We start from the raw sequence: 40,548 nt of genomic DNA, 5'->3' as shown, positions 1-40,548 counted from the left end.
TCAGAATTTGAGTTCGGTTTCCATATACAGAATATGAATACCGTATTTAGATACAGATTATACATAGAGCTGACGTAAGCGGTCGCGGATCGCATACGAACTTCAGCAATATCGTCGGGGTTAAATCGTAGACGGATTTACGTCGATCGTCGATCTACCGGCAGACAATCGTGGAACCATCAGTATTTTTTCCATGGTCGGTCTCATGCTTAGTATGAAAGCCGTCCAGTTTTCGGAGCACGGTCGCAAAGACGTTCTCGAATACGATGAGTTCGACGACCCTGAAATCGGCCGCGACGAGGTTCTCGTCGATGTGAAGGCCGGTGCGCTAAACCACCTCGACGTCTTCACTCGGCTGGGACTGGGCGCGCTCGAGCGCCTCGATTTGGAGATGCCACACATCCCAGGCAGTGACGCCGCTGGCGTCGTCGAGGAAGTCGGTGAAGACGTCGACCGGTTCGAGCCGGGTGACCGAGTCGCAGTCTCTGCAGGTTTATCGTGCGGACACTGCGAGTTTTGTCGCGATGGTGATCCGACGATGTGTACGGATTACAAGATTATCGGTGAACACGTCCGTGGCGTCCACAGCGAAAAAGCGGCGGTACCATCGGAAAATCTCGTTTCCGTCCCAGCGGACGTCGACTGGGAAACAGCGGCCGCGGCACCGCTAGTCTTCCAAACGGCTTGGCGAATGCTCATCACCCGCGCGGATCTCCAGCCCGGCGAGTCGATCCTGGTGCTCGGCGCTAGCGGGGGGGTTGGACACGCCGCTGTCCAAATTGCCGACTATATCGGTGCAGAGGTATACGCGACCGCCAGCACCGAGGAGAAATTGGAGTACGCCGCCGACATCGGCGCTGACCACACTATCAACTATGACGAGGAGAACTTCGCCGACGCCATTGCCGATGCGACCGACGACCGCGGCGTCGACGTGGTTGTAGACCACATCGGCAAAGCGACCTGGAATGACTCGTTGGACAGCCTTGCGAAGGGCGGACGCATCGTCACGTGTGGTGCCACGACTGGCCGCGACCCCGAGACGGATATCAACAGCATCTTCTGGAACCAGTTGGAGATTTACGGCTCGACGATGGGAACCCCTGGCGAAGTCGACGATGTGCTCGATCTCGTCTGGGAAGGCGCGTTCGAACCTCGCATCCGCGAGACACTGCCGATGAGTGACATCGAGCGGGCTCACGAAATCATCGAAGAGCGTGAGGGCTTCGGGAAGGTCGTCGTCATCCCGGACAGTGAACTGTAGTTTCGGTAGATCCCCGCACTGACGGCCAATAACGGCAATCTGGCGTAAACCATCATCCTTTAGCCCGGTCGTGCATGCTGAATCCTGTTATTAAGAAGTAGACGAGCCGTTAGTATTGTATACTAACTGCCGAGTTCAGGAAGCCATGTGCTTACTTACAGCCAACCATACACCATATTATGCTATATCATATCCGAAAATGAGTTTCGCCGACAGACAACCCGAGTCGATGTCTTCTCCGTCGAACTCCTCACCGTGTCCGACGTCTCGGTGGAAGCTCGAGAAATTCTGGACAACTCCGTCGAAAAAGGTTATATTTATTCACGTCCTGTCATCTCGAACGATGGCTAGAGGCAAAGGGCACCTTCTGGCGATGTACTGAAGTGATTCGTTCTTTGTTCACAGAGACATTTGACACACTGCGGTGTGAGGATGTCACCTTCAGGCAGGCCAACGTTCTAGAATCAGTTCCATCCGGTCGTGGGTTAGAATAGTATACTAATCGACGACTACCGAATTCACAGTTGTTCCCGCCGGATCGTCACTATATTCGCTGCCACTCGTTCGGATCCCGCCGCTGCAATCACGAGCAGATTCGGAGCGGGCGAACATGGGGCTTGATCACCGACGTGAAATCCAGCGTCCGTAGCACCCGGCAGTTGGACCTGATACCCGTTCCCCGCGATTTGGAGTGAGGAGCCTGTGACTCGATAGATAGAGACAGTGTCAAGAGCCGCGGTAGTTGCGAGTTCGACGATGTTCTCATCTGTAATGTGGTCGAGATCGATGACGAGGAGAAGGCCGTCAAACGCGAAAACACGAATATCCGCAAGTCGGGTGGTTTGGTCGTCGGTTTCTTCGACGAGTCCGGCTGCTCGTGCAGGCTTCGTAACTTGGAGGGCAAGCCCATCGCCGGAGCGTTTGATTTTGTTTGTCATTGGGGAGTAGTATGATATACTAACTCATTAGTGTTCACGTGGACAGTCGTGTTCCTGGTGAGAACTGCGAGTGAAAAGGTTCGAATGTTGACTTTTCCCGCGTGCGTTTAGTTTCACTTCCGCTCCGGTTGGCTGAAGACTTTATCCATCGGGTTCTACGAATAGAATGCAGTCAGCGAAGTAGACGGTGTGGACCAAAGTGTTCATTCCAAGCCCATTCTTCCACACCGTGTGCTCATTTCCCAATTACCGTCCGCCCGATAGTGTCACGAGCCGATCTTGTCACGGGATGTTCTCAAGCACCCAAACCGGCATGAAGAATTGACCACGACATACTCGACGCCACGATACGTATCGGAAACCGACTCTGCAATTACCGTAGAGCTGCTCCCTCAAGTCAATCGTTACTACTCTTCATTGAACGCTGGTCAGCGTCTGCGACGGTATCGGCGAGAAGTTGGTCGAATTCGAATCGTTTCAAGCCGTAATAGCAGACAAATCCGATCGGCAATCCTACCATCCACGAGATGTCGAGGAATGGAACACTTACGACTGCTCCCAACAGGAGGCTTACGAGTGCCGACATCGAGAAGCCACGGACGAACCAAAACTTTGAGCTCGTATCGACCGTGTAGAGCGAGGTGATATCGGTATCACGTTTTCTGATGATCCAGTAGTCCGCGATCAGGATTCCAAGCGCCGGACCAAGGAAAACGGAGTAAGCGTTGATGAACGTATAAAATATGTTGCTCGAAAAGAGATACCAAGGGAAGGAGACGACCGAAAGCGCACTCGCGAGAACGACTCCTTGCCGCCACGTGATTCCAAGTGAATCTTGGAAAACGTGAGTGGGCGGGAGAATGTTGAGGGTGAGATTCGTGGAGATCTGTGCACCCAACACGAACAGTAACATCGCACTACCGACGAGAGGGTTGGGGGCGACGATCATTATCGCCTCGATTGGGTTCGCATTTCCGGTCGAGACACCGAAGACCAATCCTACCAATAGCATGAACATCATCGGTGGTGCAATGCCGAAGACGTGACCCAGGACGTGGTTACGAGAGCCTCCCTTTTCCTTGAGATGACGGCTGAGGTCCGAGGCGTTGAGGGCGCCAGTAATTATGAACCCGACCGCTGCCGAAATCGTCGCGTAGAACTGGCTTCCCCACGACCCAGGATGGTTGATGACGTCGGTCGGTATCTGCTGTGTCGTAAGAACGAGATACACAGTATACGACAGTAACAACCCTAAAATCCCCGCGGCGATCGAATCGAACCACTTGATCGATGTTATCCCATTGAGGGCGAGGCCGACGTTCAACAGAACGAACAGCACGAAGTACACCCAGACGTTTCCGAAACCCCACAACGTCGTCGTAATCGTTTGAAGCGCGAGCGCACCGATCCAGTTACCGATACCAAGCCATCCGATGGCTGGAATGATTCTGAGATAGTTCGGAATGACTGCCCCACGAATGCCAAAGGCGGATCGTGTCTGTACGGCAAACGGTATCCCTTCTTCGTAGCCGGGGAACCCGTTTAGAATGAAAAATATCGTTGCGATGATCGTCCCGATCCCGATCGCGATACCTGCTTGAACGAGATTCAAATTCCCGTGAGGGTAGACGGCGAAAAACGCGACAGCAAACGCTTGGACGATAATTAGCGAAGACCACCAGACAGGGATATAATGGGAGAGGCCCATCGTCCGTTCTTCCCGCGGAATAGGACTCAATCCCTCGAGTTCCGTCGTATCGCTGATTTTGTTTTGTGAGTCTTCGGTCATGGATTTTCTACCTGTTTTTGAGATACCATACACCATGGCATACCATACACTCATTTAAATATTTGGGTCCAAATAGAACGTTGTAAAGCATACTGGGGAAATGTTGGTACAATTAGCCCAATTACTGGGAAAAGACTTAATAGTGTTTGCATCGCCATCGTTGGTATGCTCATCGAGATAAATCGGAAACGGTTTGTAAATGCGATGAAAAAACAAGCCGAAATAGGCGCTACCGAAAACGGTGGACTCCACCGTTTGGCCCTTTCGGACGACGACCGAAAAATTCGAGACTGGTTTTACGAGCAAATGGACGACGAGGGACTCGACATCCGTATCGATGAGTTTGGAAACATGTTCGGTCGAAGGGAGGGTCGGAACCCCGAACAGGGTACGATTCTGCTCGGTTCTCACCTCGACTCACAACCATACGGGGGAATATACGATGGTGCGCTTGGCGTCATTGCTGCACTCGAGTTCATTCGCACCCTCAATGACGAGGACATAGAGACCGAACATCCAGTCGAGATCGTCAACTGGACGAACGAGGAAGGGTCACGATATCAACCGGCGATGCAAGGAAGTGGTGTGTGGGCCAGTAATCACGATTTGGCGGAAGAGTACGACAAAACGGACGAAGATGGAAATCGGTTCGAGGACGAACTGGAGCGAATAGGATACAAGGGAGAGGAACCTGCGACACCAACGGAGAACTACGACGGCTACTTCGAACTTCACATCGAACAGGGACCGTATCTAGAGGAAAACGACGTCGATGTGGGAATCGTTACGGGCATCGTCGGGTTCACCTGGGGTGCAATTACCTATCGTGGTGAAGCCGACCACACGGGTCCCACGCCGATGCAGTACCGCAGCGATGCACTCATCGGGGCGGCAGACGTGATCACACAGATCCGGCGAATAGCGAACTCGCTCGGGGAGCGAACCGTCGGGTCGACCGGTTTCATGGACGTTCAACCGAACTCGATCAACATCATCCCCGGTGAAGTAACGTTCACCTGGGGCTTTCGTGATCCGAGCGATGAGATCGTCGAAGACGCCTTCGACCGCGTTCTCGCTGAAGCGGAGATGGCAGCGGAACGGGAAGGACTCGACTGGGAGTGGGAAGAACGGATGCGTGCACCGTCCGTCGACTTCGCTGAGAGGAATATCTCGGCGGTCGAGAGCGCCACGGAGAACTTAGGATACGACGCGATGCGGATTTTCAGCGGCGCTGGCCACGATGCCACACACGTCGCCGATGTCATGGATACGTCGATGGTGTTTGCCGTCAGTGAGAATGGAAAGAGTCACTCCGAGGAGGAGTATACGAGCTGGGACGACTGCTACACGGCGGCAAACACGTTCGCGAACGCCGCACTCGAACTCGCAATGGAGGACTAATCATGGGAGATCCACAATTCGATCGCGTCGGCATCTGGAACTGGGAACGCAAAGATATCACCGACGAAGTACGATACGCCCAGTATGCAGAATCGAAAGGATTGGACTCCGTGTGGCAGGGAGAGTCGCGTCTCGTTCGGGATGCGATGACTGTCATGGGTGCGTATACACAGGTCACCGACGAAATCGATATCGCACCAGGTGTGACGAATTGCTATACGCGAAACGTGGCGTTGATGGCCCAGACGTTTTCGACGCTTGACGAACTCTCCGGGGGGCGGATGAAGCTCGGCATCGGTGCATGGTGGGACCCCCTCGCAACGAAGGTCGGCATCGACCGTCAAAAGCCGCTTCGAAGGATGTGGGAATACTGTACTGTCGTCCGGAAATTGTTCGACCTCGAAAACGTGACTTACGAAGGTCAAACGCTCGACGTCGAAGATATCGAACTTGATCTCGTCCGTTCGAACGCTTCGCCACGGGATGTCCCGATATACATCGGTGCGACGGGCCCGACGATGCACAAGCTCACCGGCGAGCTGGTAGGCAATGGGGTCGCGGGGGGTGTGTTTATGAACTATCTCATTCCACCCGAACACAACGAACTCGGCATGCAGAAGCTCAAGGAGGGAGTCGAAAAGCAGGGAGGTTCGATCGAGGATGTCGATCGACCACAGTTGATCGCCGTCTCAATGGACGAGGATCGACAACGAGCGATCGATCAGGCCCGCGGGCTCGTGACGCAGTACATCGGACAGCAACCCCACATCAAGAAAGGATCGGGAATCGACCCCGACCTCGGTGAACAGGTCGAGGCAGAGTTGGGAAGTTGGCCCGCGACGGCCGAGGATATCGAACGTGCCAGCGCCCTCGTGGACGACGAGATAGTGACGAACGTCGTCGCTGCGGGGACCCCAGAGGACGTCGTGAGTCGTGTACAGGATTACTGTGATGCAGGGTGTACGGAGCCTGTTCTCTACTCATTGGGTGACAACGTGGAGGAAGTTATCGACGTCTTCGCCGAGTTCAATTCGGAATAACGACTACAGCGAGTTTCGGTTGCTTACCGTGTATTCCAGTCGGGAACCTCACGCTCGATGAACTCCCCATACCCCGGTTCTCCGACGACTTCCCCGTCTTCCGCGACGACTTCACCTCGGACGAGGGTTTTCTTCACGCGACCGGTGACCGTTCGCCCTTCGTAAATCGAGAATTCGGCTTTGCTTACGTTGTCGTCGGCCGTGATGGTATACGTTTCATCCGGATCCATGAGAACGATATCCGCGTCCGCCCCCGTTTCCAGCGTTCCCTTCTGGGGGATGCCAAACGTGTCAGCAGGGTTCGTGGCCATCACTTGCACGACAAACGACGGTGTGAAACCCCTGCGATTCACGGCTTCATCGTAAAACACCGGTAAGCTGACTTGGAGGGCGTTCGCCCCAAACGCACTGTCCCACCAGTTTTCGACTTGTTTCTGGTCGAGTCGATATCCACAGTGGTCGGTCGAAACGACGCTCAGACAGCCGTTGTGAAGGTGTTCGAACATCGCCTCGATGTCGTCCGGCTTTCGAATCGGCGGTGCAATCATCGGCAGGTTACCCATTTCTTCGAAGATCGAATCGTCGAGTGTACAGTAGTGGGTACAGGTTTCGGCACGAATCATGCTGCCGTCGTCTTGGAAGTACTCGAGAATATCGGCTGCTTTCCGGCACGTCGTGTGTATCCCATAGTACTTCATTCCCGCTTCGAGTGCCATCCGAGCGGCATCTTCTGCCGCCATGGCTTCCGCATAATCCGGCCGTGATTTCGGATACCATTCGGGGTCTCCTTTGCCTTCTTCTTTGAATTGCTCGGTCAATGAGTCACAAATCGACGGGTCCTCCGTATGAAACACACCGACGGCATCCTCTTCGGCGATGTGCTGTATTGCTCTATTCATGAATCCGTTCGAAAGGCCGTGCTCATACGCGGTGAACATCTTGAACGATGTCACACCAGCATCGATTACGTCGGGGATTTCGTCGAAAACGGCAGGATCCTCCCGCGTGATTGCGCCGTGAAGACTGTAATCGATCACCGCATCCTCCCCTTTCTCCTGCTTTCGCCTGACACCGTCCAACAGCGTCCCATCTTCGTCCCAAATACTCAGCTCACCGTCCCATGCCTGCCATGCAAAGTCGATATAGGACGTCGTCCCACCGACAGCAGCAGCACCGGTCGCGGATTCGTAGCTATCGATGGAGAACATATCGTCGATGTGTACGTGTGGATCGATCGCGCCGGGCATAACGAGTAATCCGGATGCATCGATCGTTTCGGATGCCTCAGGTAACGTTTCTTCCGTTCCGATACCGACGATTTTCCCATCGTCGATCGCGATACTCGCATCGGTTTCCCCCGTAGCAGTCACCACGGTTCCACCGCTAATGATGGTTTCAACTACCATGATAGGAAATAACATCCATTAGTAAAAAGTATTATGTTTATAATAGTATGGATAAATAATATTTCCACACATTGTGAACTAGATGTGTGATAAATCGTCAAAATGGCAGAGATATTACGGTTTTACATCTCAAAACTCGGATGATGTCCATCGATCACTGAAGAAGAAATCACTCCATGACTCCTTGTTCCATCGCATCGTCCGATATCGCGAGGGCGCCATCGAGTGCAGCGATCGCATCATCGATCTCGGCGTCCGTGATCGTGAGCGGCGGTGCGATAATGAGCGTGTTGATCATGTTCGCGACGTAGACGCCGTTTTCGTAGGCGTTGCTCGCTACTTCATCGACGACCGTACTCCCCTTGCTGACCTTGTCCTCCCGGGTGCCGAACGGGACGCGTTTTTCCGGATTTTTCGTCAGTTCGATTCCACGGAAAAGTCCCACGCCTCGTGTGTTGCCCACGCTGGGATGATCCTCTGCGAGGTCATCGAGACGCGTTTCCAGATACTCCCCCGCCTCTCGCGCCTGATCGACGAGGCTTTCCGATTGGTAGGTTTCGACGGCCGCAAGCCCTGCAGCTACCGTCGCCGGATGACCGGAATAGGTGTGCCCGTGGCAAAACATGTTGTCTTCGAAGTGCTCTGCGATTTCGCTGTTGACGATAGTGGCACCGAGTGGTTGATACGCCCCGGTCAGCCCCTTCGCCATCGTCATTATGTCGGGCTCGACGTCGAAAACGTCACAACCAAACCACTCGCCGGTTCGGCCGAATCCGGACATCACTTCATCACAAATCAAGAGGGCGCCGTGCTCGTGTGCGATTTCCTTGAGTCTGGGGAGATACTCATCAGGTGGTACGAGAATACCGTTCGAACCAACGATCGGTTCGACCAATACTGCTGCAACCGTGTCACCCTCCAATTTCAGCATCTCTTCGATATATTCGAGACTCTGCATCGGATCCAACGTCGACCCGTAGGCGTACGGATCGGGGGCTTTGATCGTCCCCGGTATCCCGGGCTCTGCTGCGAGCCGACGAGGATCTCCTGTAACGCTGATGGACCCGTAGGTTGCTCCGTGATAGGATCGATATCGGGAGATGATCTTTTGTTTTCCAGTGTAAAATCTCGCGATTTTAATCGCGGCCTCCACCGCTTCTGTACCACTCGTCGAGAAGAACGTCTTCGAAAGGTCTCCAGGTGTAACCTCAGCTAATTTCCTTCCGAGTTTTGCACGTGCTTCCGTAGTAAAACCGGGGGCGACATAGGCAGTTTCGTTGATTTGCTCGGTGACAGCGTCCGTAACTCGTTCGGCAGAATGGCCGAGATTCGAACACATGAGTTGTCCCGAAAAGTCGATGTATTCGTTCCCACTTGCGTCGGTGAAGGTGACGCCGTCGGTGTCTACTACCTGTGTCGGACTCACTTCACTTTGAAACGACCATGTGCCAAAGACGTACTCTTTGTCGATTCGTTCGGTTTCGTTTAGTGCAGTATCGGGTTCACTTTCTTGACCGGACATTGGTGTATTCTCTCTACTCTTCAGGAGTTGATTAATCTTTGGTGAATCTTCGATATAGTAGAATAATGTCCTCACATGCACCTTGATTCAGAACAACGTCCGTATATTTATCTACACGTTGGATTTGGTGAGAAAGCGTTATGAGGCGGGGAGACAAATGCACACATGACTCATGACGATGGAAGTTCCGATCGACATCGATTCCGTACAGAATTACATCGATGGAGAATGGCAAGCCCCGAGCGGTACCGACGGTCAAGAGATAGTAAATCCTGCGACGGAAGAGACGATAGCGCACGCGAACTTCAGTGCCACTTCCGATGTCGACGCGGCAGTGCAGGCCGGATATGAAGCGTTCGAGGAGTGGCGGGAGGTCCCGGTCGAAGAACGTATCCAACCCCTGTTTCGTTTGAAGCAATTGCTCGAAGATCATCAAGACGAAATCGCGGAGTTGCTGGTCAAAGAGCACGGAAAAACGTTTCAGGAAGCGAAAGGAGAGCTTCGCCGAGGTATCGAAAACGTGGAAGTCGCCTGCGGAATTCCGTCGCTCATGCAAGCGGGTCACCTTCCAAACGCAGCCCCTGAGATCGACGAAACCGCCGTCCGAAAACCACTCGGGGTGTTTACTGCAATCACGCCGTTCAATTTCCCGGGAATGATTCCGCTCTGGTTCCTTCCCTACGCGGTCGCTACTGGTAACGCGTTTATTCTCAAACCCAGCGAGCGCGACCCGCTAACCGCCCAGTACTTGTTCGCACTCGTCGAAAAAGCGGGATTCCCCGACGGGATATTGCAACTCGTGAACGGGGGCAAGGAGACGGTCAATACGTTGGTGAAACACGACGATATCGAAGGGGTATCTTTCGTCGGAAGTACTCCGGTGGCCAAACACGTCTATGAGACGGCTGCCGCCAATGGAAAACGGGTTCAAGCGCAGGGTGGTGCGAAAAACCACATCGTTGTCGCCGAATCGGCAAACCTCGATTTCGCCGCCGAACAGACCATCGGATCCGCTTTCGCGAACACCGGCCAACGGTGTCTTGCCAACCCGGTCGCTGTAGTCGTCGACGAGGTGTACGACGACTTCGCCGATCGAGTGGTCGAAACCGCAACGAACATGACCGTCGCAAACGGGTTAGCTGACGACTCCGAAATGGGGCCACTCATCACGTCGGAACAGCAAGAGCGGGTCGAAGGATACATTCGAGAAGGCATTGAGGACGGCGCAAACCTCCTCTTGGATGGCCGGGAACTCGAAACACCAGATACCGGGAATTTCCTTCGACCGACGATCTTCGGCGATGCCGACCCGGAGATGAGCATCGCCCGTGAGGAGATCTTCGGACCTGTCCTCGCGCTCATCCGCGCTGACGATTTCGAGGATGCCCTCGGTATCGTGAATCGAAGTCGGTTTGGTAACGCTGCTAGCCTCTTTACCGAACGAGGAAGCGATGCTCGAAAGTTCCGCCATACGGTCGACGCTGGCAATCTCGGTGTGAACACCGGGACGGCCGCTCCGATGGCATTCTTCCACTTCGGCGGCTGGAAGGATTCCTTCTTCGGTGACCTCCACGCCCAGGGTGAAGACATGATCCATTTCTACACCGATAAGGCGATCTACATCGAGCGATGGCCTGACGCATAACACCGCATCCTCCGCGGTCTTCCGTCAATTCTCAGAAGATGTCCCATCGCCCGGTTGCTATCGTGATGCGTTGAAATCAGCGGCGGAGAGGGAATCATCAAAAGTTCGGGCGGCCGCTGCTCATCAAAACGCCTCCATCGCGACATCACTTCCGCGGGGATTCCACGCAGTTCCGAGACACAGTCGGGGTCCGATTCCCAACGAGGGGTTACATCCTTCGGTCCGCGTATGTACGGTGATCCAGTTCGAACGAAACCCGGTAATGGCGTCGTCGTTCTTCCTTTACGCACTAATCGTCGGAAGCGGCGTACTCCCGCGGTGGGCCGCTTCCCTGGTCTGGAAGGGCATAATAGCCGACCAGTAACACCAATGCGGCCGACCCCACGCCGACGAACGTCGCAGGGATACCAAACCCGCCGCCGAAGAAAGTTGCGGCGAGACCCAAGACGGTCCCGACGACGATCGAGGCGAGTACAGCCAATCCGTTGATACCCGAAAGGTAGAGAGCTGTATAAACCGGGATGAGGAAGGCACTCGTCAGAAGGATCGCACGGAGGTTGTAAAGACCGATGATGGTGTCTGGGGGATTGACGGCCGCCGCCGTCGCAGTTATTCCGAAGAGAACGGTCGCGATCCGTGAAATGCGGAGCTGTGATTCATCCGACGCGTTCGGTCGAAAGTAGCTGTAGATGTCACGTGCAGTAGTGATTCCCGTCGAGTGAAGCCGTGTGTCCGTCGTGGACAAAATCGCGCTCATAACGGCGAGGATGATGACGACTCCGATCGAGGTCGGAACGTACTCGGTTATCAGCGTCGGGAACGCGTTATCGACGTTATCGATCGACAGTCCGGCGTTCCCTAATGCGACCGTCGTCGCACCACCGAGGACTACGAGAGCGCTGTAGAACACCGACAGAATGACACCGGAAGCTGCGAGGTGGATTTTTGCTGTCCGGACGTCTTTCGTTGCAGCGATACGCACGATCATGTTCTGCTCCGTAAATATCGTGCCGAAAAACGCGACGACGGATGCGACGACTCCGATAACCGTGTATGTTCCTGCCCCGAGAGGGGCGACGTTTGCCGATTTCATGGCGGCGAATTCGGTATTGATGGCGGTGAACCCACCCAGATCGAGCACCATGTACCCGAGCGCGAACAGAACGGCCGCGACCATGATGGTCCCTTGAAGAAGGTCCGTCCATGCCACGCTCACTAGACCTCCGAGGACGGTGTAGGTGATGAAAACGACGCCGATGACCCACACCATATACTCGTACGGAACGCCGGTGATAGTCGTGACGAGGAGACTGGCACCGACGAGTTGCATGATGAGGTATAGCCAGCCATTTGCGAGCAACACTGCTCCTGCGATCGGTCGTGCCGCTTGTCGCCCGGTCAAGTCCGCGATGATGTCCGGCAACGTCAGGTGGTTTAACTGTCGAACACGGCCGACGACAAAGTAAAGACCACTCACACCTAGCATCAATCCTAAAATAGTACCAGTCATGAGCGAGTAGCCGCCGCCATAAACGGCTCCGATAAACCCGATTACGCTAACCGCGCTCACGAAGTTGGCAACAAGCGACCAAGTCGCTAGAGTCGGTCCCATGCTCTGACCCATCACCCAGAAATCCATGACATCGGAGGTCTTCCTGTATCCCCAGAGACCGATCGCGAGAACGATAAGCAAGTACACCACGAACGCACCGAGATAGTACGGATTGACGTCAGCCATCGTTGTGGCCTCCATCAGTTGCACGCGGTTCTGTCGTCGTCTTCCGGACGTTTTCGTTAACCGGTTTCCCTAACAGAACGTGGACGACCGTGTAATGAATTGCCCCAAGGCTCCCGGCTAAAATCGTCGCAACGAACACCAAGAACATCGTTGTCGGCATGCCATACATTGTCATGTTTGACTCTACCACATAGGATACTATTTCCGGATGTAAATCTATCGGTTATCATTGTACAATGTATTATATAAATATATGAATATCGTATATTGTCCTCAAACACGCCGACATATAGGTATAATTTTCCTAGAGAATCCCTCAGCATCTTCAAAATCATCGTCCGTCAGATTCGGTTTTATTCCGATGCGTGATTTTCCGAGAGGATGTCTTCGGTTGCGCCGAGAAGTGCAGTAAGCCCATCCGCTGCGGATGAAAGTTCGACATGTTCATCGTACGTATGTGCCTGTGCCAAATCACCCGGACCCCAAGTGATCGCTTCAGTATCGGCATCGTTGATGAAGTTACGAACGTCGGTAGACGCGTTTACGCCCCACGATTCCGGAGACACGTCTGCAACCCGTGCGGAGTGTTTCCGGAATACAGCTGCAAGTACGCTATCCTCGTCTATTGCAGCTGACTCGTATGTCCGCGTCCGGTTCCAGGAGATCGTAACATCGTGTTCGTCCTCGACATCCTCCACGAGTGCATCGATTTCCGAGTCGATTTCCTCGACGCTTTCATCCGGTAGAAAGCGACGGTCGATAGTTATCTTTGCTTCTTCAGGGACGACGTTCTCTTTCGTTCCTGCTTCGAACATCGTGACTGTCGAATACGCTTGCCCAACCAGTCGATCACTTCGCTCTCTTACCTCAGTGTCGTACTCATCGAGCGCGTCCAACACGGGTTTTGCATACCGAATCGCGTTCGTTCCCTGATCGGGTCGACTCGCGTGTGATGGGTCGCCAGTAACGACGATTTCGTACCATGCCAGACCCTTTTCGCTCGTTGCAGTGCGCAACCGAGTCGGCTCGAGAACGACACCATAATCCCCGTCGTACCCGCTCTCGAGTAGAGTCTTCGTCCCCGGTTCAGCCGTTTCTTCACCGATCGCAGCGTGAAAAACGAGCGAGCCTGGAAGTTCTCCGGCTTCGATATCGTCTGCAAAGTGAGCTACCGTCAACATCCCTATCGCAACGCCGGTCTTCATGTCGACGCTACCACGACCATAGAGACGTCCGTCCGCTTCATCACCGGCATACGGGTCGTGCGTCCATTGATCTCTGTCCCCTGCTGGTACGACGTCGATATGACCGTTTAACACGAGTGTCGGTCCACCGCTCCCGACCTTGACACCGACTTGGGGTCGGTCAGGATATGGTTCATCGATTACGTCGGCCTCGATACCTCGTTCTCCGAACCAGTTGGCGATATACTCCGTACACGCTTTTTCGTTCCCAGGCGGATTTTCCGTCTCGATACGGACGAGGTCGCCAATTACGGTCGTCAGTTCTTCTACTTGTTCCGTGTTGCCCATGTACACACGTACTTTTCGCTCTCCAAAAATTTTGTGATTAAATGAATTATATCCACATCATTGCAGATGCTGTGAATTATTTTTTAGAATTGGAATTTCAGTCAGATATTATGCTGTATGCTTTGGGTGCGCTCTTGAGTCACTACTCCGGATCACGCCCCAGGTAGCGTCCCGCTCCCATCTGCACTGATGTCGATCGCCACGTTCTTGGTTTGAAGATACGAATCTAGCGCTTCCAAGCCCTTCTCCCGACCAATGCCGCTGGATTTGTAGCCACCGAACGGCGTCTGTGTCGTATCTCCAAACCATTTATTCACGTAGACGTTACCCGCCTCGAGGTACCGTGCGAGACGGTGGGCCCGAGTAATATCGTTCGTGAATATCCCTGCTGTCAGCCCATACTTCGTATCGTTAGCTATCGATAGTGCCGCTTTTTCATCACGAAAGGAGATCACAGAGAGTACTGGGCCAAATATTTCCTCCTGAGCGATCCGCATCTCGTTTTGCACATCGGTGAAGATCGTCGGTTCGACAAAGTAGCCCGGTCTGTCGGGTACGTTTCCGCCGGTTATCGGCTTTGCACCCGCTTCCTTTCCGACTGCAATGTATTCCAGTACCCGATCCCTGTGTTCAGCAGACGCCAGTGGACCCATGTCGGGGTCGGCATTTCCCGGGCCGATTTCATACTCATCGACTATCGATACGATTCGGTCGACCAATCGATCGTGGATATCTTCGTGAACGAGGAGACGATCGGCTGCTGAACAGACCTGCCCAGCGTTCGTGAAAATGGCAGTAGCGATGCTTTCGGCGGTCTGGTCGAGGGGTGCATCGGGGAAGACTACTGCTGGATTTTTCCCGCCAAGTTCGAGTGTTACCGGCGTGACGGTGTCCGCTGCATGCTGCATGATCGATTGGCCTGTCGCGACGCTCCCTGTGAAGGTGATCGTATCGATATCGGGATGGGACACGAGCGGTTGTCCAGCCGATTCACCAGTTCCGGTTACGACGTTGACGGCACCATCTGGTAGACCGGCTTCAGAACAGAGTTCGGCAAGCTTGAGAGTCGATAGTGTCGTCTGTGGGGCCGGTTTGACGACGACCGTGTTACCGGCGACCAACGCCGGTGCGACACCCCGAGCAAACAGGTTTCCGGGGAAATTCCATGGCGTGACTTGTGCACTCACCCCGTACGGTTCACGGAATGTATAATCGACTTGATCCGACCCAACCGGAACACTTCGTCCCTCGAGCTTATCAGCAACCCCGGAATAGTATTCGAAATATCGCCACGCACCGCGTATATCGCTGCGTGCCTGGGACATCGGTTTGCCCTGATCTTTGCACTCGATTGCCGCTAGCTCGTCAGCAGAGTCACGGATCCGTCTACCGATGCGATGAACGATCCGACCACGTTTTTCCGGGGAGACATCTCGCCACGATTCGAAAGCAGTACGAGCAGTTGTAACTGCCTGATCGACGTCTCGTGAGTCGGCTATCGCGATTTCTGCAAACGAATTCCCCGTCGCAGGGTCGTATGTCGGGAGATAGTCGTCCGTAGACGGGGGCACTTGTTCCCCACTGATGAAGAGGGAATATCGTTCCTTGAAAGAAATATCTAGTTGAACCATACTCCCTCTGTATTCGCCATAACGATAGTACTTTGGCAATAATACAATAATAAATCATTTAGCAGAACAATATCCGCATATTAAGCACTAATTAGGATAGTAGACGAAATCTGAGGTAGACAAACCGAAGTTTGATAGTAAATGCCACGATACACCATCACATGAGCTTTTCCGAGAAGACGGTGATAGTAACGGGGTCGGGTTCCGGGATGGGCCAAGCCATCGCGGAGAGATTCGCGTCCAAAGGGGCAGCGGTCGTGTGTGCGGATATCGATATCGATGCTGCTACCCAAACTGCTGAGAAAATCGAACGCGACGACGGGACTGCTCTAGCACTCGAAGTCGATGTCTCGTCCGAAGACGACGTGAAGACGATGATCGAGCGAACGGTGGCGGAGTTCGAGACGCTCGATGTGTTGCACAACAATGCAGGCATCCCTCAGCAGGCGACCCTGATCGAGGACGTCTCCGAGACGGAATGGGACCGGATTATCTCCGTCAACCTAAAAAGCGCCTTTCTCGGGGTGAAATACGCTGTCCCATATCTTCGCGACGGCGGTGGTGTTGTTCTCAACACTGCATCTACGGCAGCGATTCGACCACGAACCGGACTTTCGGCATACGTCGCATCGAAAGGCGGGATGGTCGCACTAACAAAGCAACTTGCCTATGAACTCGCACCATCCATCCGTGTAAATGCTATCTGTCCCGTAGCGACGGAGACACCGATGTTGTCGAAGTTTGCGGGCGAAGATCTTAGCGTAGCCGAGATGCAACAGACGATTCCACTCGGACGCCTCGCCGAACCGACGGATATCGCCGCGGCGGCTACCTTCCTCGCGAGCGATGACGCCGAAATGATAACGGGAACCGCCCTCGAGGTCGACGGTGGGAGGGATATCTGATGGCGACGAAGCGAGCTATTTACGATGAGGTCGATACTCGACGCGATGAGATCGTTTCCCTCCTCTCTTCGCTTCTTGAAATTCGAACAGAAAATCCCCCAGGTAGGAATTATCGAAACGGTGCCATCTTTCTCGAGAGGGTGCTTTCGAAACGGGGATACGACGTCGAATTGATCGACGTTCCCGAAGATGTCGTAGAACATCACTATCCGGAGCGATCCCACTTGGAGCGAGTCAATGTGCTCGGTGAGAAAGCGTTCGGTGATGGGCCGAACATCCACTACACCGGCCACTATGATGTCGTTCCTGCAGGAGAAGATTGGACCCGAGACCCGTTCGACCCGACACTAGAAGGCGACCGGATTTATGCACGCGGTGCCAGCGATATGAAATCCGGTATCGTCGCCAGTCTAGTTGCGATCGACGTATTGGAGGCCGTCAATGCTGAATTGGAAGGGTCAGTCACACAAAGCATGACGGTCGACGAGGAAACGGGTGGGTTTACTGGCCTTGGCTATCTCGCACAGGAAGGTCACCTCGATGACACCGATTATTGTGTTTACACCGAATGTTTCGACTCCTCCCGGGTTTGTCTTGGTCATCGTGGGGTACTGAAGTTCAAGGTCGTGACACGAGGACGAAAGGCACACGGCTGTATGGCCCACGATGGGATCAACGCTATTTCGACGATGAATGACTTCTTGACACGCATCGAGAAGTATCGGACCAGGCTGCATCAACGGACAACTGAACTTCCGGTCACGCCGAGCGAATCTCGACGAGCGGATATCTCGGTGACGATGATGGACGCAGGCTACTCCGAGAATGTGGTCCCAGATCGCTGTACAGCGACGTTCTATCGGATGCTCGTTCCAACCGAATCGGTCGCGGATGTGCGAAACGAGATTCGGGAATTGATACGGAAAACGGAGGGCAACACGGACGCCTCGCTTGACTATGAGGAGATCATGTTTGCGGAACCAACGAGCGTTTCCCAAGACTGTCAGATAAGCCAAGCGTTTGCACGGAATATCGAGTCGTTTTACGGGAGTTCCGAATTCGTCATCTCCCCTGGGTCCGACGATCAACGCTTTGTCGTCAACGACGCAGGCATCGATCAATGCATCGTGTATGGCCCTGGGCGTCTAGAACAGGCTCACGTCGAGGACGAATTCGTATCCGTTGAAGACATACTCACTGCGATCAAAGTGATGGCAGTTTCGACTGCACAGCTCATCGGCAATCTGGACGAATAGTGCCGTAGTCGCGCTCCATCAGATGCCACTCAACACAGTTGAACAATATTCTGTGGATGCCAAGTGAATTAGAAGCATTTACCAAAAAACGTGCTTTACATATATGTTCGGGCGTGAAACTAGCATAATGACGAAGGGATATTCAGCGAGTGACGATTTCGATGAGGTCGATCTGAAACTGCTTACTTTTATCGAAGATGACTTTGACGTTAGTTTAGACGTGATATCAGACGAATTAGATCTTTCGAAATCAGCAGTCCATTATCGGCTCAACAAAATGAAAGAAAGTGGCGTGATCAAAGGTATCACCGCCGACTTGAATCCAGCGCCTTTCGAACTGGATATGGTGGCGATCACCGAGGTATCCGTCACCCACGAGAAAGGATATTCGACCGATATTGGGAACAAACTCGCAGATATTACGGGTGTAGAACAAGTATACTATACGATGGGTGATGTCGACTTCATGGTTCTCACCCGTGTCCAGGATCGAAATCGGATGAACGAAGTCATCGATCAAATGGTTGCCATCGATGGCGTTAACGAAACGTCCTCTCGATTCGTCATGGATGAAGTGAAAAACAATCCGAAATTCATGGATAACTTCTCTCAAGAGTGATCCATCGGAGCCGACCGTCGTTTTTTCAGACACGGATGGTTTCGGCGTCGGTCTCTTCGACGGGTCCCGCTTGTCGGGCGAGTTTTCATGACTCGGAGTGTGAGTTCATTAGCGGACTGTCTTGTTCTTTAGTCATTACTGGTTAGTATTGTATACTAACACACGGTCGCCCCATTAGGCTCGCATCCAGTGCACCGTTAGTGATAAGAAGCGTGCGAGGATGAATTCTTGCGAGCGTATTCAGTTTCACTTCCACTCCGGTTGGCTGAAGACTTTATTAATTGGGTCCTATGAATAGAATGCAGTTAGCGTATCCAGTAGACGGTGTGGGTCTGTGCCATTCCCAACCCATCCTTCCACGCCGTGTGCTCATTTCCCTTGTCACGATATCTTGGATAGTGCCGCGAACTATCCTTGTCCGAGGGGTTTACTTGTCTGAGATTCGAATTTGATAGTACGAATGGTTTCAGATGGTGAATCGCCACTCACGCCACTTGCCCAAGAAGCACTCGAAGCACTCGCGAGCGCTGTTCCAGCCGATGGAGAACTTACCTACGAATATGCCTATGAAGTCTTAGCCCAAGAGGAAGATCTGAATCAGCCTGCCGCTGAGGATATCGTCGAACAGCTGTACAACAAGGGTCATCTGTATGAGGTTCAGGGCAAGCTCCGATTGACTGACTACGTAGCTGATCAGTAACGATCGTCTCACTGATGAGATCGCACGGATTTAGTTACCGCTTTTCAAGTCCCTATGCAGGTAAGAATGTGGCGGGGCAAAAACGGATCAAGAGTGATGGCGTCAGATCCGGAACGTATCAGAGCGGCCTCGCCACATGCTAGACATTAGCATCCATCATTAAATGCTTTGTGGCGGGTGAAAAACAAACAGTTTTTACGACGAAATTTAATCCGAGAACAGGACTGAGTGTGTTCGATCGCCCTCTTTGCAGTGAGTAGGCCAGTGAGCCTGCCGCCGTAGTCCTCGAGGAAGGACAACTTGGGGCCTGAAATTAACGACGGTTGTAGAGTGTTTACGTTGGAAAGGGTTACCAATTTAGCCGAACCCCCTCCCCCCGTTATCGAAGTGTAAACTCACGAACGGTGGGACGATGAAATCGCGAGGAGATCGATTATTCGGACATATCGACAGTAGATGGGTCGTTGACGCCAATAATCAGCATATTGGCTATTGGACTATTACAACCGAAATCTATAAACCGATAGTCATCAAACAAGATCCGTAAACCAAGTTGATATCCGATGAGATGAAATTCTTGGTAGGGATATACCGATATCTCTCGATTGCAGCCAGTCCGAACGCGATTTACACTTCGACAAAGGGGTGTGGGTGGTATCGACCACCGTTGTTTCTTACGTAGATCGTCCCATCCCCTGAACGCGAATCCGTCGTCTGCCGCGGAGTAAGTCACCAACAGCATTGACTCGCCTTTATCGAGAGCGAGCAGAAACCCCTCCGCGATCAGCTCGAACGAGGTCGTAACACCAACACCGCTCCTCGCGATTTTCTGTACTATCCGGCCCGAGAATTTGCTGTTACACTTCGATGACGGGGTGAGTGGTTAGATGTGTCTCGTGTATCCTTACAAATACCGTTGAAAGCAAGAACACAATGTATCACAACTAACTCACAAGCACGATATTACACTTCGACAAGGGGGTAACGGATGGGTAAAAAGTCAACGCATGCTGTCGGTTTCCGCCTTCAGTTACACTTCGATGACGGGGTTATCCGACGTCCCCCTATGAGCAAGTTTCTTCGGGAAGTAGACTCACTGAAACGCATCGTCGGTGACAACATATCCGTAGTCCTTCAAGTGTAGACCCTCAGGCATTGAAACCGTACTTGAGACGGTATCTACCGGAATAATACACTTCGATGACGCGGTTGGCAGGTTATCCCGGGAGAAGGGTTGTTTTGCCTCGAATAGCTGTTCGTTACACTTCGATAAGAGGGTAGTAAGACTGTTGTATCGACGATTGGTCCGTTGATTTTGAGATAATCGTGTTCTCTTCTCGGAGACAAACCGTCCGATACACTTCGAAGACGGGGTAGATACGGAGAGAATACACTGGTGCCGTCGTCGAAAAGCATGAATCGTTTCACTTCGATACAGGGGTGTCAAACTGTCCGCAGTCTGGCGATTACGAACTCTTAAACTTCTGCATTTTCGTTTGTGCGATTGTCTTGAGATGATCCGTCTCATCGGCAATCGCCGTGAGCCGAGAATCCTCTGCCAGGAGGTCGAGTATAGGGCGGGGATTATCCGAGAAGGAAAATTCCATATGCATTCCCTGACCACGGCCACGGCTCTTGCGTTCGGCGTCAACGATTCCGTACGTGTTGAGCTCTTTCACGTATTTGATATAGGTTTCACGCGTCATCTGATCGGCGTCTAGCAGTTCAGTGATCCACTTGTAGACTTGATAGCCAACTGGACTCGGGACTGCTGTACTGGTATGGGACGTGTGTACGGCCACGGCTGCAGTCGCGTAGAGTGATATTTTCTTTTGTGTGGAAAGTCCCTCGATCTGAGTCAGCATACGGTCTTTATCGACTTCGTCTTGCGAGTCTCGGACATGGGATTCTGTGACCATGTCATCGTTTTGCCGGTCGGCGAGGTCGCCAGCTTTCCGGAAGAGGTCGATCCCTTTGCGGGCGTCGCCGTGGCTTTGGGCCGCGAAGGCCGCGACCAATGGAATCACATCATCACTGAGGGCCCCGTCTCGAAAGGCGTCACGACGATGGTCGAGGATTTCACGGAGTTGATTCGCGTCATAGTCGGAAAAGGGGATGTCCTCGGGATTGAACGAGCTTTCGGACCGCCCATCGACGTTCTCCATGAACTTTGGATCGTTCGTCAGGGCCGCGACGGAGACAGTACCGTGAATAGTGTCCGTCTTCCCTGCTCGCGACAGCTGATAGAGCAATTTCGAGTATGCGGGCTCGTCTTCTCGGCCGACGAGGAGATCGATTTCATCGAGAATGAAGATAACCGAGTCGTAGTAGGTGTTGATCAAGTCATAGAGACGTTCGTACTTTTGTTCGGTAGAGACGCCTGTCGCTGGGACACCCGTATCGACGCCTACGTCTTTTGCGACCGTCTCGACGAGTTTGTAGACTGCTCGGTCGAGGGTCGTGATCGGTTGACAGTTGAGGCTGATGACACCGAAGTTGATGTCCTGTGATTCACAGAGTTCGACGATTTGTCCGCAGACAGCATTGACAATCAGTGATTTTCCCGTACCGGATGGACCGTAGAGGAGCATGTTCGGTGGCCGCTCATCGCGGAGCGCAGGTTTGAGATAGGCGACGACGGCTTGAAGTTGATCGTCTCGGCCAACGATGCGCTCTTCGTCGATGATAGTGTCCGGCTCGACGAGGTTCCGGTTTACGAAGACCGATTTACCGGAATCTTCTTCGAGGAGTTGACGAATCGTCTTTTGATCGGAATCATCGTCCCTTGGAGCGTCTACTGCAGGGTCCACGGCGGTATCTGAAAGAGCGTCATCAGATGTTTCCGTGTTACGGTTTGGCATATACACAATCAGTAGAACTGTAGATAAAAAACTACCCATATCGAAGTCTATGAACTCGAATACCCGGACGTAACTATCTCTACTGTGCGAATGATGGGTAAAGATGTGAACCATAACCGAAGTCTAAGGACCTGCGATCTCTCTCTGACTTCAGCCTCTGACTTCAAGAGGCACACAGCGGTACTCAGACCCGTTCACGCCGAACTGCCCGTTAGTATACTATACCAACTATGACTTCTAATTCGTTGAGTCACGTTACATCCTCCTGACTCAGTGGGCGAGGATTCCGATCCTCATTTTGAGCGTTGAGTTACTAGGGTTCACAACACTCCTGTTCGGTCGGTGCACGACGTCCCGTAGCGTTGCTGGCAGATGAACTGCTGGCCAATATCAAATCCGATTTCGGAACTCAGCGTTTCCGCAGCTCACCAAGGGCGATAAGCACATATAGTAACCCGACCAGGAGAGTCCCGAGATATACCCATGGTTTCCACTTACACTTTGAGGCGTCTGTGTACGCGAGTTTGGCACCGTAGCTGACGTACTCATGTGGGTACATCAGTGCAAGAATCCCGATGATACCGAGGAATCGCTTGAACGCCGAATATGAGGCATCGCTTCGCCACATCAGGATCAAAAGAGCGAGTCCTTCAACTCGAGTACCGGGAACGACCCACAACTTCAATTCGCAATCGCCAGGATTGTCGAGTGCGACGTGCTCGGCGCGGTCGATGAGTGCCTCCGGAGTGAGGAGTTCGATGACGCCGATCAACGAGAGAACCTCTCGGAGCATTTCCCTTTCCAGTTAGACTCTCAACACTATGAACCCCTTCGTTAGAGACCGCCTATGAACGACGTTGAAGGGATTCGGCTACTTTTGACGGCTGTCGATGACATCATCACGATGACGATGGCACGCAGCATAGTGTTGCGATGTTCCATACTCTGTTGGTACTTCGTAGGCTGGAAGCTCCTGTGCACAAATACTCTGCTCGGCGAAGGAGTTGACGAGCAGTTCGGACGCTTGGTCCCAGTTTTCGTTTACGACGTGACCGATCGCATTGTCAACAATATTCCCTGACTCGCCACTCGGTTTCGCGTCGTCGAAAAACCGGGATTCGAGATCAGCCTTAGTTGTGGGTTCGAGCGTTCGACGCTCGACAGCTCGGAGGAAACGACGCGTATTTGTCCATTCCTCGGCCGAAAATTCGTATTCGGCGGGTGCGATGAGTTTCGGACACCGCGTTCTGAACCGACAGCCACTTGGCGGGTCGATTGGACTCGGAACGTCGCCTTCGAGAACGCCACGCGTTCCCGCTTCACGCGGATCAGGTACCGGGATGGATTCCAACAGTGCCTGCGTGTAGGGGTGCTGTGGGTTCTCGAAGAGCTCTTCTTTGTCCGCCAGCTCTACCAACTGTCCGAGGTACATTACCGCCACGCGGTCGGAAATGTGGCGAATGACGGAAAGGTCGTGCGCGATGAAGAGGTATGTTAGCCCGAATTCCTCCTGTAGGTTTTTCATCGTGTTCAGCACCTGTGCTTGGATCGAAACGTCCAATGCCGTCACCGGTTCGTCACAGACGATGAAATCCGGGTTCACACTCAGAGCACGAGCGAGGTTCACACGCTGGCGCTGGCCACCCGAGAAAGCGTGCGGGTGACGGTTGTAATGTTGTGGGTCGAGCCCGACTTTTTCGAGTAGCTCGCGCGCCCGTTCTTCACGTTCATCCGCATCATACATCCCGTGAGCCTTCATCGGCTCTTCGACGATTGGGCCGACCTTCATCCGCGGATCGAGCGACGACTGCGGATCTTGGAAAATCATCTGCATGTCTTTCCGTTGAGCACGCAGCTGTTCCCCGCCCAGCGCAGTCACGTTCTCTCCTTTAAAGTAGACCGCGCCGTCGGTCGGTTCGATGAGGCGGAGGATAGACCGGGCGAGCGTGCTTTTCCCACACCCTGATTCACCAACTAACCCCAGCGTTTCCCCCTTGCGGATCGAGAACGAAACGTCTTCGACGGCACGTACCCTCTGTTCGTCGCCGAACAGCCCGGATAGAAACCCACCGCCATCCGAGAAATGTTTCGTGAGTCCTTCCACTTTGACCAGTGGTTCACTCGGTGCTGCTTCGTTCTCCACTTGTCTATCCGTTGTTACTGTGTTGTTCATATCAATCGTCTCCTCTGGTTGACTCAGTTACGATGTCGCCGGTGATTCCTTCCTTCGCACGAACATCGATCGGATCGCTGAAATCGTAGCCGACATCGAACTCGTCGTGCTTCACACAGGCTGCTTTGTGAGAGTTTTCACCTGCCTCCGTGACCTCACGGCAGTCGGGATGTACCTCCTGACATACTTCTCGGGCATCGGGACACCGCGTGTGGAAGCGACACCCATGCGGCGGGTTAATCGCTTCGGGCATCACGCCACGAATCGGGGTTAGTTCGTGCACGGTCTGGTCGGGGCGCGGCATCGAATCCAAAAGCGCCTGCGTATAGGGGTGTTTCGTATCGTAGAACAGGTCGTCTACCGTCGCCTGTTCCACGATTTCGCCGAGATACATCACGTTGACACGGTCACAGAGCTCGGCGACGACCCCCATGTCGTGGGTCACCCAGATAAAACTCGTATCGTATTTGTCCTGCAGATCGTTCACCAACGAAAGGATTTGACCCTCGACGGTCACGTCCAGCGCCGTCGTGGGTTCGTCCGCGATGATGAGGCTCGGTTCGCAGGCCAACGCCATGGCGATGAGCACACGCTGGCGCATCCCACCGGAGAATTGGTGGGGGTAGTTGTCGTAGCGTGCTTCGGGTTCTGGAATCCCGACCTCGCGAAGCATGTGCACCGCTTCTTCCTTTGCCTCCTTTTTCGAGAGGCCGCGATTGATTTCGATGAACTCCCGAAGCTGATTGCCGACCGTGAACACGGGATTCAGGCTCTCCATCGGATCCTGGAAGATGATGGCGATCTCCTTGCCACGAATCCGCCGTCGCATCTCCTCGTTCGACAGCATCTCGTCGCGCGTCTCCAATTCGCCGTCCGGCCCTTCTTCGACGCCGAACAGCAGTTCATCCTTGAAGCGGACTTCGCCCCCGACGATTTCGCCGGGATGATCGATGAGGCGGAGAATGCTCTGGGCGGCGACGCTCTTTCCGGCCCCGCTTTCGCCCACGAGGCCGACGATTTCGCCTTTTTTCACGTCGAAGGAGATACCATCGACTGCGCGAACGACGCCCTCCTCGGTGAAAAACTGTGTCTTCAGGTCCTTGACTTGCAATAATGTGTCTGTCATTATCTTCTGATTAGTTGTTTATTCGTGGGTCGAGCGCGTCTCGCAGGCCGTCCCCGAGCAGGTTGAACCCTATCACGGTGATGAGAATGGCGAGGCCGGGCCACAGGCTGAACCACGGGTCGGGAAGCATGTAGCCACGCGATTGGCTCAGCATCTGGCCCCACGATGGCGTCGGCGGTTGTGCGCCGAAGCCGAGGAACGAGAGACCGGCCACGATGAGGATGCTGATGCCGACCTGCAGGGTCGCCTGCACGAGAACGGGTGCGAAGCTGTTCGGGATGACGTGTCGGAGGATGATGTTTCGGTCACGCACTCCCGCGGCACGTGCCGCCTCGATGTACTCTTCCTCACGTACGCTGACCACGCGCGATCGAATCAGCCGGGCGAACACGGGTATCGTCGTGATACCGACGCCGATCATGGCAAAGGTCAAATCGCGGCCGAACGCGGCCATGAACGCGATGACGAGCACGAGGAACGGGATCGCGTAAAGCGTCTCGACGAGGCGCATCAGCGCGTCGTCTATCCACCCGCCGTGATACCCCGCGACGGCGCCGACGAGGGTGCCCGCGATGAGCCCGAAGCCGGTCGAAACGATGCCGACCTGCATAGCGATTCGGGTCCCATAGACGAGTCGGACGAGAATGTCGCGGCCGCGGTGATCGGTTCCAAGCGGATACTTCATCGTCCCGGCCCCAAACGTGTTCTCCATCCCGATCGGTGGGAGGAGAATTTGGGCGTTAGAGGGATCGTTCACGGGATTGTACCAGAACCGACTCGCGATGGCGTAATCGAGCAATTTTGCGTCTATCCACGCGAAGACGGCGATCGCCGCGATAAAACCGATGATATATAGACCGATTCTCGCAGTCGTGTCTCGTCGGATTTGTTCGAGCGTGTATCGCCAGCCGACGCGTGCTTCTATTTTCTCTTCACTCTCCGGGTGATCGCTTTGATTCTGTTTCCGGACTGATTCTGCAGTAGCTTCACTTGTTCCCATTGTTAGTTCACCTCATCGTAGGTCACGCGGGGATCGATGTACGCATACGAAAGGTCTGTGAGCACGACACCGATGACGAACGTCAGGCCGAAGAAAATCGTCGTTCCCATGACCAGCGGATAATCCTGATTGTTGATCGCCGTAATGATGAGCCGTCCCATCCCATTGATGTTGAACACCGTCTCGGTCAACACAGCCCCACCGAGCGCGGAAGTAAGTTGGAGTCCAACGACGGTAATGACCGGGAGTTGTGCGTTGCGGAAGGCGTGTTTTCGCAGAATCGTCCGTTCGGTAACACCATAAGCACGTGCTAACTTCACGTACTCTTGCTCAAGAACCTCCAACATCGACGACCGTTCGATTCGGGTAATCGCCGCCATTTGAAGGGTTCCGAGCGAGAGGGTCGGCAAGAGCAGATGGGTGAACGATTCCCAGAGAACATCGGATTGTGATGATGCTCCATCGACTGAACTGGGGTTCGCCCACGGGAGGACCAGTCCCGTCGCTGGAAGTACGTTTAGGTGGTACGCGAAGACGATGATGAGCATCAGGCCAATCCAGAACGACGGCGTACTGACACCTAACAGGGCAACGATACGTGAAATGTGGTCCGTTGGCTGGTTCCGACGCTTCGCGGAGATGATGCCGAGCGGAATGGCCGTCACTAGTGCGAACGTGAAACTAGAGAGCATGAGCAGGAGCGTCACCGGTAGTCGCTCCATGATCTTCGTCACGACGGGTGTCTGGTAGTAGATACTCTGACCGAAGTCCCCCTGAGCGACCGCGGTGAGATAGTTCACGTATCGTACCGGAAGCGGTTGGTTTAATCCGTACTGTGCCCTGATTTCCTCGACTAACTCAGCGCTCGGGGACGGACCGAGCATGATCTGAACGGGGTCCCCCGGAATCGCATTCGTAAGCAGAAATGTTATTGTTACGATACCGATCAGAACCGGGATCGCCTGTAGCAGACGACTAATAGTGTATCGAATTATTCCCATGTATGTTATCGATAATTTTTATTGAAACGGGGGGATAGCGCTACTGCGAACCGATGGAGGCGTTCGTGTAGCTCGTCGCGAGGGCGAAGCTCAACACCGGATGCGCTTCGAACCCTTGAACGTTGTCTTTCATCCCATAGCTGTTTTTCAGGTTGTATGCTGGAAGATGCGCCCGATCTTCTAGCAGTTTAGTGATGGCCTCCGTATACAACTTTTTCCGTTCGCTGTGATCCGGACTCTTCCGCGCTTCTACGACCTTGTCACTGACACCGTTGTAGAAGGTACCATCCGTCGTTCCGTGGGACTCCTCAGTGAAGAAGTAATAAAGGAAGTCGTCGGGGTCGGGACCGCCAGACCAGCCGAGCGTGTACATGTTGTAATCGTTCGGGTCACCCGAGACGTACTTGTCGAGGAACGCACCCCAGTCCAGTCGTTGGACGTTGGCGTTGTACCCGGCCTCCTTGATGCCGTTCGCGACCGTGACACCCAACTGTTCGCGCTTGTCGTCCGGCGGGACGATGATGTTCGCGTTCCAGTTGTCCGGCACTGAATCCGCTTCATCAAACATTTGCTTGGCCTTATCGATGTTCTTGCCGTGCGCAATAGACTTCCATTTATCTAATGGGAACTCCCATTGCTTCGAAATCTGCTGTGGAAGCGGACTGTACTGGCGAACACCAGTTGGTTCGACGAAATTCGACACCGCTTGATCCATGTCGAAGCAGTAGTCGATCGCTTCACGAACCTTCGGATCGGCCGTCGGTCCGTTCTTGCAGTTAAACGCGAGGTAGAAGTAGCCCATGCCGACCGTGGACTCGATGCTCGCATCACCCATGTTCTTGACTTGTTTCCAGAGCTTGGGCGGAATCTCTTCGATAACGTCACTCTCGCCGGTTTGCAAACTCGTCAGTCGAGTCGTCGGTTCTTCGACTGGCTTGTACTCGACTTCGGCGAGATTCGGTTTCGGCTCGTCCCAATAATCTTCCCATCGGGAGATTTTGGCCATCTTCCCTTCTTGCCAACTATCGAATTTGAAGGGTCCCGAACCGACGGGCTTTTTCTTGTTGAACTTCTTTTTGTCCTTCTCGCGAACCTTCTTGGGAACAACGGACCACGTCAATACGTTGTTGAAGGGTGCGTACGGGTATTTGAGGTCGAACTGAATCGTTCGGTCTCCACTCGTCGAGATGGAGTCGATCATGTTCAACTCCGCGGCGTTCTCCGTTTCCTCCTTGATTGGTGCTTCGAACGAGTATTTCACGTCCTCAGGGGCCACGGGGTCGCCGTTCTGGAATTTACTTCCCTCTTTCAACTCGACGACGTACGTCTTCCCCTTGTTCTTGACCTTCGGCTCGCCTTTTGCTAACTTCGGGACGAGGTTGATGCCGGAGTCATACGTGTACAGCCCTTCGAATACTCGATCAGCCACCTGTGTGGATGGAACATCGTTGAGAACGATCGGATCGAATTCGAGCGGACTCTTGACTTGCGCGAGAGTCAGTTTACCGCCGGACGACTGCTGCCCTCCTGAATTCGGGCTACTGCCGTCGTTTGAATTCCCACTACAGCCAGCAAGTGAGGCGATTCCGATTGCTCCGACCCCTTGAAGGAGGCGGCGCCGTTTGAGTTTGTCAGGTGTGTTTTGCTTGTTTGTCATGCCATCGATCTCCAAAGTCTTTGATTGACATTCTCATACGCCGAATCGAGGCTATAAAAGAATTTATAATTTAAAAAAAGATAATTTGTTTTCATGAACTATGCTTCAAATTAGGCCTTGTTCCATAGGTGTATATAATTATATATGCCCAAATACTATTTTCCATGTACAACAAATTACTAATATCGGTCCCTCCTGGTACGGTTATGAATGAAAACTACAGTTTAACCCACATCCTTATATATAGTAGTTGATGTACTATTCACATATTAAAACCAATATAATTACATCTGAATAATAATAGTACCATGGTAGACGATGACGAGTCAGGAACTACTGATGTGTGCGGTTGTATACCGACCGATGAATTACTTACAGATATTCATCTGGTAACTTCTCTTCTAGGTAAAACTCCCAGTATGCGGGAAATGAACGAACATGGCGAATACTCAGCCAGCACATTTCAATACCGATTCGGATCATGGAATGACGCGATCACCGCAGCGGGACTCTCTCCGAATTCCCAGTCAGATAGTATCTACTCGGATACGGAACTACTCACCGCTCTCCAACAGTTCGCACAAAAGCTTGGTAATACCCCAAGCAAACGACTCATGCGTGAGCAAGGGCCTCATTCGCCTGCAACGTACGCAAATCGATTTGGCTCTTGGAAGGAAGCCGTAACCGAAGCAGGATTGGAACCGTATCGACGCGGCGTGAAAATCACCGAGGACGAATTATTAGCTGAGCTAGAGGAGCTAGCGACTTCGATCGGTAAATCACCAACGGCATCCGAAATGAACGAACGAGGGAAATTTTCGGCATCAACCTACCATCGTCATTTTGGTTCCTGGACGGCCGCACTCGAGGCGAGTGGTCTTTCACCCGATAATCACTCCGAGCGAAAAGGGCTCTCCAAGCAGGAGTTGATCGACGAACTCCGCCGAATGGCCGACGTTCTTCGTCGCTCACCGACAACGACTGAAATGAATGAGCTTGGTGAGTACAGCGCAGGCACATATCGACGTCGGTTCGATAGCTGGTCTAACGCTCTCGCTGAGGCAGATCTAGAGGCAAGTAACGAACGTCAGGGGGGAAATGTTCGAGTAAGTGAACACGCACTCCGAAGCAATCTGACCGAACTTGCCGATAAACTAGGTCGGTCGCCGACTATGAAAGACATGTGGCACCACGGTGATCACAGCCCGAGAACGTATATCGAGCGATACGACACGTGGAATGCAGCGTTGGAGGCTGCAGAACTCTCGACTCGACGATACCGAGGAGACAGCATTACCGACCATGAACTCATTGTCGAACTTCGAAGGTTAGCTGCCGAGTCTAACCAATTACCACAGCGACAGGAGATGGATGAACACGGGTCATTTTCTGGGATGACATACTACAATCGGTTTGGATCCTGGGACAGTGCGCTCGTGACAGCAGGTTTCAAAACAGGATCGCAAACAACCGCAGTTATTCGAGGTTACTGCACCGTTTGCTGTAAATCCGTCACGGCTGCTATCGGTAATATAACGGACGATGGTCTCCTGTATTGCGGACACGAATGCGAGGCTGTGCACGATGACGGGCTCGTTACGTTCGAAGAGGACATACTAGACCGAGAGGACTACAAAGAAATCGCGTTCGAGAGATTCGCTACGCTACTCTCCGAGCTAGACATTCTCGTCCCTGGCTCCCTCCTTTACCTGAAACGTTCATTAGAATTCAACGAGTGTGACTTTGATACCGCAGAATGCAACGATATTCGGCTCACGAAATCAACCGGCGCTATTAACGTCGAGACGAAAGAGCGTAGATTGGCGTTCCAAATAACCACAGATAGTCTCACGATCCTTGCCGACCACATCACCGGATGAACGACTGGCTCGATCCATTCTGATTTCTTGATGAGGTATTCTCCCTCTAGCGGAGAGTGGGTCACGAAATCGGCTACAACCCTGCCCGATCAAAATGGAAGTTTAATACAGTAGCAACCGTCTATCTAATCAATAGCTTCTATGTATACGCGCCGTGTGTGCCTCAAGTCGGCTGCAGCGAGCGTAATGGGTATCGTGAGTCTTGCCGGTTGCTCCTCCGATCAGAACGACGTTGAAAAGACGACGACGCAGCAAGAAGCGGAAGACGAACCGCAGTCGCTCGAAATTCAGCATTCCTGGACTCGGGACGCCGAAAAAGATGCAGTTACTGCGCTCTTTGACAGTTTTCAGGATCTTCATCCTGATGTAAAAATCGACGAACAGGCGATCGCTGGTCGAGGGGGCGGCGATCTACAAACGACCGTGAAAAAGCGAATTATCGACGATAATCCCCCTGACTCGTGGCAATCTTGGTCGGGGCAAAACCTCCGAACGTACGTGGATGCAGGGGTACTCCAGGGTCTCCAGAACGCGGTCGAGTTACGAGAGATGGAGTGGGACGAATTTTCATCGATATCGAAACGACTGTCCAGGATCGACGAATCGTTCGTTGCCGTTCCGCTAAGTATCCACCGTCTAAACAACCTTTTCTATAACGTCGAAATATTGGACGAGGTAGGTATCGACCCACGCTCCATTCGGACACCGCGTGCGCTGGTGGATACCGTGAAATTAATCGAAGGGACGACCGACCACAAAGGAGTCGTACACGCAACAAAAAACGTCTGGCCGACGCTAGAACTCTGGGAGTCGGTGTTGTTGGGTGAATCCGGTTTACAAACGCACCAGTCTATCGTCAACGAGCAGGTGCGGTCGAACGAACGAGCGGTGAAGGAGTCGCTTCGTCTTGTCGATGCGTATCATGAACAGTCCCCTGACGGTATCGTTTCGAGTAACTGGCGCGAAGCAGCAAAACAGTTTCAAAACGGGAACGTTGCCTTTTTTCACCAAGGTGATTGGGCTGTAGCGGAGTTTCGGACCGACGATTTCGCGTTCGAAACCGATTGGAACTCTGTCGCGTTTCCTGGGACGGAAGATCGGTACCTGCTGAGTATGGATTCGTTTCCATTCCCGAAGAACAGTTCAGCCGAAACGGCACTTCCCGAATTTCTACAATACGTTGGTTCGGTCGAAGCGCAACAGCAATTTACGCAGACCCGAGGTTCGATTCCGCCGAGAAAAGACGTGCCGAAATCGGAATACGATCCCTTCTTCCGTCGTCAAATTGAACAGTTTCGAAACACAAAGACACAACTTCCGTCGATAGCACATGGACTGGCGATTCCACCTGCATCGCGGGCTAGTCTGACCAATGCGATGCGAGAATTCACCTCGACTTGGGATGTTGAACAGGCGACACAGACGATTCTATCACTGTTTGAATGAACGATATCTTATCCACCATCTGAGGTGGATACGTCTGTCTTCCGTTCGTAGATGACGACGCCTCGATTTTGGTATACTTGTCGATACTCGTCGGATCGATTAAGTTCCGTAATAAACGCTCGTTGTTGCTTGTGCTTGCGCCCGTAAACCGTATAGACGCCTTTCGGCACGTAGATGTAGTCCGGATTCGTCTCGGTAAGCGCGATGTTTTTGTTCAGGTCATCGATATTCGTGGTTGTCGAAATTCGCTGATATGCCGTGTGTTGCCACTGATATGCTACCGAACTACGTTCCCATTCGACACCCCATGGGCCGACGACGTTCGTCCGATTCGCTAAATACGGGAACCATTCCGCGGCATCGCCGACGACCATGAATTCGGCGGATGGATCGATATTTCGTTGTACCCACTGCATCGCGTCGTAATCCTGTTCATCGATGAACGAAGGCATCGAATTGCTCCCCTCATACTCGTTCACTGCCCCGGCGACGTACAATGTCGTGATGTTTGCCCCAAGGAGCGAAAGCACCAGGAGAACCGCAGTCAGTGTGTGTTGTCGGGAGAGGACTGGTTCTATCCGCTGTGCAATCCAAGGCACGGCACCATCGAGAACAAACACGGCCGTCACCAGTGACCCAATTACGGCGATGAATCGGGTTTCTGCGGTCATCCCTCCGACGAGGAGAAGCCAGAACGGGAGAAAGAACCGACGGTCGGAGAGTAAATACACGACTCCAACAGCGGGAATTGCATACCACAGCGAAAGAAGAACCACTCCATAGATATTTGGAGACGGTGAAATCCCCCCTGATAACGGCTGTCGTGTGACAAAAGCATTCACTACTACTCCAAGGCCGCCTCCGAGACCACCGTGTGAACTCGATGCTGAAACGAGGTTATCGAGGCTATAGATGGAGATGATCCTGCCCCACCAGGGGACAGTCAGAACAACGCCAAAGATCCCGACGAGGGCCGCGTCCGTGAATCCCCGAACTGTTGGTGCGTACCTCACAGTAAAGACGGCGATACCGATGGTAAGAAAGACGGTATACTCCGGGTGGGTTAGTGCGGTCAACGTAAACCAGACGATCGTCGGAACGATCCAGCGACGTGAACCTGTTTTGAAGAGACGCAACGCCGTGTACAATCCAGCGAGCGAAAAGAAAAACGCCGGTGCTCGAACGATACCACCTGCGGAAAAGTGCCATCGAACGAATGCCGGCGTCACTGCGAGAACGAAACTCGCCAAGCCTGCCCGTTTAGGAGTTTGGAGCAGTGATTTGGAAAGCAGATAAAACGGAATCAAACTCGCGATAGTGATCACTCCCGGGAGATAACGAGTGAGGACGAACAAATCGACACCGAGGACTCCATGGAGAGCCGAAAGCGTGTAGAAAACCAACGGGGGATACGCAAACGGAACTCCGTTTGCTGTGTATTGGGGCACAATGCGAGGGAACTGATATCCGTTGTTCGCTATCTGTTCAGAAATCGAGAGGAAGAGTCCACCTCCGAAGGCTGGAAACTGATGCGTTGCGAGGTAGCTACTGTATGCCAGAATGGAGATGAAAAGAGCAGGCGTAAGCCAGAGGTACTCCAGTAGCCATTCGTTTATATTCTCATATTCGCGTTCTGAGGTAAATAAATCAATTTGCATCTTGAAGACCGTTTAGTTGAGTCAAATTTTCAGTAATCGTGGCACCATCTTCTATGTTATGGAATTCCTTGTGGTGATCAATACTATTAACTTACTTTATTCCATACCTTATTCGGCGCGTGCTACTTAAGTGATAGCCATGGTGGCCACAACCCCTATTACGATTAGGGGATCCTATATAAATCACTGACGAGTATTCATAATGAGTAACACAAGAACGAATACTGATAACTATGGTGACCGAGTGGAGACTGTTTTCAGCAGACTCTATGAAGGCTTCTTGTCCACCCTCTTTAGTGGACATCGCCGGATCGTCTTCATTTTCACTACTTCCCTTTTGATGAGCGGTGTCTATCTCGTTACACACCCATATCCGGCGTACGGTGCTGGACTTTTCCTCAAAACGGCCGAAACCATCGCGAGCCAAAACTATGCGCTTCCAACACACGTGGCCGGATATACTTCCAGCGGTGTTCCCTTCGCGTATCCTCCACTCGCATTCTACGCTACCGCGCTGCTCCTCGAGGCCGGTGTTCCCCCACTCGTAATCACGCGTGCGATTCCTGCACTTGTCACCTCCATCGCATTCGTTCCGTACTATTTCCTCGCTCGCGAATTTCTTCCATCGCCGAGGCGAGCGGGGATTGCAGCCCTTATCGCTACCATCACTCCCATGCTGCTTCAGTGGCATCTCTCGGCGGGCGGAATCGTTCGTGCGCCAGCTTTCTTGATTCTCCTTTCGGGACTCTACGTTGGCATTCGATTATTCCGTCACGGACGACGATCTACACTGTTCGCTGCATTGATACTCTTCGGTGCAATAATTTTGACACACCCGACATATTCCGTCTTTTTCGGCGTGAGTTACCTCCTCTTTTTCCTCATCGAGGATCGGTCGATCAGGGGGTTACTCAGTGGGAGTATCGTCGCTGGAGGTGGTCTGATGATCGCTAGTCCCTGGATCGTACAGGTCGTTACGTCGCATGGATTTTCCGTTTTCACATCAGCGGCTGGTACCCACGGTGGGTTGGGTGCTGGAGTGATGATGTTTTTCGAACGTCTCGATGACCCCTTTGTTAGCTTCCCTGCCGCTGCTTTGTGGTATGTACTCCTCTGTCTTGGAATCTACTACGTAGTTACCAGACGACAGTATTTCCTTCCCGCTTGGTTCGTGGCCGCTGTTTTTTTGATGGACGAGATACGGTTCGCGTTCATCCCCGGTGTTATGATTATCGCCGTCGGGCTGACCGATATCGTGCCAGTGATCCACGCCCGATTTCGGAATTCACATCGGACGGTCACATCACACGTCGTTGTTCCGGCGCTCATACTCGGATTGCTCGCATGCCTTGGTGTCATGTACGTCGGTGGGTACTCGGTAGCAAGCCAATCGTCGATGCCAGCGTTTATCGATCACGAAGACACCGAAGCGATGGCCTGGGCACGGTCGGAGACGGAATCCGATGCACAGTTCGTGGTTCTCGGCGATGCCGCGGAATGGTTTCCGTATTTCTCAGATCGGACGATTCTGGTCGGTCCGTGGGGCGTCGAGTGGAAAACACCGGAGGCATATCAGTACCAGAAGGATTCCTATATCACTCTCTCTGAGTGTCACACTGCGCAGTGTTTGACGGCCAATCTCCAGACGCAGCCCAAACAACCGGACTATCTCTACATCCCGAAAGGGCAGTATACGGTTCGGGGACAGACTGCCTTCCAAACTAGCGAGATGTATCGCTCACTCGAACGAAGCGATCGATATCGAATCGTACACGAGAACGAAGGCGTACTCGTCGTTCGAACTGTCGGTACGAATTGAGTGTCGAAGAAATACTCGTTTATTACATTTTTCTCGACAACAGTCTTTATAATTCGACTCCACTATCGCTTCTCTAGGAATGGATGATTGGCTTAGTCGCCGTCGGTTTCTCGAAGCAAGTGCAACGGCATGTACCGCCGGTTCCGCTGTAGGTACGGTTCGCCATGTGACTGACGATGGCGGTTCGAAACAAGCATCCTCACCACGGCCTTCGACCGGTTCATCGCCCCATCGATCTCAGGCTTCGAATCCTGGCCCTGTCGATGTTCGCGGTGCCGTCTACGTACCGACACGCGCGTTCAATCGATATCAAATGTGGCGGGAGTATGATCCCGATGTCATCGAGCGTGATCTCGGCTACGCAGCACGCCTGAATTTGAATTCGATTCGAACGTGGCTTAGCTACGAGTATTGGCTCGAAGATCGCGACGCACACGGCGAGAAACTAGAGCATTTTTTGGAGACCGCGGATTCGTACGGTCTCCGTGTTTTGCTCGGGCTTTTCGACAGTATCGGCGAGGAACCGACGCTGGATAACTTGCTTGGTTCCGATCTCCATTCGGGGGTACAAACGTTTTCCCCCTCGACACGGACGATGCGGAATCCAGCGCTCTGGAACAACCCTCGGGATTTCATCCAGTGGTTTATGAGGCGATACAATGACGACGACCGATTGCTTGCGATCGAGCTCTCGAACGAACCGGGTTGGAGACCCGAACGCCGACGCTTCGTCAAAGCGATGTCCGAACTGTTCACCCTCCAACGTGGTTCGATCCCGCTGACGATCGGTTCCACGAGTCTCACCAACAATACCGACTACTTGGAGTGGGGAATGGACGTCTTGCAATTTCATTATAATTTCGCGGAATCGCCGTCCCATTTTCGCCGAACGCTTCGACAAGCGAAACATATCCAATCCGAATACGAAACCTCCGTGTGGCTGTCCGAATGGCAACGAATTCGGCCGGGTGGTTCGTTCTTTGCCGAACTCGATGGCGATACACGGTTTCCAGACTATTCATCGATGGCCAGAGTCATCCGGACAGCAAATATCGGCAACTTCTTTTGGTCGCTTATGCTACGACCGGCCTCCGAACTACACTTCCGCCAGCAGGGGATGATCAACGGGCTCTTTCACGAGGACGGTGCCGTCTGGAGCTTGGATGACGCTCGAGCGATTACAGCGATGTCCGGTAACTCCTCGTTCGAGGGAACCGAACGACGGGAGTATCCGGACTGGACGACCGAACTACTGCCTTCGGAGTACCCACGATCCGGACCGTATCCGCGGTGATTTATTTCGTCTCTACCGAAATTGAGCAACATCCTCGACGGGAGCAAGAACGAGAGGGTGTCAATACCTCCCGCGAATCACTACTCTTCTCGATCCGATTTACAGAGCTTCGAGCGAGCCAACTTCGGCGCTGGTGGACGGTCAATACCGGGACATCGCTCATTCGAACAATTCGTTCATTTACGCTCTCTACCGACAGAACATCGAGCACTGAACGGGAAGACGACATACAAACGAATCACGGAGAAGCTTGATCGGGCTCACTACCACAGAGTAAGTGACGTCGCTGGCTATTCCCAAATTCGACGTTCGAGCCGAGTAAGTGTCGATCTCCAATCGACCACGACAGCTAACAGTACAAATCGGTTGCTGAAATAGTCATAATGATGATAAAATAGACGCTAGCATTCACAGATTCACGCCAACAAATGGAACGAAAAATCGATTCTAATCCTCCCTTTTGGGCGGGGAAATTGATTAAAAAATATAGAGTGGTTGAAAATATGTTCAAACGTATTTTGGTTTTTCTGGCATCTCTGGGCCGAATAGCGGCTGTATCGGATATTATTATCACATGAGCGAAATAATGTTCGAAATCCGGAAAGAATATGACTATCTTGTGAGTATGTGAATAACGACAATGGTTGTGAGTAGTTTGCTACAAACAAAGTTGAAGTCCCTGATAACATGTGGTGAGTATGTCACTACCTGAGAAACTCGGCAATGGGATAATCGGACACAGTCGTCTACTCATTATATTCCTCTTGGTCTTTTCCTTGATCCTCGGATCAGGGGCATCGATGGTTGGTCAATCGTCTTCGCTCGATTCGTTCCAGAGTGATAGCAGTTCAGCAGCCAAAGCCCAGAGTTACATTAATGAGAACTTCTCAACTGGATCGGATAATACGACTAGCGTTCAAATAATCGTCCGGAATAATAATACACTCTCCAAGGAATCGCTTAAAAACCAAATAAAATTACAGCAAAAACTGCGAAATAATAATACGGTAAACCAAACACTTACCAGCGGCTCTCCGACGATCGGGATAGCAAACATCATCGCTATGACCACTTCTCAAGTGGACAAAGTGAGTAGTCTTAGATCCCGTGCTGAGCGCCTCCAACAACGAAAAAAGAACCTTTCCGAATGGGGTAAACAACTTCAGAACCGATCGGAACGGCTCAACGAAAGCAAAAAAGAACTCGAACAACGGGGTGAGCGACTCAAAGAACGAGGGGCGGACCTCCAAGCACGTGGGGAGGAACTGCAACAACGTTCCAACCAACTCAACCGGAGTAAACAGGAGCTTCAACAGCGCGCTAAGAAACTCAAGAACGAGGGTGAAGAACTACAGCAACGTGCACAACGACTCCAGGAGCGCTCTGACGAACTCAACCAAAGCAAAGCCCAACTCCAAGCAGACGGTCAAGAGCTACAAGAACAAGCTCAACAACTGAACGAGAGTAAGGCACAACTTCAAAACCGGAGCAATAAGCTAAAGCAGCGTGCTCAAGCACTCAATCAGAGTCGGTCCGAACTCGAACGACGCCAGGTGGACCTGCAGTCGCGTGCACAAGAGATTAACCAAACCCGACAGGAGCTCGCGGCGCGTAACGAGAGTTTGCAACAGCGGAGAACTGCGATCGAAGAGGCATACCAAAACGGCACGATCAACGATACCGAGTATAAACAGCGTCTTGACTCACTTCGAGAGGAACAAGCCGAATTGGCTGCTGACCTGACTCAGCTTGGAATCGAATCGGCTGCACTTCAGCAAGATCGCGAAGAACTCGAGGAAGATGCCCAACAGCTCGAACAGCAGGCAGCCGAGCTAAAGTCGGATCGAGCAGAGCTCGAACAACAGTCTCAGCAGCTCCAAGACAAAGCAGAGCAGTTGCAGGCGGAACGTGCTGAACTTGAAAACAGATCGGATGAACTACACCAAAAAGGGGCGAAATTACAGCAGGAGTCCACTCAGCTCAAACAAGACCAACAGGAACTGGAACAAAAACAGGCCGAGCTCGAAGCGGAATCACAGCGACTCAAAGAGCGAAGCCAGCAACTCAAGGAAGACTCACGGGAGCTCGAAACGGAATCGGAAGAACTGAAAACAGCACAAAATGAGTTGGAGAACGATTCCGAGCAGCTCAAAAAAGAAGGCCAACAGCTCCAAGAACAGTTTGCGGAGTTCAGAGACGCTCAGGAAGAGCTCAAAGCGGACGGTAACGAGCTAAAGAACGACCAGCAGGCCCTTCAAGAGCGGCCCAACCTTACACTCTCCGAGCAACTGTCGATCCTCGAGTCGCACAACCAATCGGAAATTGACAACGCAACCACGACGGTTCTTGCGGAAAACTCTAGTTTAGGTGGTACAGGTACTAGTGAGAGTAGTGCGTTCGCCTTCATGCCCACCAGCTACGAGGCAGGGAGTACGGACGCGAACGCGACGATGATCGTCGTTACTCAACGGGCGAAGGGTGAAATCAGCAGTAGTCAGACGTCGAGCGACCGAATCATGAATTCGCAGCTTGCCATGCAGGCGATTGCGAATGAGCAGTTCGACACGAAACAGTCGAGTGTCCTCGTCTTCGGTAGCGGTATTATTTCGGACGAGACCCAGAGATCGATGAGCGATAGTATCCTCATCGTGGGTCCCCTTGCGGTGATATTCGTTCTCGGCGTTTTGGTATTTGCCTACCGAGACCTTCTCGATATCATTTTGGGACTCTTCGGTATCGGTCTCGTTCTCGTATGGACGTTCGGCTTCATGGGTTGGGCAGGTATCAACTTCAATCAGATCTTCATTGCGGTTCCGGTATTGCTTATCGGACTTTCGATCGACTACGCCATCCACGTCTTCATGCGCCACCGCGAAGAGCGTGGTCGGACTGAGGGTGTCGAACAGTCGATGAAGGTCACACTATCGAGCCTTGGAATCGCGTTGATTCTCGTGACCGTTACTGCCGTGATTGGGTTCCTTTCGAACCTCGTCAGTGACGTGCCCCCGATTCGCCAGTTCGGTATCGTTAGCTCGGTGGGAATTACGGCCGCACTGATCATCTTCGGCGTATTGATTCCAGCTCTCAAAACCGAACTCGACTCGGTTCTAGAATCTCGTGGTTGGAACCGAGAGAAACGAGCGTTCGGAACCGGTGGAGGGCGACTTGGTACGGCGCTTGCTGGTGGCGCAACGGCCGCTCGCAAAGCACCGCGCGTCGTACTCGCTATCGCCGTGATTCTCACCGT

The 40,548-nt window shown here is 52.8% G+C and carries 29 protein-coding genes (1 of these 29 cut by a window edge); 13 read left to right on the top strand and 16 right to left on the bottom strand.

Annotated features, from left to right (window positions below; translation table 11 throughout):
* Positions 1-214: 214 nt before the first annotated feature.
* Positions 215-1,264, top strand: coding sequence for a zinc-binding dehydrogenase (locus OOF89_RS22505; RefSeq protein WP_266082270.1), 1,050 nt, complete (start codon positions 215-217; stop codon positions 1,262-1,264).
* A 518-nt stretch (positions 1,265-1,782) separates the two neighbouring features.
* Here OOF89_RS22505 and OOF89_RS22500 read toward each other — a convergent pair.
* Together OOF89_RS22500 and OOF89_RS22495 are read right to left on the bottom strand one after the other, a co-directional pair.
* Complete coding sequence (locus tag OOF89_RS22500; protein ID WP_266082268.1) at positions 1,783-2,202, bottom strand: hypothetical protein; 420 nt, start codon at positions 2,200-2,202, stop codon at positions 1,783-1,785.
* A 397-nt stretch (positions 2,203-2,599) separates the two neighbouring features.
* Complete coding sequence (locus OOF89_RS22495) at positions 2,600-3,991, bottom strand: cytosine permease (RefSeq protein ID WP_266082266.1); 1,392 nt, start codon at positions 3,989-3,991, stop codon at positions 2,600-2,602.
* Positions 3,992-4,156: 165 nt separating this feature from the next.
* Here OOF89_RS22495 and OOF89_RS22490 point away from each other — a divergent pair, with 165 nt between their 5' ends.
* On the top strand, positions 4,157-5,392 hold the full coding sequence (locus OOF89_RS22490) for a Zn-dependent hydrolase (protein WP_266082264.1): 1,236 nt from the start codon (positions 4,157-4,159) through the stop codon (positions 5,390-5,392).
* A gap of 2 nt (positions 5,393-5,394) precedes the next feature.
* Positions 5,395-6,432: an LLM class flavin-dependent oxidoreductase gene (locus tag OOF89_RS22485; RefSeq protein WP_266082262.1), complete on the top strand. Its 1,038-nt coding sequence runs from the start codon at positions 5,395-5,397 to the stop codon at positions 6,430-6,432.
* 23 nt (positions 6,433-6,455) lie between these two features.
* On the opposite strand, the gene OOF89_RS22480 is transcribed toward OOF89_RS22485, so the two are convergent.
* Both OOF89_RS22480 and OOF89_RS22475 read right to left on the bottom strand, forming a co-directional pair.
* Entirely contained in the window at positions 6,456-7,838 is a 1,383-nt protein-coding gene (locus OOF89_RS22480; protein ID WP_266082260.1) for a dihydroorotase, read from the bottom strand.
* A 169-nt stretch (positions 7,839-8,007) separates the two neighbouring features.
* Positions 8,008-9,360, bottom strand: a complete 1,353-nt coding sequence (locus tag OOF89_RS22475; protein WP_266082258.1) for an aminotransferase family protein — start codon at positions 9,358-9,360, stop codon at positions 8,008-8,010.
* 172 nt (positions 9,361-9,532) lie between these two features.
* On the opposite strand from OOF89_RS22475, the gene OOF89_RS22470 reads away from it, so the two are divergent.
* Positions 9,533-11,005, top strand: a complete 1,473-nt coding sequence (locus OOF89_RS22470) for a CoA-acylating methylmalonate-semialdehyde dehydrogenase (protein ID WP_266082256.1) — start codon at positions 9,533-9,535, stop codon at positions 11,003-11,005.
* A 289-nt stretch (positions 11,006-11,294) separates the two neighbouring features.
* Here OOF89_RS22470 and OOF89_RS22465 read toward each other — a convergent pair whose 3' ends face one another.
* From OOF89_RS22465 to OOF89_RS22450, 4 genes are all read right to left on the bottom strand, one after another.
* Positions 11,295-12,743 carry a sodium:solute symporter family protein gene (locus OOF89_RS22465; RefSeq protein WP_266082255.1) on the bottom strand — a complete coding sequence of 483 codons (1,449 nt, stop codon included), beginning with the start codon at positions 12,741-12,743 and terminating at the stop codon, positions 11,295-11,297.
* Entirely contained in the window at positions 12,736-12,918 is a 183-nt protein-coding gene (locus OOF89_RS22460) for a hypothetical protein (protein ID WP_266082253.1), read from the bottom strand. Before OOF89_RS22460 ends, OOF89_RS22465 begins: the two co-directional genes overlap by 8 nt.
* A gap of 178 nt (positions 12,919-13,096) precedes the next feature.
* Entirely contained in the window at positions 13,097-14,275 is a 1,179-nt protein-coding gene (locus tag OOF89_RS22455) for a M20 family metallopeptidase (RefSeq protein WP_266082251.1), read from the bottom strand.
* A gap of 152 nt (positions 14,276-14,427) precedes the next feature.
* A complete protein-coding gene (locus OOF89_RS22450) occupies positions 14,428-15,906 on the bottom strand; it encodes an aldehyde dehydrogenase family protein (RefSeq protein ID WP_266082248.1) in 1,479 nt (492 codons plus the stop codon).
* Between the two features lie 161 nt (positions 15,907-16,067).
* On the opposite strand from OOF89_RS22450, the gene OOF89_RS22445 reads away from it, so the two are divergent.
* From OOF89_RS22445 to OOF89_RS22430, 4 genes are all read left to right on the top strand, one after another.
* Complete coding sequence (locus OOF89_RS22445; protein ID WP_266082246.1) at positions 16,068-16,811, top strand: SDR family oxidoreductase; 744 nt, start codon at positions 16,068-16,070, stop codon at positions 16,809-16,811.
* On the top strand, positions 16,811-18,067 hold the full coding sequence (locus tag OOF89_RS22440; protein ID WP_266082244.1) for an ArgE/DapE family deacylase: 1,257 nt from the start codon (positions 16,811-16,813) through the stop codon (positions 18,065-18,067). The genes OOF89_RS22445 and OOF89_RS22440 overlap by 1 nt, the downstream gene beginning before the upstream one ends.
* 127 nt (positions 18,068-18,194) lie before the next feature.
* Complete coding sequence (locus OOF89_RS22435) at positions 18,195-18,686, top strand: Lrp/AsnC family transcriptional regulator (RefSeq protein WP_266082242.1); 492 nt, start codon at positions 18,195-18,197, stop codon at positions 18,684-18,686.
* A 460-nt stretch (positions 18,687-19,146) separates the two neighbouring features.
* Positions 19,147-19,386 (top strand): hypothetical protein, encoded by a 240-nt coding sequence (locus OOF89_RS22430; RefSeq protein WP_266082240.1) that lies wholly within the window; start codon positions 19,147-19,149, stop codon positions 19,384-19,386.
* 1,466 nt (positions 19,387-20,852) lie between these two features.
* Here the strand turns inward: OOF89_RS22430 and OOF89_RS22425 are convergent.
* The 7 genes from OOF89_RS22425 to OOF89_RS22395 form a co-directional block, all read right to left on the bottom strand.
* Positions 20,853-22,247 carry an orc1/cdc6 family replication initiation protein gene (locus OOF89_RS22425; protein WP_266082238.1) on the bottom strand — a complete coding sequence of 465 codons (1,395 nt, stop codon included), beginning with the start codon at positions 22,245-22,247 and terminating at the stop codon, positions 20,853-20,855.
* 409 nt (positions 22,248-22,656) lie between these two features.
* Positions 22,657-23,040: a hypothetical protein gene (locus OOF89_RS22420; RefSeq protein ID WP_266082236.1), complete on the bottom strand. Its 384-nt coding sequence runs from the start codon at positions 23,038-23,040 to the stop codon at positions 22,657-22,659.
* Between the two features lie 78 nt (positions 23,041-23,118).
* Positions 23,119-24,420 carry an ABC transporter ATP-binding protein gene (locus OOF89_RS22415; RefSeq protein WP_266082234.1) on the bottom strand — a complete coding sequence of 434 codons (1,302 nt, stop codon included), beginning with the start codon at positions 24,418-24,420 and terminating at the stop codon, positions 23,119-23,121.
* Position 24,421: 1 nt separating this feature from the next.
* Positions 24,422-25,546, bottom strand: a complete 1,125-nt coding sequence (locus tag OOF89_RS22410) for an ABC transporter ATP-binding protein (protein ID WP_266082232.1) — start codon at positions 25,544-25,546, stop codon at positions 24,422-24,424.
* A gap of 10 nt (positions 25,547-25,556) precedes the next feature.
* Entirely contained in the window at positions 25,557-26,546 is a 990-nt protein-coding gene (locus tag OOF89_RS22405; RefSeq protein ID WP_266082230.1) for an ABC transporter permease, read from the bottom strand.
* Between the two features lie 2 nt (positions 26,547-26,548).
* Positions 26,549-27,547, bottom strand: a complete 999-nt coding sequence (locus OOF89_RS22400) for an ABC transporter permease (protein WP_266082228.1) — start codon at positions 27,545-27,547, stop codon at positions 26,549-26,551.
* 40 nt (positions 27,548-27,587) lie between these two features.
* A complete protein-coding gene (locus OOF89_RS22395; RefSeq protein WP_266082226.1) occupies positions 27,588-29,204 on the bottom strand; it encodes an ABC transporter substrate-binding protein in 1,617 nt (538 codons plus the stop codon).
* A 308-nt stretch (positions 29,205-29,512) separates the two neighbouring features.
* Here OOF89_RS22395 and OOF89_RS22390 point away from each other — a divergent pair, with 308 nt between their 5' ends.
* Together OOF89_RS22390 and OOF89_RS22385 are read left to right on the top strand one after the other, a co-directional pair.
* Positions 29,513-31,084, top strand: coding sequence for a homing endonuclease associated repeat-containing protein (locus OOF89_RS22390; RefSeq protein WP_266082224.1), 1,572 nt, complete (start codon positions 29,513-29,515; stop codon positions 31,082-31,084).
* A gap of 186 nt (positions 31,085-31,270) precedes the next feature.
* Positions 31,271-32,530, top strand: coding sequence for an ABC transporter substrate-binding protein (locus tag OOF89_RS22385; RefSeq protein WP_266082222.1), 1,260 nt, complete (start codon positions 31,271-31,273; stop codon positions 32,528-32,530).
* An 8-nt stretch (positions 32,531-32,538) separates the two neighbouring features.
* Here the strand turns inward: OOF89_RS22385 and OOF89_RS22380 are convergent, their stop codons facing one another.
* The gene (locus OOF89_RS22380; protein ID WP_266082220.1) at positions 32,539-34,188 is read right to left on the bottom strand and encodes a hypothetical protein; all 1,650 of its coding nucleotides are present in this window, start codon (positions 34,186-34,188) and stop codon (positions 32,539-32,541) included.
* A 202-nt stretch (positions 34,189-34,390) separates the two neighbouring features.
* Between OOF89_RS22380 and OOF89_RS22375 the strand changes: the two genes are divergently transcribed.
* The 3 genes from OOF89_RS22375 to OOF89_RS22365 form a co-directional block, all read left to right on the top strand.
* Positions 34,391-36,007 carry a glycosyltransferase family protein gene (locus OOF89_RS22375; RefSeq protein ID WP_266082218.1) on the top strand — a complete coding sequence of 539 codons (1,617 nt, stop codon included), beginning with the start codon at positions 34,391-34,393 and terminating at the stop codon, positions 36,005-36,007.
* Positions 36,008-36,086: 79 nt separating this feature from the next.
* Positions 36,087-37,301 (top strand): glycoside hydrolase 5 family protein, encoded by a 1,215-nt coding sequence (locus tag OOF89_RS22370; protein ID WP_266082216.1) that lies wholly within the window; start codon positions 36,087-36,089, stop codon positions 37,299-37,301.
* Positions 37,302-37,999: 698 nt separating this feature from the next.
* Positions 38,000-40,548, top strand: the 5' portion of a protein-coding gene (locus OOF89_RS22365; RefSeq protein ID WP_407661668.1) for an MMPL family transporter. 1,213 nt of this gene lie beyond the right edge of the window; only the first 2,549 of its 3,762 coding nucleotides appear in the window; the start codon lies at positions 38,000-38,002; the stop codon falls past the right edge of the window.

Origin of the sequence: Haladaptatus caseinilyticus, assembly GCF_026248685.1 — an archaeon.
GTDB lineage: Archaea > Halobacteriota > Halobacteria > Halobacteriales > Haladaptataceae > Haladaptatus > Haladaptatus caseinilyticus.
This window is presented reverse-complemented; position numbering and strand designations above follow the sequence as displayed.

Coding starts and splice junctions, on each gene's coding strand:
- OOF89_RS22505 (WP_266082270.1), top strand. CDS start 215: ATGAAAGCCGTCCAGTTTTCGGAGCACGGTCGCAAAGACGTTCTCGAA.
- OOF89_RS22500 (WP_266082268.1), bottom strand. CDS start 2,202: ATGACAAACAAAATCAAACGCTCCGGCGATGGGCTTGCCCTCCAAGTT.
- OOF89_RS22495 (WP_266082266.1), bottom strand. CDS start 3,991: ATGACCGAAGACTCACAAAACAAAATCAGCGATACGACGGAACTCGAG.
- OOF89_RS22490 (WP_266082264.1), top strand. CDS start 4,157: ATGCTCATCGAGATAAATCGGAAACGGTTTGTAAATGCGATGAAAAAA.
- OOF89_RS22485 (WP_266082262.1), top strand. CDS start 5,395: ATGGGAGATCCACAATTCGATCGCGTCGGCATCTGGAACTGGGAACGC.
- OOF89_RS22480 (WP_266082260.1), bottom strand. CDS start 7,838: ATGGTAGTTGAAACCATCATTAGCGGTGGAACCGTGGTGACTGCTACG.
- OOF89_RS22475 (WP_266082258.1), bottom strand. CDS start 9,360: ATGTCCGGTCAAGAAAGTGAACCCGATACTGCACTAAACGAAACCGAA.
- OOF89_RS22470 (WP_266082256.1), top strand. CDS start 9,533: ATGACGATGGAAGTTCCGATCGACATCGATTCCGTACAGAATTACATC.
- OOF89_RS22465 (WP_266082255.1), bottom strand. CDS start 12,743: ATGGCTGACGTCAATCCGTACTATCTCGGTGCGTTCGTGGTGTACTTG.
- OOF89_RS22460 (WP_266082253.1), bottom strand. CDS start 12,918: ATGACAATGTATGGCATGCCGACAACGATGTTCTTGGTGTTCGTTGCG.
- OOF89_RS22455 (WP_266082251.1), bottom strand. CDS start 14,275: ATGGGCAACACGGAACAAGTAGAAGAACTGACGACCGTAATTGGCGAC.
- OOF89_RS22450 (WP_266082248.1), bottom strand. CDS start 15,906: ATGGTTCAACTAGATATTTCTTTCAAGGAACGATATTCCCTCTTCATC.
- OOF89_RS22445 (WP_266082246.1), top strand. CDS start 16,068: ATGAGCTTTTCCGAGAAGACGGTGATAGTAACGGGGTCGGGTTCCGGG.
- OOF89_RS22440 (WP_266082244.1), top strand. CDS start 16,811: ATGGCGACGAAGCGAGCTATTTACGATGAGGTCGATACTCGACGCGAT.
- OOF89_RS22435 (WP_266082242.1), top strand. CDS start 18,195: ATGACGAAGGGATATTCAGCGAGTGACGATTTCGATGAGGTCGATCTG.
- OOF89_RS22430 (WP_266082240.1), top strand. CDS start 19,147: ATGGTTTCAGATGGTGAATCGCCACTCACGCCACTTGCCCAAGAAGCA.
- OOF89_RS22425 (WP_266082238.1), bottom strand. CDS start 22,247: ATGCCAAACCGTAACACGGAAACATCTGATGACGCTCTTTCAGATACC.
- OOF89_RS22420 (WP_266082236.1), bottom strand. CDS start 23,040: ATGCTCCGAGAGGTTCTCTCGTTGATCGGCGTCATCGAACTCCTCACT.
- OOF89_RS22415 (WP_266082234.1), bottom strand. CDS start 24,420: ATGAACAACACAGTAACAACGGATAGACAAGTGGAGAACGAAGCAGCA.
- OOF89_RS22410 (WP_266082232.1), bottom strand. CDS start 25,546: ATGACAGACACATTATTGCAAGTCAAGGACCTGAAGACACAGTTTTTC.
- OOF89_RS22405 (WP_266082230.1), bottom strand. CDS start 26,546: ATGGGAACAAGTGAAGCTACTGCAGAATCAGTCCGGAAACAGAATCAA.
- OOF89_RS22400 (WP_266082228.1), bottom strand. CDS start 27,547: ATGGGAATAATTCGATACACTATTAGTCGTCTGCTACAGGCGATCCCG.
- OOF89_RS22395 (WP_266082226.1), bottom strand. CDS start 29,204: ATGACAAACAAGCAAAACACACCTGACAAACTCAAACGGCGCCGCCTC.
- OOF89_RS22390 (WP_266082224.1), top strand. CDS start 29,513: ATGGTAGACGATGACGAGTCAGGAACTACTGATGTGTGCGGTTGTATA.
- OOF89_RS22385 (WP_266082222.1), top strand. CDS start 31,271: ATGGGTATCGTGAGTCTTGCCGGTTGCTCCTCCGATCAGAACGACGTT.
- OOF89_RS22380 (WP_266082220.1), bottom strand. CDS start 34,188: ATGCAAATTGATTTATTTACCTCAGAACGCGAATATGAGAATATAAAC.
- OOF89_RS22375 (WP_266082218.1), top strand. CDS start 34,391: ATGAGTAACACAAGAACGAATACTGATAACTATGGTGACCGAGTGGAG.
- OOF89_RS22370 (WP_266082216.1), top strand. CDS start 36,087: ATGGATGATTGGCTTAGTCGCCGTCGGTTTCTCGAAGCAAGTGCAACG.